The organism is Gordonia sp. YC-XJ4 (assembly GCF_059511865.1).
The window spans coordinates 5172879-5229391 of sequence record NZ_CM183447.1; the positions used below are offsets into that span (position 1 = coordinate 5172879).

Here is a 56513-nt window from a genome sequence, read left to right on the forward strand (position 1 = left end):
GCGAGAGCCTCGATCTCTCGTCACTACGGCTGGTGGTGACCGGTGCGGCGATCGTTCCGGTCGTCCTCGTCGAACGCATCCAGCGTGACCTCGGCGTCGACACCGTCATCACCGCCTACGGGCTGACCGAGGCCAGCGGGTTCGTCTCCACCTGCACCCCGGACGACGATGACGAAACCGTCGCAAGCACCTGCGGGCGCGCTTTCGACGGCATGGAGATCGCGGTGTCGGAGCAGGGTGAGGTACTCGCGCGCGGAAAGATGGTCATGCGCGGCTACCTCGACAACCCCCAGGCGAAGGCCGAGACGATCGACGCCGACGGCTGGCTGCACACCGGCGACATCGGCACCATCGACGAACGCGGTAATCTGCGGATCACCGACCGCCTCAAGGACATGTACATCTGCGGCGGCTTCAACGTCTACCCGGCCGAGGTCGAACAGACCCTCGCCCGCCTCGACGGCGTCACCGAATCCGCCGTGATCGGCGTCCCCGACGACCGACTGGGTGAGGTGGGCCGGGCCTATCTCACCGTCCGCGACGGCGCCGACCTCGACGAAGACCGTGTGATCGCCTACGCCCGCGAACATCTGGCGAACTTCAAGGTGCCGCGGTCGGTGGTCTTCCTCGACGCCTTCCCGCGCAACGCGGCCGGGAAGATCCTCAAGCGCGAGTTGGGGTGAAGGTTCTTCCCCTAGCTTTCGGTTCTTCCCCTGGAGATTTCCCGGGGAAGAAGGGGAAAGTAGGGGAAGAACGGCGAGGGCCCGGTCGGCACGATCCGAGCGACTGTGGTCGGATGGGACTGTGTCGACCAACCCCGACCCCACGACCGAGCTCCTCACCGCGGCAGGCGCCCTCGACCCCGACCTGCCCACCGATCGGATCGTCACCCACGGCGCCGTCGTCTTCCTCAACGGCACCCACGCATGGAAGATGAAACGCCCTGTGCGCCTGCGGTTCTTCGACTTCTCCACCCCAGAGCTACGCCACGACGTCCTGCAGCAGGAGCTGACACTCAATCGCCGGTTCGCGCCCGAGGTCTATCGCGCCGTGCATGCGATCCGACGTGCCGATGACGGCAGCCTCACCCTCGACGGACCCGGCGAGACCGTCGACTGGGTACTCGAGATGACACGCTTCGACGACGACGCACTCCTGGTCCACCGTGCCGAGCCCGGCAACCTCGACGACGCGTTTCTCCGAACGCTCGCCGAGAGCGTCGTCGACCTCCATGCGTCCTCGCCGATCCGCGACGATCCGCACGGTGCGGCCCGGTTGCAGGAGGTCGTCGACGGGAACCTGGCGAGTATGTCGGTCTTCCCTGATGTCATCGATCCCGCTGCGGCGCGGCGTCTGACGAGCCGCATCACCGCGATGATCACCGAGCGCTCCGAGACCCTCGACGCCCGGGCCCGCCGGGGGCGGGTGCGGCGCGTCCACGGCGACCTGCACCTGGGCAACATCGCGATCATCGACGGCCGTCCCGTGCCCTTCGACTGCCTGGAGTTCGACGAGGAGATGGCGACCACCGACGTGCTCTACGACCTCGCGTTTCTGCTGATGGACCTGTGGGCGCGGGACCTGCGACATGAGGCGAACGTCGTCGTGAACCAGTACCTGGACCGCTCCCCCGACGACGAGGACGGGTTCTGTCTGCTGCCGATCATGCTCGCCGTGCGGGCGACGGTCCGTGCGCACGTCAGCGCCGCCGCGGACGCCGTCGACGACGCCACGCGTTACCTGTCGCTCGCGCTGGGGTTCACCGAGCCGGTCGCGCCGCGGCTGATGGCGATCGGCGGTGGGTCGGGCACCGGGAAGACCACCGTCGCCCGCGCGATCGGTGGGGACCTCGAGCCCGCGCCGGGTGCACGGATCCTGCGCACCGACGTCCTGCGCAAGCGGCTCGCCGGTGTCGGCGAGACCGAGAAGCTCCCGCGCTCGGCCTACACACCGCAGGCCCGGTCGGCGGTCTACGACGAGCTGAACCGGCTGGCCACAACGGATCTCGCAGGCGGCATGAGTGTCGTCGCCGACGCCGTCTTCGGCAGAGCCACACAGCAACAGGCGATCGCCTCGGTGGCCACCGAGACCGGCGTCGACTTCACCGGATGGTGGCTGGAACTCGATGAGGCCGAACGCATCTCCCGCATCACGCATCGGGGGCCCGATGCCTCCGACGCCGACGAGTCGGTGGCGAGAGGGCAGACCGCGACACTCGAACCGCCTGACGAGTGGATCCACGTCGACGCGCACGCCGACCCGTCGTTCTTCCTGAGGAATTCCGTTCGTCCGCAGGAAATCTCCCGGGGACGAACGAAAGAGTAGGGGAAGAACGTTCTTCCCCTACCTTCGCTCAGCTGATCGGCTTGACCAGCGGGAACAGGATCGTTTCGCGGATGCCGAGGCCGGTCAGCGCCATCAGCAGCCGGTCGATGCCCATACCGGTGCCCGCGGTCGGCGGCATGCCGTACTCCATGGCGGTGAGGAACTCCTCGTCGAGGCGCATGGCCTCGTCGTCGCCGGCGGCGGCCAGACGAGCCTGGTCGACGAAGCGCGCACGCTGGATGACCGGGTCGATGAGCTCGGAGTATCCGGTGGCCAGCTCGAATCCACGGACGTAGAGGTCCCACTTCTCGACGACGCCGGGCACGCTGCGATGCGCGCGGACCAGTGGCGAGGTCTCGACCGGGAAGTCGCGGACGAACACCGGCTGCGAGAGCTTCTCGCCGACCATGTGCTCCCACAACTCCTCGACGAGCTTGCCGTGCCCGTAGCCCTTGCCCTTCGGGATCTCCAGACCGACCTTCGCCGCGATGTCCAGCAACTCGTCGACGGTGGTACCGGGATGATCGGCGCCACCGTCGGGCACGATCTCTTGCCCGAGCGCCTCCGACAGTGAGGGATACATCTGCAACGACGTCCACTCGCCGGAGAGGTCGTAGACCTCGCCGTCGGGCATCGTCGGGGTCAGTGTTCCCAGGGCACCTTGCGAAACCTCTTGGACAAGTTCACGAGTCATGACCGCGGCGTCGTCATAGGTGCCGTAGGCCTGATAGGTCTCGAGCATCGCGAACTCCGGCGAATGCGTGGAGTCGGCGCCCTCGTTGCGGAAGTTGCGGTTGATCTCGAAGACGCGCTCGATACCGCCGACGATGCAACGCTTGAGGAACAGTTCCGGCGCGATCCGCAGGTAGAGATCGATGTCGAAGGCGTTGGAATGGGTGACGAACGGCCGCGCCGCGGCGCCGCCGTGCAGGGTTTGCAGCATCGGCGTCTCGACCTCGAGAAATCCCCGCTTACCCAGCGCCGCACGCAGTTCGGCCATCACCGAGATCCTGGTGCGGGCGATCGAGCGCGCTTCCGGCCGCATGATGAGATCCACGTAGCGCTGCCGCACCCGGGTCTCCTCGTTCATCTCCTTGTGCGCGACGGGCAAGGGACGCAACGACTTCGAGGCCATCTCCCAGGCGTCGGCCATCACCGACAACTCTCCGGTGCGAGAGCTGATCACCTGGCCGTGGACGAAGACGATGTCGCCGAGGTCGACCTCGGCCTTCCAGCGCGCAAGCGACTCCTCGCCGACGCCGTTGAAGGAGATCATCGCCTGCAGTTGGGTGCCGTCGCCTTCCTGCAGCGTGGCGAAGCAGAGCTTGCCCTTGTTGCGCAGGAAGATGACGCGGCCGGCGACGCCGACCATCTCACCGGTCTCGGTGCCGGCCTCCAGGTCGGGGAATTGTGCACGGATCTCCGAAAGTGCATGCGTGCGCGGGATCGCCACCGGGTAGGCCTCACGGCCCTCGTCGAGAATCCGTTCCCGCTTCTCCCGCCGGATGCGGAGTTGTTCGGGGGTCTGCTCGTCGGCAATCGTCTCGTCGGGCGCGTCACTCACGTCCGTGAGCGTATTCGGTGGTGGTGGCGTCCACCAAGTTCGGCGAGCTGTCCGTTCGGTGCGCCCGCCATCAGCGCCCCCGCTGTCAGGTGCCCCGCTGTCAGTGCACCGCTGTCAGGTGCCCCGCTGTCAGTGCACCGAGAAGATGTCGAGCTCGGCCTGGCTGATCCGGCCGTTGATACCGGCGCGGCGCAGGCCGCGGTGACCGCCGACCACGAACACCGCCCCGCTCACCCCACGCGCCTGCAGATGCCAGCTCAGCCATTCGGCTTCGTGGCCGTCGTCGGAGACGAGAATCCAGCGGGCGTCGTGGGTGGCCGAGCGCAGTGCCGTCGGCGATCCGGGGGTGAGCAGATCGAGTGCCTCGGCGGCGTCGAGTGCGAGTGCCCCGATCAAGGCCCCATCGGCCTGACGCTTGCGGTGGCTGCGGATGTCGACGGGAACGGCTCCAGCCGCGACAGCCTCGGCATAGTGGCTGACCTGCAGCGACAGCAGGCCGTTGGGTGCGGGAGCAGAGACGGGTGCGAGAACCTGGACCGATGCGGTCATGGTGAGAAACCTCGAGTGATCGAAAAGTGAGCGGGGAGCGCGAAGGAGGGCGGCCGCAGATGCGGACTCAGCCCTGACAACACTCCTGACAGCTCTTGATCACGTCGGACAGTTTGCCACAGTGAACGCCAGCGGGTCCAGGGTCAGCGGGGTTTTGTGCACCGGGCGAGCAAAAGTCGATCTGCTTCCCTCGCGTGGGCGCTGTCGGCGCGGTGGCGAGCGCTGTCGGCGCTATTTGCGTCGCACGGCCGCCTTGGTGCGTTCGTGCACCAGACGCAGGCCCTCGAGGGTGAGATGGCTGTGGTGGGTGGTCAGCGTCGGGCACTCCTCGAACATCAGGGGCGCCAGGTAACCGGTGGCCACGACGGTGACGTCGTCGCCGTCGAAACCGGCGACCGTGGTGCGGATGCGGTTCACCAGGCCGTCGATCTGACCGGCGAACCCGAACAGGATGCCCGACTGCAGGGCCTCGACCGTGTTCTTCCCCAGGACGCTGCGCGGCGGCATCAACTCCACCTTGCGCACGGTGACGGTGTGTTCGCTGAGCGCCTCGACACCGAGGTCGACGCCGGGTGCGATGGCGCCGCCGAGGAACTCGCCCTTGACCGACACCGCGTCGACCACGGTGGCCGTCCCGCACGCCACTACGATGGTCGGCCCGCCGTAGGTGTGATAGGCCGCAAGGCAATTCGCGACACGGTCGGTCCCCACCTCTTTGGGATTGTCGACCAGTAGCGGAACCCCGGTGCGCACACCGGGTTCCAGGATGACGTTGTGCGGGTTGTCGAAGTACCGGCCGACCATCACCCGGACCTCGCGCAACAGCGACGGTACCGTCGACAGCGCCGCGACACTGGTGACCTGCTCGATGTCGGAGCCGAGGAGTCCCTGGATCAGCAACGCCAATTCGTCTGCGGTGCGCTCGGGTTCGGTGTGCAGGCGCCAATCGCGGACCAATCGCGCATGCGCGCCCGTACCGGCGAACACGCCGAGATGGGTGTTCGTGTTACCGATCTCGACGGTGAGCAGCATCAGCGGGGGCCGACCGTCAGAGGGTGGCCGACCTCACGCATGAGTGGCGGCGAGGTCGTCGGCGTGCCGGGGATCGCGCAATCCCGAACCCTCGGGCGCGCGGGCCGGGTCGGTCCCCTGCTCGAGAACCCGGTTGTGTTCGTCGACGAAGACCACGTGCGGTGCGTACTCGGCGATCTCCCGCTCATCGAGGATGCCGTAGGCGATGATGATCACCAGGTCGCCGGGGTGGACGAGATGTGCTGCGGCCCCGTTGATCCCGATGACCCCGGTACCTCGCTCACCGGCGATCGCGTAGGTCTCCAGGCGGGCACCGTTGGTGATGTCGACGATGGTGACCTGCTCACCCTCGAGGAGATCGGCGGCCTCGAGCAGGTCGGCGTCGATGGTCACCGATCCGACATAGTGCAGGTCGGCCTGGGTCACGGTGGCGCGGTGGATCTTCGAGGTCATCATGGTGCGCAGCATGTGCGGTTCCTCCGATGTCGTGGACAGGGTTGGCAGAGAAGTGGTTTGAGTCGCAACGGTTGTCGACGGGTCATTCGGACCTGGCCTCGCGTTCTTCGAGGCTCAATCCGATCGCGACGCCGACGTTGTCGATCAGCCGCGCCGCGCCGAGGCGGGCCGCGACCAGCAACCGCCCGTGGCCCTTGTCCGGCGGTTCTTCCAACGACCGGCCCCGCAGGGCGAGATAGTCGAGTTCGATCTCGGGCTCCGAGGACAAAACCTCCTGCGCCACAGCCAGAATGGCGTCGGCGCCCTTCGGAGCGGCGTGCGAGCCCGCGGTCAGCGCGGCCGACAGGGTGGTGGCGAGTTGGCGCTGCTCGGCGGAGAGGTAGCGGTTGCGAGAACTCATCGCGAGACCGTCGGCCTCGCGGACGGTGGGGACACCGACGATCTCGACGTCCATGTTCAGGTCGGCGACCATCTGACTGATGAGCACCAGTTGTTGGTAGTCCTTCTCCCCGAAGTACGCCGTGTGCGGCGCCGCGATGTGCAGAAGTTTGTTGACGACGGTGAGCATTCCGGCGAAATGCCCTGGGCGCGAGGCACCGTCGAGGATATCGCCGGCCGGTCCGGGATGGATCATGGTGCGCCGGCCATTGGGATACATCGCCGCCTCGGTGGGCGCGAAAACCAATTCCACGCCCAACGGCGCCAACAGCTCGAGGTCGGCGTCGAAGGTCCGCGGATAGGCGTCGAGGTCCTCGCCGGCACCGAACTGCAGCGGATTGACGAAGATCGACACGATCACGACGGTGTTGCCGCGTTCCTTGGCCGCGCGGACCAGTTCGAGGTGCCCGGCGTGCAGGGCACCCATCGTCGGCACCAGGGCGACCCGTCGTCCGGTGCTGCGCAGTGCCGCGCTCACCCGGTGCAGTGCTGCCGGATCACGGTGCACCGTCAGGGTTCCGGGGGTGAAGAGGTTCGCCTCGTCGGCGATCACGTGGGCACTCATCGCTGCTCCGTATTCATCTGGGCCTCAGGATTCATCTGGGCCTCAGGGCATCGAGGACCGCCTGCGGCGCATCCGACTGGTGGGCGGCGCGGCGGGCCAGCACACGGTAGGCCTCGGCGATCGAATCCCCATCGGTATCTGCACCGTCGGTGTCCGCACTGTCGGCATCGGCGTCGGGCAGTGCCCGCAAGGCGGCCAGGTGTGCGGCGACGGCAGCGCCATCCCCGCGTGCGACCGGGCCCGTCAACGCCGACGCACCGAGGTCGAGCACGTTGTGCAGCGACACGGTCACCAGCGGTCCGAGAATGCGTTCGGCCAGGCGCACCGGGTTTCCGTCGACGGTGGCGGTCGACTGCCCGGTCCCGGCGGGACCGGCGATCGCATGGTTGAGTGCGGTCACCGCATCGTTGATGAGCGCGACGAGATGGTTGGCACCGTGGGCGAGCGCCGCGTGATACAGGGTGCGGTCGGCCTCGGCCACCCGCACCGGCTCACCGCCCATCTCGATGACGAGGGCCGCGGCGATCGCGTCGCCGACCTCATCACCTGCGGTGATCCCGAAGCACGCCCGCGTCAGCCGCGAGGTGTCGTCGGCCGTGCCGACGAAGGTCATCGCCGGGTGGATCGCGAGTCCGGTCGCGCCCAACGCGGTCAGCGGGGCGAGGATGCCGACGCCGTGCGCCCCTGCGGTGTGGGCCACCAGGGTGCGCGGGCGCACCCTGCCGGTGGCGGCGATGTCGGCGATCACCGACGGCAGGACGGCATCGGGCACCGAGATGAGGAGGAGTTCGGATCGGGACACCACGTCGGCGAGGTCGAGGATCGCCGACTCCGGCAGCCGCTGCTCGACCCGGCGGCGCGATTGTGGTGAACGCGCGACGACGGCACCGACCACGTGTCCGGCACGTTCGAGCGCTTCCCCGAGCGCCGTGCCGACTCGTCCGGCGGACACGATGCCGACGGTCAGTCGGGCGGGGGTGGGGAGGTTGGTGATCCCGGGGATCGCGGCGCTGTGGTGGGCATACCCGTCTCCGCCCGGCCTGGGTAGGCCGGCAGACGCCACACGGGCGTCATCGTTCGACGAGGTCACCACTGTCCTCCGGGTCGTTCCAGTCCCGAGGGCTGCCGGGCGGCGTCCACAGCGGGTGTGGGGCGCCGCGACGGCCGGGTACCGGACGTTGCAGAGTCAGGGTAGGCGTTGGCGACAGCCCGGATCCATCCCGTGTGACGGGGCTCACCGCACCGGGTCGGTCAACAGGGCGGTGGTGTTGCGGGGACGCGATCAGTCGCGGCGACGGCGACGGCCGCCGCCCGCGGCGTCGGTGTCGCGGAGTTGCTTGAGCAGTTCCGACACCGGAAGCCCGTTGGAATGCGCGCTGTCGGCGTCGTCGACGGGATCCTCGACCGCCACCGGCTCCGGCTGCTCCTCGGGGCGTCGCCGACGCCCCCCGCCACCGAATGTGGTTGCTGCGCCTGCGGTTTCGTGCCGACCACGCGACCACGCGGGGATCGGACCGGACGCATCGGCAGTCCGGGCCCCGGCAGCTTCGGCGGCACTGCCCGGCGTGGACACCTCGGGGCCGGGTCGATCCCATTCGTCGGTCGGGGTGTCGTCGACGAACGCGGCGGGCTCATCGACGGCGTCGTGACCGGACTGCTGGGGAGCCGTCTGCTCGGGACCGGTCTGTTCACGTCCCGCCTGGTCGCGACCGGGTTGTTCCGGGGCTTCCGACGTCGCGGAATCCTGTGCATGATCGGCCGTCGACGTGGCGAAGCGTCCCGACAGCGGGTCGTCGGTGACGATCGGGATGACCTCGGTCATCTCGTTGGGGTCGGCCTTGCGCTCCACGTGGCGGCCGTCGTCGGCGGCCGGAACGGTCTCGGCGAAATCGCGTGCGGCGACCACACCATCGTCCGGGGCGTGAAAATCGGCGGCGCCGAAGCCTTCCGGACGGTACTGATCCGGCGCGTAGCCCTGCGAGCCGTAGGCGCCACCATGTCCACCGAAGGCGGAGTCACCGCGCCCGGAACTCCCGTAGGGCGCGGAATACTGGTGGGGATCGAGCCCGCCGCCGCCGAGGCCGGAGGCGAGCTCGCGCAGCTTCTCGTTGGGCAACGCGACCTGATCGTCGGGGAGGGCTTCACCGAGCAACCGTTCGAGGCTGGCGCGCAGCGAGATCACCTGTTCCTTGAGGGAGGCGAGTTCGGCACCGGATTCGGCGGCGACCTCCTTGCGGATGGTGGTCTCGACGTCGAGCTCATACTGACGACGCGCGGCGATCTCCCGTTCGAGCTGGAGTTCGTACACGAGCCTCAGGTCGCGGCTCTTGGCCTCGGCGGTCTCGGCCTGCTTACGGAATCGGGTCACCAGGATCGCGCCGATGACCGCGGCCCACAGCGCCGCGATGACGGCGAGACTGCCCGAGATCGACAGGTTGTCGGTGAAGATCATCAGGATGCTGGCCGCCAGGGCCAGCACGATCAGCAGCCCCAGCAGCCACTGGCCGACCGAGCGGCCGGCGCGCCGGGGGTCCGAGGAGCGGCCGGTGGAGGTCGTCATATCTGTGCAACTTACCCGTTGACCTGTCTTTGGGTGTACAAGCCCGGCGGAGAGTCACGAATCGTCGATGCGCTATGGCGCGGCGTGAGTGGCGCCGCCGGAATCATCGGCGTCGCCGCGGACTTCTCAGGCCGGGCCCGGTCGCGTGTGACCGTTGCCGTTGACGGAATTGTCGTCGGGGTCGTCGGGCGCGCGGCAACAGTATTCGAGCCAGAGGGCGGCAACGGTGAGCACCACACCCCCGATGAGGCCGACGACCGCGGCGGGCGTGTCGTGTTCGGCGGCGCTCACCCCGGTCTGATTGAGCAAGAAGACAAGCACCCCGCCCCACAACCCGGTGGCGATCGCCCCGAGAATCGCCGACGCCTTGGCCAGCGCGACCACCCGGGCTGCGGTCAGCGGGTGCAACTGCCCGCGGGCCCGGCCGACCTGTTTGCCCTCGACGCGTGCCCGCACGATGAACCCGGTGACCGCCTCGATGACGGCGAGGACGTAGAGGACGATGCCGGCCAACGCCGGGATCGGCGGGACGCTGGAATAGTTGTAGCGCACCAGAATCCACGCGGTGACGCCGACGATGACGGCCACGAGGACCAGGTCGAGGGGCTTGGTGGGTCCCATCCCCTGGTGCTCGTCGTCGTCCTTCTTGGGCGCGGAGGGCTCGCTCATCGCAGTGCGGACCTCGACAGCGGCCCGGTCCGGCGTACCCCGTCGCGCTCGTCGGTGGGCAGGGCTGCGGCCAGCTCGGCGACCCGCCGGGGCCCGGCCTCGGTGAGGAGTTCGGCGTCGGGGTCGATCTGCAGCCAGGGCAGCAGCACGAACGCCCGCTGATGGGCCCGCGGATGCGGCAGCGTGAGGTCGGGGTCGTCGGAGTGGACGGTGCCGTCGGCGGTGTCGACCGTGATGACGTCGACGTCGAGGGTGCGGGGTCCCCATCGCACCTCGCGGGTGCGGTGCGCCCGATTCTCCAGGTCGGCGCCGATCCGCAGCCACTCGTGCGGCTCCCGTTTGCCCTCCACGATCAGCGTGATGTTGCAGAAATCGTCCTGCTCGACCCCACCCCACGGCGCGGTCGCGTACACGTCGGACACGGCGACGACGCGGATATCGGGGCCTGCGGTGGCGAACCCGTCGGGCACCAGCGCCAAGGTGGCCACCGAGTCGCCGATGTTGGACCCCGCGGACAGCACCGCGCGGCTGTGGCCGACGGGGACGGTGCTCACTTGACCGACTTCCGCGACCGACGGGTGACCACCGCGATGTCGTCGAAGGCCAACGGGATCGGCGCCGACGGCTTGTGCACGACGATCTCGCAAGCCAGGATGCGCTCGTCGGCCATCACCGCGTCGGCGATCTCCGCGCCGACCGTCTCGATCAGATTCCGCGCCGGGCCCGCGACGATCGCATGGATCTGGTGGGCCAGCGCACCGTAGTCGACGGTGTCGGCGAGGTCGTCGCTGGCTGCCGCGGAACGCAGGTCGGCCCACAGTGTGGCGTCGACGATGAAGAGCTGACCGTCATGGCGTTCATGCTCGAAGACACCATGATTGCCACGGACCCGCAGCCCCTTCAGCTCGATCCGATCGGCCATCAGCGCTCCCCTGCCTGTACGTGGGCGTGTACCCGACCGCATCCACCTGCTCGCCAGGCCGCGGCCACGAGGACCGCGTCGCGGCTGGCGGCGACGTCATGGACCCGCACCCCCCAGGCCCCGCCGGCAGCGGCGAGGGTCGACACCGCTGCGGTGGCGACGTCCCGACCGGCCGGTGGCCGGTCGGCGCCGCCGGCGGCCAACAACGTGCCCAGGAAACGTTTACGAGACGCGCCGACGAGGATCGGAAAACCCAGTCCGACGAACGTCGGCAACGCGTGCAGCAGCGCCCAGTTGTGGTCGGCGGTCTTGGCGAAACCCAGGCCCGGGTCGAGGATGATCCGATCCGGGTCGACGCCCGCGCTGACGGCGGCATCGACCTGGCCGAGCAGTTCGCGACTGACCTCGGCGACGACGTCGTGATAGCCGCCGACGTCGTCGACCCGGTGAGTGAAGCGGCGCCCGGCGTCGGAGTCGTCCCCGGCCGGACGCCAGTGCATGAGGATCCACGGCAGCCCGGCATCAGCCATCACACGGGCCATATCGGCGTCGGCACGGCCTCCGGACACGTCGTTGACGATGCGCGCACCCGCCTCGATCGCAGCCGCGGCGACCGAGGCGCGCATGGTGTCGACGGAAACCGTTGCCCCGAGGTCGGTGAGCGCGGAGATCACCGGGGCGACCCGCGCCGTCTCGATCTCCGGATCAACGCGAACGGCGCCGGGACGGGTGGATTCACCGCCGACGTCGATGAGGTCGGCGCCGTCGTCGAGCAGTTGTTGCCCGTGCGCGAGCGCGGCGTCGAGATCCAGGTAGCGGCCGCCGTCGGAGAACGAGTCGGCGGTGACGTTGATGATGCCCATCACCTGGGTCGGCGCGGGACTCACCGGGTGATGAGGTCGAGCGCTTCGCCCCGCGAGACCGCACTGGTCTTGAACAGACCGCGCACCGCCGACGTGGTGGTCCGCGCGCCCGGCTTGCGGATGCCACGCATGGCCATGCACAGGTGCTCGGCCTCGATCACGACGATCACGCCGCGCGGATTGAGCCGTCGCACAAGGGCATCGGCGACCTGGCTGGTGAGACGTTCCTGAACCTGCGGACGTTTCGCGTACAGATCGACCAGTCGCGCCAGCTTGGACAGACCGGTCACCTGCCCGCTGACGCCCGGGATGTAACCGACGTGCGCGACCCCGTGAAAGGACACGAGGTGATGTTCGCACGTCGAATACAGCGGGATGTCCTTGACCAGCACCAACTCGTCGTGGTCCTCGTCGAAGGTCGTCGCGAGCACCTCCGACGGATCGGTGTAGAGCCCGGCGAACATCTCCCGATAGGCGTTGGCGACACGGGTCGGGGTGCGCCGCAACCCTTCTCGATCCGGGTCCTCGCCGATCGCGAGGAGCAGTTCACGCACCGCGGCCTCGGCCCGGGCCTGATCGAACTCCCGCACCGGTTCCGCAGCCGAATCCGGACCCCGCTGGTCGAGTGTCGTCACATCCGTCCCCTTCGATCGCCTCGAGTCGCCACCGGACTCAGGCGCCGGTACCGTTCACGTCTTTTCCGGTCTCGTCCGGCCGCCCGGAATGCCCGTTGGCACCCGGGCCACTCCCGTTGCCCCCGTAGCCGTTTGCGCCATTTGCGCCATTGGGCTCGGTGCCGCCGTTGACCCCGGGGCCCTGCTCGCGCGGCGGCCACCCGGGCGCCGACCAATCACGCGGGGCGCCGTAATCGGGCCACGTCCCGGCCTGATGGCCCGGCTGGGGCTGCCCCTGCGGCGGGTATTGGGGCGGATAGGACTCGGGCGGATACGACTGCGGTGGATATGACTGGGGCGGATACGGATTCTGCTGCGGCGGGAACTGCCCCGGATGCGGATACCCGGGTGCCGCCTGCGGAGGATACGCCGGTGCCCCCGGTTGTCCTCCAGGAGGGCCAACCGCGCCGACCGGCTCGGGAACCTTCACCGGCTCCGGCGGCGGCCAAGGCTCACCACGCTCGATCGCGAGCTCACCCGGCGTCTTTACCGGCGGCTTGTCACTCGGCGTGCGCTCGCCGAAATCGTTGAACGTGGTGATCCGCGGCCGCTTCTCGACCTGCGAGAAGATCTTCTCCAGATCCTTCCGGGTCAGCGTCTCCTTCTCCAACAACTCGCTGGCGAGCACATCGAGGGTGTCGCGGTACTCCGAGAGAATGGCCCACGCCTCGGTGTGCGCAGCCTCGATCAGCCGGCGCACCTCCTCGTCGATCTCGCCGGCAACCCCCGCGGAGTAGTCGGTCTGGTTGCCCATCGAACGGCCGAGGAACGGATCACCCTGCTCCTGCCCGTACCGGACCGCACCGAGCTTGGCGCTCATACCGTATTCGGTGACCATCGCCCGCGCGATCTTCGTCGCCTGATCGATGTCGGACGACGCGCCCGTCGTCGGCTCGTGGAACACCAACTCCTCGGCGGCACGACCACCCATCGCCATCACCAGGCGGGCGATCATCTCCGAGCGGGTCATGATGTCCTTGTCCTGCTCGGGTACGGCCAGCGCATGACCGCCGGTGCGTCCACGGGCCAGGATGGTCACCTTGTAGATCGGGTCGAGATCCGGCATCGCCCACGCGGCCAACGTGTGACCGCCCTCGTGGTAGGCGACGACCTTCTTCTCGTGCTCACTGATGATGCGGCTCTTACGACGCGGCCCGCCGATCACACGGTCGACGGCCTCCTCGAGCATCTCCGCGGTGATCGTGTGCTTGTTCTCACGAGCGGCCAGCAACGCCGCCTCGTTGACCACGTTGGCCAGATCGGCACCGGACATGCCCGGGGTCCGCTTGGCCAGACCGTCGAGATCGGCGTCGGAATCGATCGGCTTGCCCTTGGCGTGCACGCGCAGGATCGCCCGGCGCCCGGCCATGTCGGGATTGCCGACCGGGATCTGCCGGTCGAAACGACCCGGACGCAGCAACGCCGGATCGAGGATGTCGGGACGGTTGGTGGCCGCGATCAGGATGATGCCCTGCCGGTCCCCGAAGCCATCCATCTCGACGAGCAGCTGGTTGAGAGTCTGCTCGCGCTCGTCGTGACCACCGCCGAGACCCGCACCACGCTGACGCCCGACCGCATCGATCTCGTCGACGAAAATGATGCACGGACTGTTGTTCTTGGCCTGCTCGAACAGGTCACGCACACGGGAGGCACCGACACCGACGAACATCTCGACGAAATCCGAACCCGAGATCGTGAAGAACGGCACCCCGGCCTCACCGGCGACCGCGCGAGCCAACAACGTCTTACCGGTACCGGGCGGACCGTAGAGCAACACGCCCTTGGGGATCTTCGCGCCGAGCGCCTGATAGCGCGTCGGATTCTGCAAGAAGTCCTTGATCTCGTAGAGCTCCTCGACCGCCTCATCCGCGCCGGCGACATCGGAGAACGTGGTCTTCGGCATGTCCTTGGTGAGCTGCTTGGCGCGCGACTTGCCGAAGCCCATCACGCCGCCACGACCACCACCCTGCATGCGACTCATCACGAAGAAGAACAAACCGAACAGCAACAACATCGGCAGCAGGAAGATCATGATCTGCCAGAACACCGACTGCTCGTTGACATTCGTCTGATACGGCGCACCGGTCGCCTTGACGTCGTTGAAGATCTCCTCACTCGCCGCCGAGGGATACTTCGTCGAGATCTTGGTCGACTCGTCATCGCCGACCTTGACCGGCGTATTGGTCTCGATACGCAGCTGCTGCTCACGGTCGTCGATCTGAATCGACTTGGTGTTCTTCGTGTTGAGCTGCGTCAACGCGACCGAGGTGTCGACGGCCGTGTAGTCGCGATCATTGTCGCGCCAGACGCTCCAGCCCCAGAAGGCGAGCACGATGACCGCCACGATGGCGAGATTGCGGAAGACTGTCTTGCGGTTCATGCCAGTGAGGGGTTGGTCGGCGGTGGTGACACCCGACCGGTCCCGTTGGTCCTTCCCATCGATTCGTGACCACAACAAGCCGAGTTGACGCGGACAAATCGTGCAGACGCACGCCGAGCATCGACCGTGATCGTTGTGATAAGGCTACCGGTCAACGATCGCGCAGGTAAAACCGTTCCCTGTGTTTGTTGGCGCCGCCTCCGGCGTCGCGGGTGCGTGCGCCCTTTAGCACCGCTCTTCGTCGATCGCGCACATTGTCGCTACGCTCCTCGTGCGCTCCTCCTCATCGCGGCGCGGCACACGCACGTTGTGGGGCATTGTCGCTGCGCTCCTCGCCGGCTCCTCCTCATCGCGGCGCGGCACACGCACGTTGTGGGGCATTGTCGCTGCGCTCCTCGCCGGCTCCTCCTCATCGCGGCGCGGCGCACGCACGTTGTGGGGGGGCTTTGTCGCTGCGCTCCTCGCCACGCCGCCACCATCGGCAACCGTTACCCGTCGCCGCGAGGGGATCGCTCAGCCTTGGTACACGCTCGGGCGCAGCCGACCGATGAACGGCAGGTCGCGATAACGCTCGGCGTAGTCGAGGCCGTACCCGACCACGAACTCGTTGGGGATATCGAAACCGACCTCGGCGACGTCGACCGGCGAGCGAACCGCCTCGGGCTTGCGGAGCAGCGTGCACACCTCCAACGACTTCGGCGAGCGGGTCGCCAGGCTCTTCATCAGCCACGACAAGGTGAGCCCGGAGTCGATGATGTCCTCCACGATCAGGACGTCGCGCCCGGCGATGTCGCGGTCGAGGTCCTTGAGAATGCGGACGACACCCGACGACGACGTCGCCGAACCGTAGCTCGACACCGCCATGAACTCCATCTGCGACGGAATGGGCAACGCCCGCGCGAAGTCGGTCATGAACATGATCGCGCCCTTGAGCACACCGATGAGGACGAGATCGTCCTCGATACCGGCGTAGCGCGAGGCAACCGACTCGGCCAGCTCGGCGGTGCGCTGTTTGATCTGTTCCTCGGTGATCAGCACCGCTTCGATGTCGTCGCCGTAATGGTGTTCGATCTCGTTCGCCACGGCCTCTAGCTTGTCATGCCCGACGACCGGGATGGATCCGACGTCGGCGAGCGCCGTCGGGCGTCAAGGAAGAAAGGCAAGGGCGTGCATTTTGTCCGCCGTTTGACGACATAACATCACAACTCGATAACGCGACGCCACAGCGGTCACATCTCACGCGATTTTTTGGACTTCTGACGCATTCAAGTTGAACAATCTCCAAAGCAGTAAGAAAACCTGTGCACCGAAACCCCGGACATGCCCCGGCAATGTCCGGATTCCATCATTCCGCCCGGACGATGACGTCCACGTTTGCCCCACTCGGCATTCTTCGTCGCCCGGATCGGACCGACCCGCCGAATGGACACCCCATGCACACCTCATCGCCACCACCGACAGACCACAGGAGCCCGAGCGGCCGATCCCGGCACCGCAGCATCATCCTCTTGGTCGCGATTTCCCTTGCACTGGTGTTGATTTCGCGTGGGACCCCGGCCAATGCAGCGCCGCCGACCCCGGTGGGCTACACGCTGTCGAGCACCAGCACGTCGCTCACCCTGACGTTGCAACACGGCACATTCAAGCGTGGCCAGAACTCTCTGGCAATCGTCGACAATGCCGGTTCGGCGGTTTTCCAAATGCCGTTGAGCTACCGCCTCGAGGACCGGGAGTACCCGATTGCGGCGCAGATTTCCGGCAATTCGGTGACACTCATTCCGTCACACCGCGTGGCCGACTCACGATCAATCGATCCACAATTGGTGGAACCCGTTCGCGCCGCCGCAGGAAAGCAACTCGTCGACGCCCCGACGACCCGGCAGGAACGCGACAATCAGGCATTGGCGCAATTCATGCAAATCCTCGGCGCAGGCACCACGATCGGGACACTGGTGGGCACCATCATCGGCGCGATCGTCGGCGGCGTCATCGGTTGCGCGATCGGACTGGCCGCCGCGGTCATCGGCTGCCTGGTGGCCGTCGTCCCCGCAGCGGGTCTCGGCGGTGTCGCGGGCACGATCGTCGGCGGTGGCGGCACCCTCGTCGTCGCGGGAATCCAGTACCTGCAGACCATCAACTCCCCGTTCGTCCCACCCCGGACCAGCTCACCCCAGAAGTGAGCCGGTCCAACCCCGCACGCCCGGGTCCGGCGACGTCAGCGCGGTGAGTCCCGCACCGTGAGTACGTCGCCGACCCGGGCGACCTCACGTCGGGACCCGCCATCGCCGCCGACGGCGACACCGCCCTGACCGTGCCAATCGACGACCAACGCGTCCACGGCACCGATCACCCGGCTCGTCGGCTCGGTGGCCCCGACGTCGAGAAGCCACCGCCGGATCACCCTGGTCCGCACCGCGGCGGCGAGATCTCGCACCCGCTCGATCGCCAGGCCCGCGTCGGTGCGGGCGGCACGGTGATACTCCTCGGCGAGCGCGTCGAGGGCGTCGGTGTCGGCGCGTAACGCATCGGCCGTGCGGCACAGCGCCTCGACGACACCGCCGTGGACGACGTCGTCGAGCAGCGGCAGGACCTCCGAACGCAGACGCACCCGGGTGAACCGGGGATCACGGTTGTGCGCGTCGGCATGTGGAGCCAGCCCGAGTTCGGTGCAGGCACCGACGGTCTGCGCACGCCGGACACCCAGGAAGGGCCTTCCCCACGGCGCCGACCACGCCCGCATCCCGGCGATCGAACGCGCGCCCGAGCCGCGTGCCAGTCCGAGCAGAACTGTCTCGGCCTGATCGTCGGCGGTGTGGCCGAGCAGCACCGGCCATCCGTCCCGGGCCTCCTCGAGTGCCGCGTAGCGGGCCGTCCGGGCCGCTGCCTCCATCCCACCCGCGGTGCCGACACTCACCTCGATCAGCTGCGCGCGGGCACCGAGCCCGCGCGCCGCCACGGCCGCGGCGTCGGCGACATGCGCCGACCCATGCTGGAGCCGGTGATCGACGACGAGCGCACGAACCTCGAACCCGGCGCGCACGGCGGCCGCGGTCAGCGCCAGCGAATCCGGACCGCCGGAGAGTCCGACGCAGACCTGCCGGTGGCCGTCGAGGTGGTCGGCGGCGAATCGCTCGACCGCCCGGGTCAGAGCACCCGCGCTATCCATTTCGCCGGTTCGTCGATCTCGGCGGGCAGCGGCATCGTCTCCGGCGAGGTCCAGATCGTGTTGAAGCACTCCATGCCCACCGTCGAGACCACCTCGTCGACGAATGCCTTACCCCGAATGTATTGGGCCAGTTTGGCATCCATACCGATGAGGGCACGGATGATGCGTTGCACCGGATTCTTCGGTCCCGTGCGCCGCTTGTCGAACGCCGCGCGGATCGACGCCACGGTGGGTACCTGCGCCGGGCCGACGGCGTCCATCACGTGATCGGCGTGGCCTTCGAGCAGGGTGCCGAGCATCAGCATCCGATTGAAGGCGTCGTACTGTTCGGGCGTCTGCAGCAACTGCATCGCACCGATCACGCCCTTCTCCCGGGGCTTGCCGCCCTTGAGCGCGCCGGTGATGCGTTCGACGACGTCGGAGATCGACTCGCCGGCGTCGGAGGTCAGCACCTCGATGTTGTCGAGCATGTACTGCCGCAACCACGGGTTGGCCGAGAACTGCACCCGGTGGGTCACCTCGTGCAGACACACCCAGAGCCGGAAGTCCGACGGGACCACCTTCAGCGTCCGCTCGACGCCGACGATGTTGGGCAGCACCAGCATCAACACACCCGGGTCGTCGGCGGTCCCCGATACCGACTCCTCCGGCGGCGAGAACGGGTCGTACTGTCCGAGGATCGCGGTGGAGAGGAAGGCCAGCAGACCCGAGGCCTGCAGCCCGCCGATGCGCCCGCTCAGACCGGGTGAGTCGTCGGCGCCACCTGGCCCCGAGAGCATCGATCGCATGGATTGCCCTGCGGCGTCGATCCATTCGTCGCGTTCGAGCACGCGTGCCGCGGGCACCGCGAGGCCGTCGGCGAGACCGGTGACCTCGCGGACCGGCGCCTCGGCGCGCACCGCGGCGTCGGCGAGTTCGACCCGGGCGGCCATCCGCGTGTAGTCGGTCATCTTCGGGCCGGGCCGCGAGAGTTTCTTACCCACCGTGGACGCGAGGCCCCAGTCGATCTTGGCGCCGACCGACTCCAGATCGTGGTCTGCGTGATCTATCGACATCCGCACTCCCTCAGGTCGCCGGGGATGGCGTCGAGTGCCGGGCGGGCGTCGGCCGGGGAGGTTCCCCCCGACATCAACGCGAACGACAACACCCGCCCATCGACGGTTTGCACTATGCCGGTCAACGAACTGACGCCGGTCAGAGTTCCGGTCTTGGCCCGCACCCAGCCCGCTGCCGGGTTGTCCGGTTCGTCGAAGCGGTCGGCGAGGGTCCCGGTGCCACCGGCGATCGGCAGGCCCTCGAGGATCGGGCGTAGTTTGGCGTTGCGGGCACCACTGGGGCTGTTCGAATCGTCGGGACCGCTGATGGCGCCCATCAGGGTGTCGAGGAATGCGGCCGGGATCTTGTTCTGATACGAGAGCCCCGACGAATCGTGCAGGGTCACCCCGGAGGTGTCGAAACCGTTGTCCCGCAACGTTTTCACCACCGCTGCGGCGCCTCCGGACAAGGTGGCCGGACCACCCTGGGACACCGACAACTCGATGGATAGCGCCTCGGCCATCACGTTGTCGGAGAAGCGGTTCATGTCGTCGACGCGGGTGAGCAACGGGGCCGAGGACACCTTCGCGAGGGTCTGCGCACCCGCCGGCGCGGTCGTCTCGGTGACGTCGGTCGACACCCCGAGGGCCGTGGCGAGCGCCTTGCCTGCGGCGACCGCCGGGTCGGCGACGCGCGGCGAGTACTCGTCGAGCGGTCGCGCGGTGCGGCCGCCGTCGATCATGAGCGGCTGGATCGGGGTGATGTCGCCGCCGGCGATGTCGGCGCGATCCCACGTCGGGTCCATCGACGGTCCCGTGTACGCGCTGACGTCCACGGCCACCGACCGCACGTCGACCCCGGAGTTCTTGATCTGGTCGGCGAGCTGCGAGATCCGGGCCGGGTTGGTGTAGAAGGTGTCGACCCCGGGCGGCTGGGCGCTGAGCGTCGGGTCCCCCGCGCCCTTGAGGATGATCTGCCCGTCGGGCCCGGCGAGCACGGTGGTGGTGATGCGCTGATCGTGGGGCAGGGCGAGCAGCACCGCCGCCGCGGTGAGGATTTTCGCGTTCGACGCCGGGGTGCGCGGCTGGTCGGCGCCCTGCGACCACAGCACCGTCCCGGTCAGCGCGTCGCTGATCTGGCCGGTGAGGGTGCCCAGTGCGGGCGCTTTGAGCGACGCGGCGATGGCTCGCTGGACCCCGGCCGGGGTCGGTTCGGGCGCGGTCGCCGACACCGGGTCGATGGCGGGCGTGAAGGCGATCGGCGCGGGCCGGTCGGGGGTGCCCGGCGGAAGTGGGTCGGGTTTGGTCAGCTGCAGGTAGGTGAACACCCCGCCGACCGCGATGACGGCGACCAGAGCGATCGAGAGCAACGACCAGATGAGGCGCCGACGACGCGTCCGCGGCCGGTTCACCGCGGCGCTTCCGTGATGTGCACCCACACAACCTCCGGGTCTCGACGTTCCTTCATGTGGACCTAACAGTATCGTTGAGGCGATTCGCGCCGCCGACTCGCACGATGAGCCGATACCTGCATCCGGCGTTTCGGGCAGCGGCGGCCGCGCTCACCCCAACGACAGTGCCACGATCAAGGAGGACGCGTGGAATTCGATGTGACCATCGAGATCCCCAAGGGAAGCCGCAACAAGTACGAGGTGGACCACGAGACGGGCAAGATCTATCTCGACCGCTACCTCTACACCGCGTTCGGTTACCCCGCCGATTACGGCTACATCGACAACACGCTCGGCGAGGACGGCGACCCGCTCGACGCCCTCGTCCTGCTGCCGGAGTCGGTGTACCCCGGTGTGATCGTCCGGGCCCGGATCGTCGGCATGTACACCATGACCGACGAGGCCGGTGGTGACGACAAGCTGCTGTGCGTCCCGGCCAAGGACGTGCGCTGGGATCACATCCAGGACATCGGTGACGTCCCCGAGTACGAGCTCAAGGCGATCGCGCACTTCTTCGAGCACTACAAGGACCTCGAGCCCGGCAAGCACGTGAACCCGGGTGGTTGGGTTGGTACCGCCGAGGCGGAGAAGGTGGCGCAGGAGGCCATCGAGCGTCTCGAGAAGCAGCCACACGACGCCAACGAGCCCTCGCGCGGCTGACGCTGGCTTTCGAGCACGAGAACGGCGCCCGTCCCCCGATCGCGGGGGCGGGCGCCGTTTCTTCTCACGCCGGGGGCCGAGCCGGTGTCTACTGCGCGGGGCCGGTCGACTCCGGGTCGCCGAGCGGTTTACCCCTGCGCAGCGGCAATTCCTTCCACGTGACGGTGCCTATGATCGCGAGCAACGAGATGATCGAGACCGTCAGGAACACGCGGTCCATCGAGTTGGCGAAGCCCTGTTTGATCGGTTGGGCCAGCTCGGTGGGGAGCTTGCTGATCACCGAGGTATCCGACATCACGCTCTCCGATGCCGAGCCACCCCCGGCACCCGGATTCTGCGCCGCACTGATGAGACCCTTGGCGAATCCGCTGACCTGCGGGTCCGGACTCGACGCGGCGGTCATCACCGCGGTGCGGTACTGCGGAGCCGCCGCCGCGGTGACCATCTCGTCCTTGATGTTGGGGCCCATCAAGCTGAACAGCATCGAGAAGAACACGGCCACACCGAGCGTCGCACCGATCTGCCGGAAGAAGGTCGCGGTACCCGTCGACAGTCCCATGTCCTTGGGCGGCAGGATGTTCTGCATGGCCAGGGTGATCGGCTGCATGAGGTTACCGAGCCCGAAGCCGAGGAAGAACGCGTAGATCATGACCAGCCACACCGGCGTCGACAGTCCGACCGTGTGCAGCATGAACATCATCACCGTGATCAGGACCGAACCCAGGATGGTGAAGATCTTGTACCGTCCGGTCCGCGAGATCAGCTGACCCGACAGCACCGACCCGGTCATCAGCCCGAGCACCATCGGCAGCATCTGCAGGCCCGCGACCATCGGGCTCGACCCGCGCAGCACCTGGAAGTACTGCGGCAGCATCGAGATGCCGCCGAACATCACCGCGCCGACGACCATCGAGACGACGATGCCCTGCGCGAAGACGCGCAACGGGATCAACGCGTCATCGCCCATCAGGTGCTCGATGAACACGAACACCGCGAGCCCGACCGCGCCGACGATGTAGCACAGCCAGGACCAGCCCGACAGCCATCCCCATTCGCGGCCCTGTTCGGCGACGATCAGCAGCGGTGCGACGGTCACCGCCAGCGCGGTGGCACCCCAGTAGTCGGTGCGGCCACCGACGCCCTTGTTCTGGTCGTAGTTGAGGACCCGGTAGACCACGGCGAGGGCGAGGATGCCGATCGGCACATTGACCAGGAACACCCAGCGCCACCCGGAGACCCAGAGGATCGAGGACTGCCCGGCGAACAGTCCGCCGAGCACCGGTCCCAGCACACTGGAGGTACCGAACACGGCCAGGAAGTAGCCCTGGTACTTGGCACGTTCGCGGGGCGGGACGATATCGCCGATGGTCGTCAGCGCCAAGGTGAACAGGCCGCCGGCACCGAGACCCTGGAAGGCGCGGAACGCGGCGAGCTCGTACATCGAGGTCGCCATACTGCAGGCCAGCGAACCGATCACGAAGATCGAGATGGCCAGCAGGAAGAACGGCTTACGCCCGTAGAGGTCGGAGAGCTTGCCGTAGAGCGGTGTGACGATGGTCGAGGTGACCAGGTAGGCCGTCGTGACCCAGGCCTGCATGTCGTAGCCCTGCAGATCGTCGGCGATCGTGCGGATCGCGGTCGAGACGATCGTCTGGTCGAGCGCCGCGAGGAACATGCCGAGCATCAGGCCGGTCAGCACCGTCAGGATCTGCCGGTGCGAGAGTCCCGCTCCGGCGTGCTCCTCCGGGGGACTCACCGCAGAGGTGGTGACGTTGTCGTTGGTCATGAGTTCCTCGTGGTCGTAGGGGCTGGGGGGATACGTGGTGATTCGGACGCCGGTGCCGTCTCGGATGGCCGGCGTTCGCACGCGGGCGGGACCAGGGTCTCGGCGGCGTCGACGAAGCGGGTGAGAAGGGTTACCAGGGTCGCCATTTCGTCGGCAGACCACTCGCTCATCGCGGAGTTCACCGCCGGGCGGCGGCCCGCGCGCATCGACTCGACGCGGTCACGTCCGGCGTCGGTGACGACGAGCAGCGTCGCGCGCCCGTCGTGCGGGTCGGCTTCGCGTCGGATGAGCCCGAGGTCGACGAGTTGACTGACGTGCCTGCTGACCGTCGACGGATCGGCGCCGAGTTCCGCGGCCAGCTCTCGCGAGCGCATCGGGCGTTTGGCCAGATGGAACAGGCCCTTGAAGGCCGCCGTCTCGAACTCACCGTCGGGCGTACGGAAGGTCGTGTGGACCGCGCGGTCGCGGATACGGATGTAACGCGCGAGTGTGTCGAAGAGCTGATCGATGTCGCGATCTCCGAGCATGCCGATCCCCCGATCGATGACGATGTCCGATTTCCTTGCCGACTACAACTAGTTGTTGGCTACATGTAGTTGGCGGCCGCAAGTATGCGCTCGAGTTCGTCGTCGTGGCAAATCCCATTAGGATCGACGGTCGTGACCCCTGTACCCCCACCGACGTCATCGGGTAACCGTCCGCACTTCACGTCCATGCCTGACCTGGCCTTACGGGACCTGGGCGGCGCCGTCGTGTGGACCAACGACGACCTCTTCGCCGAGGCACAGAACCTGATCAAGACACCCCCGGCGCAGTATCAGCCCGCGACGTTCGGTCACAAGGGTCAGATCTACGACGGCTGGGAGACACGACGGAGGCGGGAGGCGGGAGTCGATCAGGCGATCGTCCGGCTCGGCGCGCCGGGTGTCATCTACGGCGTCGTCGTCGACACCGCGTGGTTCAAGGGCAACTATCCGCCGTTCATCTCCGTCGAGGCCGCCGCCAAGGAGGGCGTCGTCTCCGTCGACGAGCTGCTGACCGATACCGAGTGGGTCACCATCGTCGAGAAGAGCCCCGTCGACGGCGACACCCGCAACCCGTTCCGGGTCGATGCGAAGGACCGCTTCACCCACGTGCGTCTGACGATGCATCCCGACGGCGGTGTGGCCCGATTCCGGGTGCACGGGCGCGGCGTACCCAACCCGCACTTCTTCCGTTACGGCCATTTCGATCTGGCCGCGCTGGAGAACGGTGGCCTGATCACGGCCTGCTCCAACATGTTCTACAGCTCGCCCAACAATTTGCTCATGCCCGGCCGTGCACGGCACATGGGCGAGGGGTGGGAGACCTCGCGTCGGCGCGACGACGGCAACGACTGGGTGCAGGTGCGCCTGGCCGGGCAGGGCCGGGTGAGTCTCGTCGAACTCGACACCAGCTACTTCCTGGGCAACGCGCCCGGCGCGGCGATGGTCCGCGGCCGCGATGGCGAGGACGGCGAGTGGTTCGAGGTGTTGGGCCGCACCGACTTACAGCCCGACACCCGTCACCGGTTCGTCATCGATCTCGACCGCCCGATGACCGAGGCGCGCATCGATGTCTATCCCGACGGCGGCATGGCCCGACTCAAGCTGTACGGCCTGCTGACCGACGAGGCGCAGACCGAGCTCGTCGAGCAGTGGGAGCGCGGCGAGGCCTGAGCACTCCTGCGCAGAGATATCAAGCCGCGCGCCGCTCCGCGAACGACGGCAACACCAGCTCGCGCACGCGGTGCCGCGTCGCCGAACCGTCGAGTGAAACGAGGATGACGGCGTCGGCGACCTCGGCCGCGTAGATGTCGCGGATGAGGGTCACCAGACCGCTCGGCGTGCCGACGTAGCGCACGGTGCCGCCGTCGATGTCGTCCGGGATGTGTGCGACCGCCGCCCGCGCCGATGCGGCGCTGGGCGCGATCGCCACCTCCACCTCGAGTGCGACGGAGAAGTTCGCGGTGTCACGGGTGCCGGCCCGCAGCAGTGAGCGGGCCCGCTGGGCGTCACGCAGCGTGGGTCGACGGACGACGATCGCCGAGGAGTCGGCGGGAATGTCGTCGGCGAGCGCGACCCGCAGCGATGGCCGTCCGATGCTGATGCGATCGAGTTCGATGGTCATGCCGGGTTCCCTCCGGGTGAGGTCGAGATCAGTTGTGCCAGAGCGTCGATCAAGCGGTCGATGTCGGCGGCCCCGGTGCCGAGGCCGAAGCTCGCGCGCACGGCGCCGTCGGGGTGGCCGAGGCGATTGAGGATCGGGTGGGCGCAGAACTTTCCGTCACGCACGCCGATGCCGTGTTCGTTGCTGAGATACTCGGCGACGGCGCGCGGCGCAATACCGTCGACGCCGAACCCGGCAATCCCGACGCGATCGGTGATGTCGTCGAAGATGCGCAGTTCCTCGACGCCGTCGAGGCTCGCGAGCCCGTCGTCGAGACTGCAACGCAATTCGTGCTCGTGCAGGCCGATCGCCTCGAAGCCGATCTCGGTGATCGCCTCGCAGGCGGCAGCGATGGCGATGGCGCCCAAGACATTCGGCGACCCTGCTTCATGTCGCGCGGCACCGGTGTGCCAGGCGGTGGCCGCGCAGTTCTCGTCGGGGCCGTCGACGACGCTGACCTGCGCCGACGCCCCACCGCCGGCGAGGTAGGGGTCGGCGGCGTCGAGCCAATCCGACCGTCCGATGAGCACTCCCGCGCCGTACGGCGCGTAGACCTTGTGACCGGAGAACACCAGGTAGTCGATACCGTGGCTGACCATCGACACCGGCCGGTGGGCGACGAGCTGGGCTGCGTCGACGAGTATGTGCGCGCCGTGTCGGTGCGCGATGGCGGCGATGCGTCCGATCGGCAGGACCTCCCCGGTGACGTTGGAGGCCGCGGTCACCGCGAGCAACGCCGCGGGCGCCGCCGCGAGTTCGCATTCGAGTGCGACGAGGGTGTCCTCGATGCCCGGGCGCGCGGTCACGATGCGGGCCGTCCCGGAGTCGCGCGAGACCCACGGCAGCAGGTTGGCGTGGTGCTCGATGTCGAGAACCACGACGTCGCCAGGGGTGCAGTGGGCCGCCAGATTGATCGCGTCGGTGGTGTTGCGGGTGAACACGACGGTGTCGTCGGCACGCCCACGCACGAAGCGCCGCACCGTCTCCCGGCACTGCTCGTAGCGACGGGTGGTGACCTGGGACAGATGGCCGGCGCCGCGGTGGACGCTGGCGTACTGGTGCAGCGACGCGGCGACGGCGTCGGCAACCGCGGTCAGGGCGGGGGCGCTCGCCGCATAGTCGAGGTTGGCGTAGGCCACCTCGCTCCCGTCGACGAGCGGCACCTGTTGTCCTGCGCCGACGACCTCGGCGAGCGGCTCGATGGACGACGGATCTGCGCCCACGGTGGCGGCGATCGATGCGGGGGTGACGACAGCAGTCATCGAAAAATCTCCTTGGGAATCCACGCTTGCCGTGTCCGGGTGGTACACGGCCAGGTCGTCACCCGGAGCACCCCACCGCGGAGGAGGGTTGCCGACCAGCGAGCCGGGGCTTGTCACTGGCACTCATGACCTGCACCAAGGGTGGCCTATCACGCGGGAGGGTGTCAATTTTCACTCAGCGTGGGCAAAATCCCGACGCCGTCCGGCGCTAGGTTGGTCGAGTGAGCGGCGAACGTGTGGACGATGAGGGAACGGGGCCTGCTCCGTTCGTGTTGTCGCGCCCGCACGGGGTGGTTCGCGCCGAGGGCGTCGCGCGACGGTTCACCGCGGTCTCCGACGCCGTCGACGCGCTGCGATCCGGTGCGGTGGAGTCGGTGGTCGGTGCGCTCCCGTTCGACCCCGCAGATCCGGCCGCGCTGTTCGCACCCACGCGGCTATATCGGGAACAGGCGCTCGGTGGGCGCGCCCCCGTCCGTCATTCACTGACCCACTTCGTCGAGATCCCCGACGCCCCCACACATCGGGAGCGGGTGCGGCGAGCGGTGGCCGCCATCGACGCCGGCGACCTCGACAAGGTGGTGCTCGCGAGAACCGTTGGTGCGGTGCTCGATTCGACGGTAGAGATCGATGAACTCCTCGGCGCGCTGGCGCACGGCAACTCCGAGCACAATGCGTTCGCGGTCGACAGCGGCCACTCGTGGCTCCTCGGCGCGAGCCCGGAGTTGTTGCTGCACAAGAGTGGCCGCGAGGTGACCTGTCATCCGTATGCAGGTTCGGCTCCACGCTCGTCGGACCCGGACGCCGATCGCGAGGCCCGGGAGAAGCTCGCCGCGTCGGGAAAAGACCATCGCGAGCATGCGTTCGTCGTCGAGCATCTGCGTGAACGGTTGGCGCCGATCAGCGAGGAGCTTTCCGTCGCGACCCGACCTCAATTGCTCTCCACCGGCGAGATGTGGCATCTGGCCACACCGATCCGCGCCCGCCTCGCCGATCCGGATGTCGGCGCACTCGACCTGGCCCTCGCCCTGAGCCCCACCCCGGCGGTGTGCGGGACACCGACCGACGCTGCGGCACAGTTCATTCGGGATCACGAGGAACCCCGCGGACTCTACGCCGGCGCCGTCGGCTGGGCCGACGCGCGTGGCGACGGCGAGTGGATGGTCACCATTCGTTGCCTCGAACTCGACGCCGACCGACAAACCTTTCGCACGTGGGCCGGCGGCGGTATCGTCGCCGACTCCGATCCCGATGCCGAACTCGCCGAGACCACCGCGAAGCTGCTGACGGTATTGCGAGCGTTGGGAATCTCGGGAATGTGACGTCGTCATTCGCAAGACCGACACGGTGCGAGGGCGCGTGTTGCAACCTCCGAACGTCGGATATATTGGCGCGTTGATCGAGCGGGGAGGGCCAGTGCTGCAACCGGGAGCGAGTTTCGCCGGATACACGATCGAACGTCTCCTCGGCGCAGGCGGAATGGGTGAGGTCTACGTCGCACGACACCCACGCCTGCCACGATCCGACGCACTGAAAGTGCTGGCCTCCTCCTTGTCGGACAACGATCAATTCCGCCGCCGATTCGAACGCGAAGCCGACGTTGTCGCCACCCTGTCCCATCCCGGAATCGTGACCGTTCACGACCGCGGCGAAGCCAATGGGCACCTCTGGATCGCTCTGCAACTCATCGACGGCACCGACCTCTCCGAAGTCCTACGCACTCACGGCCCGATGCCCGCTCCCGAGGTTGCACGCATCGTCGCTGCCGTCGCCGACGCGCTCGATTACGCCGGTAGCCGAGGCCTGGTCCACCGCGACGTCAAACCCGCCAACATCCTCATCGAGACCAACGGGCGATTACAACTGACCGATTTCGGCATCGCCCACACCCGTACCGACACCAATACCCGACTCACCGCGACCGGCACCACCATCGGCACGCTTGATTACGCGTCCCCCGAACAACTCCGCGGCCTCTCCCTCGACAGCCGATCCGACCAGTACTCCCTGGCTTGCACCGCTTTTCACTTACTCGCCGGGCATCCACCGCACGAGGACACCAACGCGGTGGCAGTCATCACCCGCCACCTCGAACAACCACTACCCAGTCTGCGACACACCCGGCCGGAACTCTCCCACGACGTCGACGCGGTCCTCACCCGCGCCACCGACAAGGACCCCGCGCGCCGCTTCTCCTCGAGTTCGGAGTTCGCCAACGCATTGGCTGTGGCACTGCGACAAACTACTTCGACACCGCGACAAACGATTTCGGCACCGACGCCGACGCCGGCGCCGACCGTGCGTCCGCAACCGGATTCCGGCCATCCGGGCAGGCCGCCGGTCGTCTTCGGGTCCGTCCAACAGGCCCCTGCGCCCGGGTGGCCGGTGCCGGCTCCGCCTCGTCGGCGACGCCGGCGTCCCGGTCGGCTCACCATCGCCCTGGTGCTCGGCCTGGTCGCGGTTCTCGCGATCACCGGCGGAGTACTCGGATGGCATTTTTACGAGAAGTCGGTGGCAGGCGCACACGAGTTGGCCGATCTCACACATGTTCCCGCCTCACCGCTGAGCCCGTCCCTGGCCACCAAACCGGCGCGGGTGAAATGGACGTATTCCGGCGCGGGGATTCTCGGCGGCACCATCCAACTGGCGATCGGCGCGCACGACGCGGTCACCGAGGGATCCGAACCCGCGGTATTCGACGTCCTCGACGCCAACACCGGAAAAGTGTTGCGGAGCATCTCCGTGCCGGTCATGGGCCCCGACGGCTACGTCGCCCAACCCTGTGTCGTCGCCGCGACGATTGCTGCCTGCCCGATGACCAACACGACGGAAGTTCTGCTCGACCTACAACGAGGAACCGTCGTCGGCCAGGTGACCGCCGACCAGATGGTCGCCGCCGACACCGGCTTCTTCGCGCTGAAGCAATCCCCGGGCGACGACGCCAACCGGACGACGGTGATGAGCGTCGACTCCTCCGGAAGGGTTCGATGGCAGGAAGACTCGCGCGAGTATGCGCTTCCGGCGACCGGCAGCGGGAGTGCGCTGATCAATCCGGTACAACAGCCAGGTTCCTTCCAGGGCCCCGCAGTCGAGATCCGCCGCGCATCTGACGGCAAGGTCCTCTATCACCGCGTGCTCCAAGAATGGGAAGAGTCTCCGGCGTGGGCGCCTTTCCCTGGGGGTTTCGTGGTGGACGGAGCCAACGGTCCCGAATACTACGATCTGGACGGCAAGCGAACCGCCGTTGGCGCATCCGACTGGCATCCGATCGGAACACCGCTACGCGCCGGGATCAATGCACTACCCGCAGCCGGTCCGTCACTACCAGTTCTCAGCAAGGGTGACATCGACCGCATACCTCAGACGACAACCACCATCGGAGTGGCGAATCCCGCCACCGGAACCATTCTCTGGCAGAGCGAGACCGGCGGTGGCAGAGACTCGTCGTCGACGGCCGTCGGCGTGGGAACCGCAGCGCAGCTGACACTGACGACCAACAATTCCGGCACTTCCAGGGAAACAGAGTCCCACGCGCTTGCCCTCTACTCCGGATTCGTCCCCGACCACGTCTTAACCGACCTCCGGTCGCAGAGCCTGATCGCCGACGACGGCACCCGAACAGCCTTTGCGTCGAGCTCCGAAAACTCTTGTGAGACACCTATTTACCTTGCAAACGACTGCACCACGACCTTGACGGCTTACGGTTCGGACGGCAACCAGTTGTGGGACCTGAACAGCCAGGGCACTCCGGAGGGTTTCGCCGGGATGGTCTTCATCGGCACGAGTCGCATCATCTGACGGACGCAGATTACCGGTGGAAATGTCTGCTCAGCACGGCCTCTCGTACTCGACCTCATCGATGTGCACTCCCCAGACCTTCCCCGACCGCACCTGCCCCGTGGGAGCCCAGCCACGTTCGGCGTAGAAGTCCATGGCTCGCTCATTGCCCTTCAGCACGTGCAGCCGGGCGACCGGATAGCCCTGACGGGCGATCTCCGCCTCCGCGTGATCCATGAGGGCCGACCCGATCCCCGACCGCCAGTGATCCGGATCGACGTAGAGAGCCATCACCGTGGCATGCCCGTCGAGTTCGCCGATGGTCACGAAACCGGTGATACGGCCGGATGATTCGGCAACCCAGGTGTGGGGCCCGCGGTCGTCGTCAAAGGTGTAGTGCTCGGCGCGGTCTTCCGGGCGCATCGCCCGCAGTTCGGCGTCGGGCAGCAATCCGTGGTAGCCACGCTGCCACGAACGCACGTGCACCCGCGCCACCGGAAGCGCGTCGGCGGCGGTGGCTCGCCGGATCAGCATCGACGGTTGTTCTCGTCGTCGGCCAGCGCTCGACGAAGCTGGTCCGCAATATCCGGTCGGAACGTCGACATCTGCATCGCTGCGATCGCCTGCGCTCCGACGGTCGTCACGCCGAGCTCCGACACCAGCCGCCGGATTGCATCCTCCTCGGATTCGGCACGTTGCATGAGCGAGAGAACCTCTGCGGAACGATCGAGCGCTGTCACGCAGGCACGCAACACCTCTGATCGCTCCTGCCGCCCGACCTCAGGATCCGGTCGTGCCCGGCGCCCGCGTGGCGAAGGCGCTTCGACAACCGGCCCATCCCACTCGAAGAGTCCGTCCGGGAGCGAGGCATGCTCGGTGAGCTCGACGACTTCCGACGATCCCGAACCGGCCGACATCGTAAGCCGCACGATCACCCCGGTCGACTCGTCGATGGAGATCTCACCGTTCTTTCCGGAGCGGTCCCCCACCAACACCGCCCAGGCTCGACGGCCACCGACATCCACCGCTCGTGGCTCGTCGCGCACGACGACGTCACGACTCATGCTGTGCAGCAATGAGTTCTGACCGAGTAGCTGCAACGGGCTGACCCCGCGACCGAGTATCGGCATCCTGATATCGCCGTCCAGCAGCGTCATGTGGCCGTCGATGCGCACCAGCGATCTGTCACGACCGCTGAGATACACCGGCTCACCATCGATCTCGATACGCCACCGATCGGTCGGCGCATACCAGAACCGATAGGACTCATCGAGTTCGGTTCCGCGATCCGAGCCGAGGGATCTGAGGGCTCCCGAGACCATCACCGAGCCGGACGCCGCATTGCGCCCGATCAGTTCCACCCACGAGACCCCCATCCCCGAGCTACCCCAGCGCCTGATCCAGATCCGCGAGCAGGTCGTCGATCCCCTCGAGCCCCACCGAGAGCCGAACGACGGAGTCGCTCAAACCGATTGCGGCGCGCCCATCCGGCCCCATGGCCCGATGTGTGGTGGTCGCCGGATGCGTGATCAGCGACTTGGAGTCACCGAGGTTGTTCGAGATGTCGATCACGCGCAGAGCGTTGAGGACCTCGAAGGCACGCTTCTTGCCGTCGACGCCGTCACGGTCGTTGAGTTCGAAGGTCACCACCGTGCCACCGCCGGACATCTGTGCGGTCGCCAGCTCGTACTGCGGGTGCGAGGTGAGGAAGGGGTATTTGGTCCACCGCACACGCGGGTCGGCCTCCAGGAACTCCGCGATCCGCAGCGCCGAGGCCACCGAGGCATCGACGCGTAGCTTGAGCGTCTCGAGTCCCTTGACGAGGGTCCACGCGTTGAACGGAGAGAGCGCAGGTCCGGTGTGGCGCATCAGGGTCTGCACCGGCCCGTCGATGTACTCCTTGGTACCGAGCACCGCACCGCCCATCACCCGGCCCTGGCCGTCGATGTGCTTGGTGCCGGAGTAGACGATGACATCGGCCCCCAGGTCCAGTCCCTGCTGCAACAACGGGGTGGCGAACACGTTGTCCAGCACCACCTTTGCTCCTGCAGCGTGTGCGAGCTCGGAGACCTTCGCAACGTCGACGAGGCTCTGCATCGGATTCGACGGGGTCTCGAAGAACACCGCCTCGGCGGGCGTCGACAACGCCTGCTCCCACTGCTCGAGGTCTTCGCCGTCGACGAAGTCGGTGTGCACACCCCACCGGGGCAAGATCTCGTTGGCGACGACGAAGCACGAACCGAACAGACTGCGTGCGGCGACCAATCGGTCGCCGGCCTTCAGCAGCGCACCCAACGACACGAAGACTGCGGCCATTCCGCTCGCGGTGGCGAAACATGCCTCGGCACCCTCGATCAGCCGCAGCCGCTCCTGGAACATCTCGACGGTCGGATTGCCGTACCGGGAGTAGACGAAGCGCTCGTCCTCACCGGTGAACGCACGCTCGGCGGCTTCGGCCGAGTCGTAGACATAGCCGCTCGTCAGATACAGCGCCTCGGAGGTCTCGAAGAAACCCGACCGATCGAGCCCGCCCCGGACCGAGAGCGTCTCGGCCGAAACCCCCTCCGGCAGACCTCGGCTCACGACTGCCTCCACGGAAGGTCGAGGGCACGCCAACCCTTGGAACCACGGTGATCGAATTCGTCGAGCGGCCCCTCGAAGCCGTCGACGATGTTGTACGCCTTGGCGACACCGTCGGCCGTGGCCGCCTCGGCGGCACCGATCGAGCGATGCCCGGAGCGACAGATGAAGATCACCTCGTCGTCGTCGGCCACGCCGGCATCACGCAACTCGGCGATGAACCCCTCATTCGGAGTGCCGGTGGGAAAGGTGTTCCACTCGATGAAAAGTGGTTGCTTGCCTAGGATTTCGAGGTCAGGAACCCCGACGAAGGACCATTCGGCGCGGGTGCGACAGTCGACGAGTTTGGCCTTCGGGTTCTGCTCGAGCTTCTCCCACGCCTGCGTAGGAGTCAGATCTCCGGCATACGTCATGGCTTGCACACCTTCCAGTTCCCGTCTTCCCGAATCGCGGCAACCTTGGTCGTCTGCGTCTGATCGGACTTCTTGTCGAAATGCCAATGTACCGTCGCGGTCGCCCGGTCACCGGACACCTGCACGTCGCTGATCGTCGGAATCACGATCCGCCCGTTGGTGTCCAACGATTGTCGGTTCTGCGTCGCGAACTCCGGTTGCGATGGAAATCCTGCCGAATTCAGGTCGGCGCTGCAGGTGTGCTCACGAAAGGCTGTGTAGTCGACGTTGTTGCGCGCGGTGTACAGATCGTTGATCGCGTACTGCACCTTCGCCGAGTCACTCGCCCGGTCCTCCGCCGGACGGAACACGTACGAGAGCGCGATCCCGCCGGCCGCGAGTGCAACGACCACCAGGGCGACCCAGAACGGCCACGCGTTGCGCCATGACGGAGTGGCCGGCTCGTCCGGGACGACGTCCGGCTCGGCCCGCTTGGCTGCGCGTTTTGCCATGTCGGCGAGTGTATCGACGCAATCGGGACGCGAAGTGGGCGCCCTCGGCCGGCCGTGCCGCCGGTCACACGTGGTTAAGTGAGGCTATCCAAGGATGCAGAATCCGACGAAGGAGACGCCATGGTGCCCACCCGACCGGCCCGATTCGCCCGCCGACATCGAGGCCGACGCTCCGGCGTCGCGATCGCCGGGCTGGCGTTGAGTGCAGCGGTGGCACTCGCGGGCTGTAGCGCTCCCGCCGACGATTCCGCGTCGTCGAGTGCGCCAGCGCCCGAGGCCGGAGCGCTGCCGGTCACCATCGAGCACAATTACGGCTCGACCACCATCTCCACGCCGGTGACCCGCGTCGCCGCCATGGGGGTGGGCGACGGCGACACCCTGCTCGCGCTGGGCTTCCAGCCGGTCGCCATGGCCCCGTTCGGCACGCCGGCGAAGGTCCGGACCCCGTGGACGGAGAAGTTGCTCGGCTCCAACGAGCCGGTGTCGCTGCCCGAGGCCTCGCAGCAGTTCGGCAACGAGATCGCCAAGGCGCTGTCCACGAATCCCGACCTGATCACCGCCGTCGGCGCCGCGCCCACCAAGGAGCAGTACGACAAACTCGCCGCCGCGGTCCCGACCATCACCCGGCCCACGAACTACCCGGATTGGCAGGTGCCGTGGGACGTGCAGGCCGCCGAGATCGGGCGGGCCGTCGGCCTCCCGCACAAGGCCACCGAAACGATCACCGCGACCAAGAAACACGTCGCCGACCTGGCCGCCGCGCATCCTCAGCTCGAGGGCAAGACCGCGGTCGCGGTGAGCGCCTCGCCGGACGGCACCATCTCGATCTTCGGGCCCGGCGACGGCCGCGAGCAGATCCTGGAAAGCTACGGGCTGACCTTCCCGGAGGGCTTGAAGTCCGCGGTCACCAGTGGGTTCTACGGTTCGATCTCAGCAGAGAACATCGGCATGCTGAACCAGGCCGACGTCGTCGTCCTCGACTGGCAGGGCGCCAACGACCAGCTCCGCAAGAACGCCAACTGGACCGGCCAGCCGTTCGTCACCGGCGGCCGCACCACCTACATCAACCAGGAGGTCGGGACCGCGATGGGCGTGCCGACCGTGCTGTCCATCCCCTGGATCGCCGACCAATCGATCGCACAGATCGCCGACGCGGCGGGCCACGCGAGCTGACGTCGGCACTGACACGGCACGGACGGGTGTGAGGTCACCCTAACCGCAGATTTTGGGTACGGGCTGCCAGGGCCTACCGTAGAAGGGATAAGCGTCGACGCACCGCCTCGTACCGCGGGCGTCTGATCTCCGTCGAGAACCGAGGTACTGACACTCCATGACCGATCAAGCTCGCCCGCTGCGCGTGGCCATCGTCGGCGCGGGTCCCGCCGGGATCTACGCCGCCGACGCCCTGATGAAGTCCGACACCGCCAAGGACCGCGGCGTGTCCATCGACCTCTACGAGCGCATGCCCGCGCCCTTCGGCCTCATCCGGTACGGCGTCGCACCCGACCATCCCCGCATCAAGGGCATCATCACCGCCCTGCACAAGGTCCTCGACAAGCCGCAGGTCCGTCTGCTCGGCAACATCGACTACGGCACCGACATCACCCTCGACGAGCTCAAGTCGCACTACGACGCGGTGATCTTCTCCACCGGCGCCACCGACGACCGCGCTCTCGAAATTCCCGGTGTCGACCTCGAACGCTCCTACGGCGCAGCGCAATTCGTCGCCTGGTACGACGGTCACCCCGATTTCCCGCGCGAATGGCCGCTCGAAGAGGAGAAGGTCGCCGTCATCGGCGTCGGCAACGTCGCGCTCGACGTGGCACGCGTGCTCGCCAAGACCGGCGACGAACTACTGCCAACCGAGATCCCCGACAACGTCTACCAGGGCCTCAAGAACAACAAGGCCGTCGAGGTGCACGTCTTCGGTCGTCGCGGTCCCGCCCAGGCGAAGTTCACCCCGCTCGAGCTCAAGGAGCTCGACCACTCGCCGAACATCGAGGTCGTCGTGAACCCCGAGGACATCGACTACGACGAGGGCTCCGCTGTGGCGCGCCGCGGGTCGAAGATCACCGACCAGGTCGCCACGATCATCGAGAACTACGCGATCCGCGACCCCAAGCAGGGCGCCATCCACAAACTGTTCCTGCACTTCTTCGAGAGCCCCACCGAGATCCTCGGTGAGGACGGCAAGGTCGTCGGTCTGCGCACCGAACGCACCCAGCTTGACGGCACCGGCAACGTCAAACCGACCGGCAAGTTCACCGATTGGGACGTCACCGCGGTCTACCGGGCCGTCGGCTATCTCTCGGACAACCTGCCGCAGATCCCGTTCGACAGCCAGGCCGGCGTCATCCCGAACGAGGCCGGACGAATCTTCGACGAAGGCGCCCACCTGACCGGGCTCTACACCACCGGGTGGGTCAAGCGCGGACCCGTCGGGCTCATCGGCCACACCAAGGGCGACGCCAACGAGACCGTCGACTGCATCATCGAGGACATGACCAACGGCGCGCTGCTCGAGCCCGCCCATCCCGCCGAGGACGCCGTCATCGAGTTGCTCGAGTCCAAGGGCATCCCGTTCACCACCTGGGACGGCTGGTACCGACTCGACGAGCACGAGCGTTCCCTGGGCGCCGAACAGGGCCGCGAGCGCGTCAAGGTCGTCGAACGTGAGGACATGCTCGCCGCCTCGGAGCCGCACAAGATTCAAAAGGCCTGACTACGTCAGGGGTTCAAAAGGCCTGACACTCACTCCAGAGACACGGCTGACGAAAGTGGGGGAAGAATCTTCTTCCCCCACTTTTCCGTTCGTCCCCAAGCAATTTCCAGGGGACGAACGAAAAGCCTTGGGAAGAAGCCAGACACACACAGCGAGGGGCGAGACGGAGATCCGCCTCGCCCCTCGCTGACTGTGAGAGATCAGTTGGTGCCGCTGGGCGCGTCGGGCACTGTCTGTTGGTTGCCGGGCGCCTGCTGCACGTTGGCCCAGAAACCGAAGTTGTTGGTCGGGTTCTCGACCTCGGAGCCGATGGTGTAGCCGGAGATCGAGGACGGCCAGCAGCCAACCCAGGTGGTCTCGAGTTGTGTCGGCTGGAAGGCCTGACCGGGCAGGAGCTCACCCGAGACGGTGTTCCGCGCGGTCGACGGAACCGCACCCGCGGCGATGGCCTGCGCCTTGGTGCGCGCGGGCACCCGAATCGCGGCCCCACCGAGTTCGGTGATGGTGACGTTGTGCATGGTGGCGCCGCCGATGTTGCGGACACTGATCCAGCGATGCATACGCCAACCCGGCAGGTTGTCCCAGGTGGGTCCCCAGTTCTTCCAGTAGCAGTTCACCCCGCCGAACAGCGCCAGGTCACCCGGACCGGTTGCGGCCTGCGCTTCGCCTGCGGCAGCCATCGAGCCCCCGGCGATACCGGCGGCAACCGCAACCGCCGCGACGGCTCGCTTCATCGTCTTCTTCATGTCGACTCCTTCTTCGTCGAGCGGGCCCCGAAACCGTGGACGACCCCGAGGCTGCGAACTCCTACGACGCCCCCGCGCCGAAATGCGTACGTCTCCTTGTATCGCACTCTCACAGGTAACCGTTACGTAGGTCTCAGAATCGTTGCCGCACGGCAGCCGGATCGTCATCGAATCCGACAACCCGGGCTGAGGTAAGGTTGCCCTTCGTGCGACGCCTCACCGGACTACTGCTGATCCTCGCGGTGCTCGTGGTCGCCACCATCGGGTCGGTGTTGATCGGCACGAGAGAGATGCCGCTGGCCGCCACCTGGGATTCCTTCACTGCAGGCTGCTCGCAGATCTGCCAGGCCCTGATCCACCTGCACATGCCGCGGATCGACAAGTCCTCCGACACCGCGGGCATCGTCTGGGACCTGCGTGTGCCGCGTACCGTGCTCGGTCTCATCGTGGGTCTGGCCATCGGCGCGGCCGGCGCGATCACCCAGGGCCACACCCGCAACCCCATCGCCGACCCCGGGTTGCTCGGCGTCAATGCCGGCGCAGCCTGCGCGGTCGTCGGCGGTGTCTACCTGTTCGGTATCTCCTCACCGCTGGCCTACATGGCATTCGGGCTCGGCGGGGCGATCATCACCTCGGCCCTCGTCTTCGGGATCGCGGCACTGACCGGGACGGGTCCGATCACCCTCGTGCTGGCGGGCACCGGCCTGTCGGCGATGCTCGTGGCGATCACCTCGGCGATCGTGCTCAGCGACACCGCGTCGCTCGACGCGTGGCGTTTCTGGAGCGTCGGTTCGACGGCCGGCCGCAGCATCGACATCTTCTGGGCCGCATTGCCGTTCATCGGGGTCGGTCTGGTGCTGGCGCTGGCGTCGGGGTTCTTCCTCAACATCCTGAGCCTCGGCGACGACATGACCACGGCGCTCGGCAGCCGCGTGTTGGTGATCCGCGGCGTCGGCATCCTCGGGATCACCCTGCTGATCGGGGCGGCAACCGCCGCCTGCGGACCCATCGTCTTCCTCGGTCTGGTGGTGCCGCACATCGCGCGCGCGATCACCGGCGCCGACTATCGCTGGATCATCCCGTACTCGGCGCTCATCGGCGCCGCGCTGTTGTTGGTGTGCGACATCATCGGTCGCGTCGTCGCCCGGCCCGGCGAGATCCAGGTCGGCGTCGTGCTGGCCTTCGTTGGGGCGCCGTTCCTGATCGCCATGGTCCGCCGGACGAAGTTGACGAGCGTATGAGCACCGACACCGAAGCCGCGTCGGCCGCCGACCACCGGCCGGCCCACGCCTCGCGCCGCATCGTGCGTGTCGGACCGACCTCGTGGGTGTGGCGTCCGCGCATGGTGATCGCGGTGACCACCTCACTGCTGATCGCCTTCGTCCTGTTCCTGATGAGCGTCACCATCAGCGACTACCCGGTGACACCGATCGACGTGATGCGCATCCTGCTCGGTGGCGGTACCCGCATCGAGAACGTCGTCATCCTCGACGACGCCGTGCCGCGCGCGTTGGTGTCGGTGCTCGTCGGCTTCGCGCTCGGTATGTCGGGATCGCTGACGCAGTTGATCGCCCAGAACCCTTTGGCGACCCCCGACATGCTCGGCATCACCGCCGGGGCCAGCGTCGCGGCCGTCTCGGCGATCGCCTTCGGAACCGGGTGGGGCGCCGGACTCGCCGAGCTCGGCGTGCCCGCGTCGGCCCTCATCGGCGGACTGGGCACCGCCGTGGTGATGTACCTGCTCGCCTGGCCCGGACGCGGAGTCAGATCGGCCCGCTCGCTACGCTCCCGGCGCCGGGCCAACCACGCCATCAATCCACTGCGGCTGGTGCTCATCGGCGTCGGCATCACCTGGGTGCTGCAGGCCGCCACCTCTTATCTGCTCACCCGCGCCGAGATCCGCGATGTCGGCCGCGCCCAGACGTGGCTGGTGGGGTCGGTGGCCAACACCTCGTGGTCGAGTGTGTGGCCGGTCGCGATCGCGGTGGTGCTGGCCGTCCTCGCCGTCGGGGTGCTCGCCCGCCAGATCGACGCGATGAGCCTCGGCACCGACCTGGCGCGCTCGCTCGGCGTGCGGACGATGGCGGTCTCCGGTGCGATACTGCTGATCGCGGTGATCGTTGCGGCACTGGCGGTCTCGGCGGCGGGGCCGATCGCCTTCGTCGCACTGCTCGCCCCGCAGATCGCCATGCGCCTGACCGGCAGCGCCATCCCGACCCCGGTCGCTTCCGGGGCGATCGGCGCGATCCTCGTGGTCGGCGGTGACATCCTGTGCCGCACGGTACTGCCGTCGGGCCTGCCGGTGGGGATCGTCACCGCCGCGCTCGGCGGCCCCTTCCTGATCTATCTCATGGTCTCGATCTCCCGAAAGGCCACCGTATGAGCCGACTTTCCGCACGCGACCTCGTCGTCGGCTACGACGACCGCATCGTCATCGACGGCCTCGACGTCGACATCCCCGACGCGGCGATCACCACGATCATCGGACCCAACGGTTGCGGCAAATCGACGCTGCTGCGGTGTCTGGCGCGGCTGCTGCCGGCCCGCTCGGGCGTCGTACGCCTCGACGGCACCGACATCACCAGGATCAAGCCGAAGACCGTGGCGCGCACGCTGGGTATTCTGCCGCAGAATCCCGTTGCGCCCGAAGGACTTACCGTCGAGGATCTGGTCAGCCGGGGCCGTCACCCCTACCAGAAGTGGTATCAGCAGGCCTCCGCCGAGGACGAGGCCGCCGTCGCACTGGCCCTGGAACTGACCTCGACGACCGACCTCGCCGACCGCACCCTCGACGCGCTCTCCGGCGGTCAGCGCCAACGGGTCTGGATCGCGCTCGCGCTGGCGCAGGGCACCGACCTGCTGCTGCTCGACGAGCCGACCACCTACCTCGACCTCGCGCATTCCCTCGAGGTCCTCGACCTCGTGCACTCCCTCAAGACCGAGCACGGCAAGACCGTCGTCATGGTGCTACACGACCTGAATCTCGCTGTGCGCTACAGTGATTCACTGTTCGTGATGAATGACGGACAACTGGTCCGACATGGCTCACCCGACGAGGTGATCACCGCCGAACTCCTCGACGACGCCTTCGGCCTGCGCGCGCAGGTGGTCACCGACCCGGTCTTCGGTGGCCCGATGATCGTGCCGATCGGCGCGCACAGCGCCCGTGGGATGACCAGTGCACGCGGTATGACCGGTGCACGCGGGGTACTCAGCGAGCCGTAGGCCGGTCTGTCACAGGGCGGCTGCCCTGCTGTCGTCACAGGGCGATCGCCCCGGCCAGCCACGTCCCCGACGCGAGCAACGCGCCGAACAACTCGATACCGATCGTCACCACCGCCGCCTTGGTCGCCGCCACCGTGCCGCGCCACGCCGCGCCGGCCGTGCGGGTCCGCACGAGCTCGGAAACCAGTGCGCCGGCAATGAATCCGAGGAACAACCCGACGACGGGCACCACGAAGAACCCGACGATCCCCACCACCCCGCCGACCACGATGGTGCGGTTGGGGATCTCGTGCCGACGCAGAACACGGCCGGCGACAACGTATTTGACGATCTCACCGACACCGATCAGCACCACGGCGAGTGTGAACACCGCCCAGGCCCAGCCGCCGACGATGATCGCCCACACCAGGATCGACACCGCGACCAGCAGGGTGCCGGGCAGCACCGGGACGACGATCCCCAACAGCCCCACGGCAATACAGACACCGACGATCACCTCGCCGTACAGGGGCATGAATCGGCCGCTCTACTCGACCTTGGCCGGGGAATCCGACCCGGCCGCCTCCGGACGCGGCGCCCCTGGCCCCGCCGGGGGGCGCTGCCCCGGGCCCGGCGCTCCCGCGGGTCCGGGCCCACGCGGTCCCGGTGGCGGACCACCCTGAGGCCCGCCCGGACGCGGACCACCCGGTGGTGGTGCGACCGGAGGCGGTCCCATCGGCGGCCGGCCCGGGGGGCGTCCCGGCCCGCCGGGAGGCATCTGTTGTCCCGGCTGCGGGCGCGGCGGCATCCCCGGGGGCGGTCCACCCTGCGGCCCACCTGGCGGTGGCCCCACCGGCCCCCGTGGCGGAGGTCCGGCCGGGCGTGCCGGCGCCGGGGGCGGTACCGGTGTGGGAGCACCGCGACGCGCCTCACGCCCTGGCGCCGGGGTGACGATCGAAGCGGCCTGCACCGCACGTTCGCGGGCCGTCGTGACGTCGTCGGCGGTCGCGGTGACCACCCCGACGCGTCGTCGATGGAAGCTCTCGGGTTTGCCGAACAGCCGAATGTCGGTCTCCGGCACGGCAAGTGCTCGTGCGACGTTCTCGAAGCCGATCGCCTTCTCGTCGAGCTGACCGTAGATCACCGCCGACGCCCCCGGCGAGGCCAGCGTCACGTCGACCGGCAGCCCGAGGATGGCGCGTGCGTGCATCTCGAATTCGCTGAGTCGCTGGGTGGCCAGGGTGACCAGACCGGTGTCGTGCGGGCGCGGACTGACCTCGGAGAAATAGACGTCGTCGCCCTTGACGAACAGTTCGACGCCGAAAATGCCACGGCCACCGATCTTTCCGTCGCCGAGCGCGGTGGCGATCCGTGCGGCGATCGAGGTTGCGGCACCCAGCGCATCGGTGGTCATCTCGTGCGGTTGCCAGCTCTCGACGTAGTCGCCGTTGACCTGCTTGTGCCCGATCGGCGCGCAGAAGTGGGAGGTCAGTCGTCCGGTTGCCGGGTCGATGGCACGCACGGTGAGCAGTGTGATCTCGAAGTCGAAATCGACCCAACCCTCGACGATCACGCGTTCACCGGCGACGCGCCCACCCGTGGTCGCGCGCTGCCAGGCGGATTCGATGTCGGCGGCGCTCTTGAGAACGGTCTGCCCCTTACCCGACGACGACATGACCGGCTTCACCACACACGGGTAGCCGATCTGCTTGACCGCCACGGTCATCTCGTCGAGCGACCCGGCGAACAGGTACGGCGACGTCGGCAACCCGAGGTCCTCGTCGGCCAGTCGACGGATGCCCTCGCGGTTCATCGTTGCGATCACCGCCGACGCGGTCGGGATGACCTCGGCCAGCCCCTTCTTCTCGACTGTTCCGAGCGCCTCGGTCGCGATGGCCTCGATCTCGGGCACCACATAATGCGGGCGATACCTCTCCACCAGCGCGAGCACCGCGTCGCCGTCGGTCATGTCGATGACCTCGGCGTGATGGGCCACCTGGTGACCGGGAGCGTTTTCGTAGCGATCCACCGCGACCACCTCGACGCCGAGTCGCTGGAAGGCGATCACGAGTTCTTTGCCGAGTTCGCCGGCACCGAGCACCATCACCCGGGTCGCGGTCGGCGACAACGGTGTCCCGAGGATGTCGGGCGGGCCGACCGGTGCGGACGCGGGCCGACGAACCGCCTGCACCTGCGTGGGCGCCTGGGCGACCGCGTCCGCCTTCTGCAATCCGACGGCGGGCTCACCCGCCGGCTCGCCCCCCGGCACCGGCACCGCGACCACCGGCGCCTGCACGGACGACGACGGCGCAGATGACGACGGCAACTCCTGCGGAGACGGCGCGTCGGGACGCGAAGGCTCCTCAGAGGCGGCGCTGCTCTCGGTGTTCGAGGTCATTCTGTGGATTCTACGTGGCACCCGATCGGTGGGTCATCCACACCGCGCACGGTCGGCACCACTCGATACACGGCTGTGACCTGCGCGGACACCGGCCGACGATAGGTTCAGCCGACCACCTGATGGATGTAGCACCACCGCCAGAGTTCACCGGGTTCCGCCGAACGCATGACAGGATGCCCCGACGAGTGGAAGTGCGCGGTCGCGTGTCGGCGCGGCGAGGAGTCACAACACGCCACGTGCCCGCACTCCAGACACTTGCGCAGATGCGACCAGTGGTTCTCCCCGATGGCCATGCAGTCCTCGCACTCGTCGGTGTGTCCGGCAGCTGCGGCCGGATCGGTCGCGGGGTCGAGACCGATCTCGGCGAGTTCGGGACACCGCCCCGACGGGGTCGACGGCTGCGCCTTGGTCTCGGTGGTGCGGGAACGACGTCCTAACAGTGCCATGTGCCCATTATCGTCGCCCGGTAGGTTCAGGCGGGTGAGTGCATCACTCCTGCTGGTGGCCGCGGTATCGCTCGCGATCGCCGCCCTGTGCCGCCACTTCGGTTTGTCGGCCCCTCTGGTGTTGGTGGCGGTCGGCCTCGGGATCTGTTGGATCCCCGGGCTCCCCGACGTCGGACTCGACCCCGAGTTCGTGCTGTTCGTCATCCTGCCGCCGCTGCTGTACTCGGCCGCGCAGGACAGCTCGTATCAGGAGATCCGGGCCAACCGACGCGCCATCGGGCTGCTCGCGGTCGGGTTGCCACTGTTCTCGACGATCCTGGTGGGACTCGTTGCATGGGCTCGCATCCCCCATGTCCCGCTTGCTGCGGCGCTGGTTCTGGGTGCGGTCGTCGCTCCGCCGGACGCGGTGTCCGCGCAGGCGATCGGACGCCGCGTCGGATTGCCCCGTCGCATCATGACGCTGCTGGGCGGGGAGAGCCTGCTCAACGATGCAACCGCCCTCACCGCCCTTCGGGTCGCCCTGGCCGCGGCCATCGGCGCCACCACGACGGTGGTCAACGGCGTCTCCATGTTCCTGCTCGCCGCGGTGGGCGGTGTCGCGGTGGGGCTGGCGATCGGCTACCTGACCGCCCGCGTCCGCGACTGGCTGACCGACCCGACGATGGAAACGGCGATCGGGATCATGGTGCCCTTCGGCACCTACTTCATCGCCGAGGAACTGCATTCCTCCGGGGTGATCGCGGTGGTCACCGCCGGCCTGTTCCTCGGACAACGCTCGGTCCGACTCGGCTACGCCACCCGCATGCAGGACGACGCCGTGCGCCGATCCATCGATGCCATCCTCGAGGCGTTCGTCTTCCTGCTCATCGGTTTGCAACTGCCCGAACTGATCCGCGGGCTCTCCGGCCAGTCGTGGACACAGATCACCATCGACGCGGCCATCGTCCTCGCCGTCGTCATCGCGGTCCGCTTTCTCTGGGTGTTTCCGGCCACGTATCTGCCGCGGGTGTTCTCCCGGAAGGTTCGCGACGCCGAACCGGCACCCACGCCGAGCGCGGTGTTCGTCGTCGGATGGGCCGGGATGCGCGGCGTGGTCTCGCTCGCCGCGGCGTTCTCGATCCCGCTGTACACCGACTCCGGTGAACCGTTCCCGGCGCGCGCGGAAATCCTGTTCCTGACCTTCGTGGTGGTGGTCGGCACCCTGCTGATCCAGGGCACCACCTTGCCGTGGGTGATCCGGCGTCTCGGGGTGACCGGTGACGATCCGACCGAGGAGTTGCTCGCCTACGCCGGCGCGCAGGATCGCGCGACCCGTGAGGCCGAGAATCTGCTCGACCGCATCGAAGCCGAGATGGCACCCGATGACGTCCGTCGTCATCAGATCGGGTTTTTGCGCAAATGGGTCACCACACAACGCAATACGGCGTGGGAGGACCTCGGCCGGGGTCCCGAGGCGATCGGTGAGAGTCCGAACGCCGCAGGTAATCGCATCCGACTGAAGCTGGTGCGGGTGCAGCGCAAGGTGTTCATCGAGGAGCGCGACGCCGGCCGGATCGACGACGAGGTGTTGCGCAAGGCATTGCGCCGGCTCGACTTCGCCGAGGGCCTGACCGACCGCGACGACACCTGATCACTCGAGCGCCGGTATGACCGGTTGGTTCGCTTGGTCCGTGTGATCACGAGGATCCCAAGTGGGACAACTGGTTCAAATGGGGCGTCTGTGACTGAAGTTGCACCGAACCGTGATGGGACCACAACCGAATCACGGGCCGACCGGCAGTAGGTTGCCGATATGAGACGCCGGATGGCCGCGGGTGCGGCAGTACTCACCTGTGCCAGCGCAGCCTGGTTGGGCCTCGCAGCGCCGGCCCACGCGTGGACCACCGGCACCGCCCACGCCGGATCCGGGACGATGAGCGGCAACACGGTCACACTCTTCGGCGTCAACAACTCACCACTGGCCGGCGGACAGGGACAGTGCAGCGCCTTCGTGTATCCGATCTCGGCCCTCGGAGCACTCGAACAAGCCGCCCAGGTCGGCACGCAACGGGCAGCGGCGCGCGTACAAAACCAAGGGCCGCAGGTCGATTCGCTCAACAACCAGTACGACCAGGACATGTCGGGGGTGGGCACGCCGCTGGCCGTCGCCGACACGGTCACCGTCGGCGCGACCCCCACCACCCTGCTCACCTACCAGGGCACTGCCGCCCAGTACGCCGGATACGTCGTGTGCAGCTCCACCGCCGGACAGTCCAGCGATGAGGACTACACGGCCTTCCCGGTCTCCGCCTCGGCGCCCACCGCGCCCTCTCCCACCGCACCGTCGACCCCGGGCCACACCGACACCGACGGCGTACTGAACTCGGCGAGCAGCTGGATGAAGTGGTTGTGGACGTGCACCCAATCGAGCACCACGACCTGCGGCAACGCCCCTGCGCTGCCGGGCTTGACGCACTGACTGTTCGGGCACACTGACCGTTCGGGCACACTGACCGTTCGGGCGCGCTGCCGGCTCCAATGCGGCGGTCAGGATGCTTCGGACACCGGATCGCCCACCCCGGCCGCCTCGTAGACGACGGTCTCCTCGGTGCGCCCGCGGAGCGTGGCATGTTCGGCCTCACGCCACTTCTCGCGCTCGGCGGGCCGCGCGGCCTCCACGGCACGCCCGGATGCCAACGGGTGCCGCGGATTTCGTTTGGCGAGTTCGGACAGTCGCGCACTCTCGTTGACCGGGTCGCCGATCACGGTGTATTCGAAACGCTGGATCGCACCGACGTTGCCCGCCACAACCGGCCCATGGCTGACGCCGATGCCCGCCGACAGTTCCGGCACCTCCTCGCCGAGTCGTGTGGCGATCGTCCTGGCCGCCGCCAGGGCCGCACCGGCACAGTCCGACAACGCGATCGGCGCACCGAAGATCGCGAGCACCGCGTCGCCCTCGAACTTGTTGACCAGCCCCTTGTTCTCCTCGACGGCGGCGACGATCACCCCGAAGAAGCGATTCAGGATCTCCACCACCTCGACCGGTGAGCGCTCGGCGGCCAGTGTCGTCGAACCGATCACGTCGACGAAGACCGCGGCCACGACCTTCTCGGTGCCCCCGAGTTCGGGGTCGGAGGCCAGGGCGGCCTCGGCGACTTCGCGTCCGACGTGCCGACCGAACAAGTCGCGCATGTGTTCTCGTTCGCGCAGGCCGCCGACCATCAGGTTGAAACCGGCCTGCAGATCACCGAGTTCGGTGCCGTCGTAGACGACCACCTCGACGTCGTCGAGTTCTCCGGCTTCGACCCGGTGCAGCGCGGTACGCACGCTGCGGATGGGGCCGATGATGCTCAGTGACGACAACAGCGTCAGGATCAGTCCGGTGGCCAGGGCCGTCACCGCCAGTACCGCGACACCGACGAACATGTCGACCTTGGACGTCTCGGGCCGGAATGCTCCGAACAACACGACCAGCAGGATGCCGGTCACCGGGATCGCCGAGCCGACGAGCCACGACACGATCGCCCGGCTGCGCACCCCGCTGCGTTTGCGTCTGCGGTATCCGGCGCTGATGAGTTCGGCGGCCACGGGCCGCAACGAGAACTCGATCAGCAGATACGAGATCGCGACGACCACCACCCCGCTGAGACCGACGACGAAGATCGTCTTCGGGATCAGTTCGGGATGCGGAATCCCGAAGCAGAGGGTGAAGAAGATGACCGCACCGATCCAGAGGATCGCCTGGATGCTCACCAGGCGCCATGGTGCGCGACGGGCACGCCGCGCATCCCGTTCGGTCGGCGGCCGATCCCGGATCGCCCAACGCAGATCGCGCACGACAACGATCGTGCCCCAACCGATTCCGATGACGAACGCCCCGGCGACGTAGAGCGGCAACGCGAGAAAGTTGACCCACCAGAGATCGGGCTGGAACACCGACGGCTCCGGAATCCCCACCGACGACAGTGCGATGGCGATGATCGCGCCCACCAGGTTCGCGACGACGATCGACGCGGTCAACAGCGTCTGGATACGTAACCGCTGTTTGGACCCGCTCTCACTGGCCGACCCGAGCAGGATCGAGCCGTAGTCGCGCCTCCCCCGCTTCGGTGCCATGGAGCTACCCTGCCATACCCGAGTCCGTCACCGGGCTGTTGTCATACGCGGGGCAGCGCCGAGCGCGCCTTGAGCGCCAGCCAGAGTTCCATGCGGTCCTCGCCGTCGTCGAGCCTGCGCCCCGACAGCGTGGCGATGCGATCGATCCGATTGCGAACGGTGTTGCGGTGCACCGACAACCGGGCTGCCGCCGGGTCCCACGCGCCGTTGACGCGCAGCCACTCCTCGAGGGTCCGCATCAGTTCGACGCGCTCGCGCTCCTCGAGTTGATCGATCGGGGCGAGCACGGCGTCGGCGAATCCGCGGAGGAGCCGTGGCTCACCGAGCCCGATGAGCAGCTCGACGGTGCGGCCCTCGCGCGCATCGACCGGCCGACCAAGGCGTTCGCTGGCGCCCACCAGCGAGCGCGCCTGGGTCAGCGACACCGGCAACGACGCCACCGCGACCGGGGCGCCCAACCCGATCGGCGTGCCGGGAGCGATCGCGGTGAGCGTCGCGAGCAGCCCGTCGGATTCGGGGTGGGCGATCTCCACGAGCCGCCCGTGCGACCGGACGAGTCCGGCCGTCAAGGAGGACTGCAGGCGGAACAGCAACGCGTCCGCATCGTGGGGTGCGGGCGCGATCACCGCCGCGACGACGAGCGTCGTCCGCCAACCCAAGGAGTCCGCAAGCTGTTGTGCGCGTGCCGGTTTCAGGCCAGGACGAACCAGTTGGGCGAACACCGCACCTCGGCGCTGACGTTCGGGTTGGCCGGCGACGTGGCGACGTTGCACCTCCAACGCGAGCAGCGAGACGAGCACCGTCGACGAATGCCGCGCCACCGGATTGAGCTGGGCGTCCAACACGATGAACGCCAGCGCGACACCGGAGCCGACGGTGTGGATCTCTCGCCCGGCACGCAACACCCACGACTGTCCGGGCGGTTCGCGCGAGGCGGCCACCGCCAATTCCACGGCCTCCGTACGCGCCTGCTCCGAGGCCCCGGGAGAGGCCGCGATCAGCCGGCCCACACCGTCGCAGACCACACAATGCGCGCTCGACGCCTCGGCCCAGGTCTCCAGCAGCGCCGGCAACGGCGCGCTCGACGTGGCCACCGCGGTCAGTCGGCGATTGAGCTCCATCGCCTCCTCGAGATCGTGTCGCTGCTGGGCGGCCCGCTTCTCGAACACCCACTTGGTGATGGCGATGAAAGGCACCTCGACGGGGACCACGAGGAGCGGAACACCGATCTCGGCGGCCGCCGCACGCAGCGGCTCGGGGCAGGCGGCGTAGCGCGGGCCCAGACCCAGCACCAGGCCCGCGACACCACCGGCGCGGCAGTTGCGCACATACTCGCGACACCCTTGCTCGGTCATCTCCACCAGCAACCCGATGGTCATGAGCAGTTCCCCACCGCGCAGCCATTCGTGTGGGTCGGTCAGCTCGGAGACGTGCACCATCGTGACCTCGGCGTCGAGCGCCTCCCCTCCGGCCGCCACCTGCAGGTGGAGTTCGTCCGCTGCGGCGACCTCGCCGACGGTGATCATCGGATTCCCCTGGGCCCACTGTTGTACATATTGCCCAATCGTAATGACCGGATTGGACATTTTCGCACTGTCGGTGCAGGTCAGTGCGCCGCACTCTTGATGCACCGGCGACGACGCCACCCACCGAGTGTTCCGATCGACCCGAAAGCCCGTCATGACCCTCGATCTCCCCGCCGACGGCCCGACCGCCCGCGCCACCACCCGTCCTGCCATCGAGACCCGCTCCATCGACTACGTGCCCGACGACGAACGCCACGGCAAGGTCTCCGCACAGGGGCCGTTCTGGTTCGTCGGCAACTTCCAGCCGTTCACCCTCGCGCTGGGCTTCGTCGGCCCGGCGATGGGGTTGTCGTTGCTCTGGAGCATCGTCGCCGGCCTCGCCGGTATCGCCTTCGGCACATTGTTCATGGCGTTCCACGCCACGCAGGGCCCGGTCCTCGGGCTGCCCCAGATGATCCAGTCCCGAGCCCAATTCGGCTATCGCGGAGTGCTGTTGCCGCTGATCGGCACGCTGTTCACCTTCGTCGGCTTCAACGTCGTCGACATCGTGATCATCAAGTCCGGTCTGCAGTCCATCTTCGGCTGGAATCCGGTGGTGGTCGCCGTCGCGATGTCGGTGATCGCCGCCGCGCTGGCCATCTTCGGCCACGACCTACTGCACCGGGCGTTCAAGGTCCTCTTCTGGATCTCGTTGCCGCTGTGGCTGATTCTCACGATCGGCATCCTGGCCGGCTCGGTGCACGGGTCCCTCGGACCGGCCGGTCCGGGCGGCTTCACCCTCGTGGCGTTCCTGGTGCAGTTCTCGGTCGCGGCGTCCTACAACATCACCTACGCCCCGTACGTGTCGGACTACTCGCGGTACCTGCCCCGGGACACGCGCCCGTCCTCGATCATCGCCTCGGTGTTCCTCGGCGCTGCCGCCTCGCCGGCGTGGCTGATCCCGGTGGGTGCGTTCCTGGCGACCTACCTCGGTGCGTCGGACGCGTTGAGCGGCATCAATGACGGTGGCAATCAGGTCATCTCGGGCCTGGGTAGCGTCCTGGCGGTGGTCGCGACCCTGGTGCTGGTGGCGACGATGGGCCTCAATGCCTACAGCGGCATGCTGACCGTGGTCACCGCGATCGACTCGGTCCGCCAGATCTCCCCGACGCGCCGGCTCCGCGTGATCACGATTCTGGTCCTGACCGTCGTGTGGCTGGCGCTGTCACTGGCGTTGACCGATGCCACCGAATCACTGAACACCGCCCTGCTGATCATGCTCTACCTGCTGGTGCCGTGGACGGCGGTGAACCTCACCGACTACTTCTTCGTCCGCCGCGGCCACTACGTCATCGCCGACCTGTTCACGCCCGCAGGCGTATACGGCCGGTGGCCCTGGCGCGGTATCGGCGCTTTCCTGATCGGCATCGCCGCCGAGATCCCCTTCATGGACCTACCGTTCTTCGTCGGGCCCGCCGCGTCGGCGATGGGCGAGGTGGACATCGCCTTCGTCGTCGGTCTGGTGGTCTCGGGCGGAGCCTACGTGCTGTTCACCCGCACCCAGGATCTCTCCGCCGAAACCCGGCTCCTCACCGGCCACCCCGAACTGTCCGACCCGGCAGGTACCGGCGAGATCCGCACCGAGATCGCCGCAGAAGAGCACAGCATGGAGGAGAACTCATGAGTGACAACGTGATTGCCGGTCTCGACACCCAGTTCCCGGTCATCGACGGGGTGGTGGGGCAGGTCGATGCAGCACGCTTCCCCCGCTACGGCGCACCGGCCACCTTTGCCCGCCTGCCGCGTCGGGACCAGGTCGCCGATGCCGACGTGCACATCCTCGGCATCCCGTTCGACACCGGGGTCAGCTATCGGCCGGGCGCACGATTCGGCCCCGGGCACATTCGCGCATCGTCGAAGTTGCTGCGGCCCTTCAATCCCGCCCTCGGCGTGGCACCGTTCGCACAGCAGCAGGTCGTCGATTGCGGTGACCTGTCGGTTAATCCGTTCGCCATCACCGAGGCCATCGACACCATCAGCGCCGCGGCGAGAACCCTCGGCGCCGACGGCGCCACCCCGCTGATCCTCGGCGGCGACCACACCGTCGCACTGCCCATGCTGCGCGCGCTGCACGACCTACACGCGAAACCCGTTGCGGTACTACACTTCGATGCCCACCTCGACACCTGGAACTCCTACTTCGGTGCGCCCTATACCCACGGCACACCGTTCCGCCGGGCCAGCGAGGAAGGACTGATCGACATGGAACGCTCGATGCACGTCGGCATCCGCGGACCGCTCTACAGTGCCGCCGACCTCGACGACGACTCGGCGCTCGGGTTCGCCGTGGTACGCGCCGATGACTACGAATTCGACGGTGTGGCAAGCATTGTCGAACGGGTGCGCACGCGCCTGGCCGGTGGTCCGGTGTACGTCTCCATCGACATCGACGTCCTCGATCCAGCGCACGCACCGGGCACCGGAACCCCCGAGGCCGGCGGCCTGACCTCCCGCGAGCTGTTGAACACCCTGCGTGGCCTACGCGGCCTCGACATCGTCGGCACCGACATCGTCGAGGTCTCGCCCGCCTACGACCACGCCGAGATCACCGGTATCGCCGCCGCACATGTCGCCTACGAGATGCTGTCGATCCTCGGGCCCCGCCGCTGAAGCGGCCGGCCCACCGTCCCTGCCCTTTCCCACCTGAACGGATCCCCCATGACAACCGACACGCTCACCGCACGCGCACTCGATGCCCTCGACGCCCTGGTGGCCGCGTTCGCCGCGAATGACGAGGACGCCTACTTCGGCGCATTCGCCCCCGACGCGCAACTGGTCTTCCCCGATCAGGACCACACCGCGATCGGCGTCGCCGACTACCGGGCGCTGTGGCGTTCCTGGCGTGCCGAGGGCTGGGGTGTAGCCACGTGCGCGAGCAGCGATCGGCGCGTACTCGTCGTCGGCGCCGTCGCGATCGTGACCCATCGGGTGTCGACCACGCTGGCCGACGGCACCACGCTGTCCGAACGCGAGACGGTGGCCTTCGACCTCGACGCCGACCCCGGCCCGCAGGTCGTTCACGAACACCTGTCGGCGTGAGGCGCGCCGGGTGATGTAACGCCGCGCCAGGTCGTGAGCGATCCTCACGGTATCGGCGTCATCCCTCTCGACGCCGGCTGATGGCAGGAGTGTTCATGTCCGGTTCCGACGACACCCGCACCGCGGGCGGCGACCACGACTCGTCGATCGCGGCGAACTGGATGATTCACCCACCGCAGGCGCCGACCCCGGCGCCCCGTCGTCGGCGACGCCGGTTGATCGTGGTGGCCCTCATCGCGACGTTGACGATCAGCCTGTACGTACTGAGCTCGCTGATGTCGGGCGGCAATCGGGCTTCGGCGCTGGTCGGGCACCCGGAGGTCCTACGGCCCGGCTGCACGTGGGATTCGTCGGGCAACTACGTGCAGAACTGCAAGGTGTGGTCGGCGTCGATGAACAAATACATCGTCGTTCAGATCCGCGCCTCCAACAACAGCACGCAGGGCATCTACCTGCTCGACGGGATGCGCGCGGTGGATTCGCGGTCGGCGTGGACCACCGACGTACAAGCAGCAAAGGTCTACGACTCCAGCACCAACACCACGCTGGTGATGCCCGCCGGTGGCGCGTCGTCGTTCTACACCGACTGGAACGGTCCCGCGGGCGCGAACACCACGATCAAACAGGAAACCTTCCTGACCTCGGAGCTGCCCGACTATCTGTCGCAGAACTTCGGGGTGAGCAAGACCGGCAACGCCATCGTGGGCCTGTCGATGTCGGCGGGACCTGCGGTCACCCTGGCCGAGAAGCACCCCGAACAGTTCAAGGTCGTGCAGGCCATGTCGGGCTACTACCAGCTCGACAATCCGATCGGCGCGCTCGGCGTCCTCGCCTCCCAGACCATCGTGTCGAACTACACCAACGGCATCCTCAACATGTGGGGTGCGCCGGGTAGTGCGCAGTGGGCGGCCAACGATCCGTCGCGCAACGTCGACAAGCTCAAGCAGAACGGACAGGTGCTGATCATCTCCTCGGGCAACGGCTTCCTCACGCCGGCCGAGGCCGCCAAGCTCGCACCGCAGGATCAGATCAGTGCGATGGCGCTGGAGATGCTCTCGGCGGTCTCGACGGTGCTCATGCAGTTGCAGCTCGGCCAGTCCGGGGCATCGGTGATCTCGCTGCCCAACTATGGCGGCCACGACTGGGACAACTGGGGCCGGAGCCTGACCGACGGCAAGGACGACCTGCTGAACGCCTTGCGCCAGAACCCGCCGGTGACCGACAAGGCACAGGTCGTCAGTGCCACCGGAGCCACCAACACCGACGGTGTCACCGCGGCCGCGGCGAACATCCGCAAGGCGGCGAACACCACGGTGGCATTACCGGCCGTGGTGGCGAGCAGTTCGTCGGACGCAGCGGCGTCGAGTGCGTCGAGTGCAGCGGCGGCGAGTGCGGCGTCGTCGAGTGCCGAATCGTCCGCACCGGAGAGCGCGAGTTCGTCGGCGAGCACCACGACGTCGGAGGCCCCGTCGAGTGACAACCCCACCTCCGATGACGCGACCACGAGCGACTCCACCCCGACCGCCCCGTCGGCCGACTCGCAGTCGACGCTGACGACGACCACCCCGGCCTACTGACCAACGAAAGCTGCGGCGCCGGACGTTCATCGCGTCCGGCGCCGCAGCGTGTCTGATAGGTCAGGGTGTCTGAGGTGAGCGTTCGTCAGCTCACGCGGATCATCTTCTTGTTGACGAACTCGTCGATGCCGAAACGGCCGAGTTCGCGGCCGAAACCCGAGCGCTTCACACCGCCGAACGGCAACTCGGCACCCTCGGCACCCACGGCATTGACGAACACCATGCCGGCCTCGATCTTGTCGGCCACGCGCAGCGCCTGTTCGGAGTCGGTGGTGAACACATATGAGCCCAGGCCGAACGGGATGTCGTTGGCGAGTGCGACGGCCTCGTCCTCACCGGAGACCTTGTAGACCGTGGCGACCGGACCGAACAGTTCTTCCTTGGCCACCGGCGACTCCGGATCGATACCGGTGAGCACCGCCGGGGGGAAATGCGCGCCGGAGCGTTCACCCGCGGAATCCAGTGTCGCACCGGCCTTCACGGCCTTCTCGACCTGCTCCTCGAGGCGTTCGGCGGCGGCCAGCGACGACAGCGGCGCGAGGCCTTGCGCGGTCGCCTTGACCTTCTCGGTGAACTTGCCGAGGAACTCGTCGTAGATGCTCTCATCGACGATGAACCGTTTGGCGGCGTTGCAGGCCTGCCCGGTGTTCTCGAACCGGCCGTCGACGGCCGCGGAGACGGTCGCGTCGAGATCGTCGGTGGACAGCAGGATGAACGGATCGGACCCACCGAGTTCGAGGACCACCTTCTTCAGGTTGCGACCGGCGATCTCGGCGACGGCGGCACCGGCGCGCTCCGACCCGGTCAGCGACACACCCTGCACGCGCGGGTCGGCGATGGCGTCGGCGATCTGCTCGTTGGTGGCGTAGATGTTCACATACGCGCCGGCCGGATACCCGGCGTCAAGGAAGATCTGCTGCAGCGCCGCGGCCGACTCGGGGCACTGCGGGGCATGCTTGAGCACAATTGTGTTGCCCAGCACCAGGTTCGGGCCGGCGAAGCGGGCGACCTGATAGTAGGGGTAGTTCCACGGCATGATGCCGAGCAGCACGCCGACGGCACTGCGACGGATGAATGCCGACCCCTCGCCCTCGAGCAACGTGATCGGCTCGTCGGCGAGGAACTTCTCGGCGTTGTCGGCGTAGTACTCGTAGATCGCGGCACTGAACTCGACCTCGCCGACCGACTGATCGAGCGGCTTGCCCATCTCGCGCTGGATGATCGCGGCCAGCTCGTCCTTGCGTTCGGTGTGCAACTGCGCGACCTTGCGGATGAGGTCGCCACGCTCGGCGACCGTCGAGTTCTTCGACCATGTGGCGAAGGCGTCGGCGGCGGCGTCGATCGCGGCGCCCACCTGCTCGTCGGTGGCGGTCGGATATTCCTTGACGACCTCACCGGTCGCGGGATCGGTGACGGCGTACAGGGCCATCGGAACACTCTCCTCGTTCGCAGGGCAGCCCGGATGGCGCCCACTGCTCATGAGGGTAGCCTCCGATGCAACACCGCGCTCGGGAAACCGCAGAATCGGAGACTGATTACAGAGCTATTCGCAGCAGATCCCGACTTACGCGACGGAATCCGTCGGAAAGCCACCAGCCGCCGATGCTCCCGGAGTCAGACGATGGCCCTGCGCACAATCGTCTGGTCGCGGCCCGGGCCGACGCCGATGCAGGAGATGAAGGCCCCGGAGAGTTCCTCGAGCCGCAGGATGTAGTCCTGGGCGTTGCGCGGCAGCTCGTCGAAGGTCTTGCAGTTGCTGATGTCCTCCCACCAGCCCGGCATCTCCTCGTAGATCGGCTTGGCGTGGTGAAAGCCGGTCTGGGTCATCGGCATGTCCTCCACGCGCTCGCCGTCGACCTCGTAGGCGACGCAGATGGGCACCGTTTCCAGGCTGGAGAGGACGTCGAGTTTGGTCAGGAAGTAGTCGGTGATGCCGTTGACGCGTGTCGCATAGCGAGCGATCACCGCGTCGAACCATCCGCAGCGGCGGGCGCGTCCGGTGGTGACGCCGACCTCGCCGCCGGTCTTGGCGAGGTAGGCGCCCCACTCGTCGAAGAGTTCGGTCGGGAACGGCCCCGAGCCGACGCGCGTGGTGTAGGCCTTGAGGATGCCGAGCACGGTGGTGATGCGGTTGGGCCCGATCCCGGCGCCGACCGCTGCACCGCCCGCGGTCGGATTCGAGGACGTCACATAGGGATACGTGCCGTGGTCGACGTCGAGCAGGGTGCCCTGCGAGCCCTCGAGCAACACGGTCTCGCCGCGTTCGAGGGCCTGGTTGAGCAGCAGCCGGGTGTCGGCGATGCGGTGTTTGAAACCCTCGGCCTGGGCGAGGACCTCTTCGACGACCTGCTCGGGCTCGAGTGCGCGCCGATTGTAGATCTTCACCAGGATCTGGTTCTTGAGTTCGAGTGCGGCCTCGACCTTTTGGGCCAGGATCTTCTCGTCGAGGACGTCGGCCACGCGTACTCCGACACGGGCGATCTTGTCCTGATAGCAGGGGCCGATCCCACGGCCGGTGGTGCCGATCTTCTTGTTGCCCAGGAAGCGCTCGGTGACCTTGTCGATGGCCACGTGGTACGGCATCAGCAGGTGGGCGTCGGCGGAGAGCAGGAGCCCGGTGGTGTCGACGTCGCGGTCCTCGAGTCCGCCGAGTTCGGTCAGCAGCACGCCGGGGTCGACGACGACACCGTTGCCGATGACGTTGTTGACGCCGGGGGTGAGGATGCCCGACGGGATGAGGTGGAGCGCGAAGGTCTCGCCGTTCGGCAACACCACCGTGTGTCCGGCGTTGTTGCCGCCTTGGTAGCGAACCACCCACTGCAACTTGCCCCCGAGGAGATCGGTGGCCTTTCCCTTGCCCTCGTCGCCCCACTGGGCGCCGATCAGCACGATCGCGGCCATGTTCTCTTTCCGC

Annotated in this window: 52 protein-coding genes and 1 riboswitch (1 of these 53 only partly in view); of the genes, 18 read left to right on the plus strand and 34 right to left on the minus strand. The window is 67.6% G+C overall.

Going from position 1 to position 56513, the window contains the following annotated elements; genetic code table 11:
* Nucleotides 1-683, plus strand: the 3' end of a protein-coding gene (locus AC5ZH6_RS22995; RefSeq protein ID WP_006371940.1) for a FadD3 family acyl-CoA ligase. 865 nt of this gene lie to the left of the window's left edge; 683 of the gene's 1548 nt are visible here — the last part of the coding sequence; its start codon lies off the left edge, out of view; its stop codon occupies nt 681-683.
* Between the two features lie 121 nt (nt 684-804).
* Entirely contained in the window at nt 805-2325 is a 1521-nt protein-coding gene (locus AC5ZH6_RS23000; protein WP_006371939.1) for a bifunctional aminoglycoside phosphotransferase/ATP-binding protein, read from the plus strand.
* A gap of 28 nt (nt 2326-2353) precedes the next feature.
* Here AC5ZH6_RS23000 and lysS read toward each other — a convergent pair whose 3' ends face one another.
* The 14 genes from lysS to hpt all read right to left on the minus strand — a co-directional run bounded on the left by lysS (nt 2354) and on the right by hpt (nt 16080).
* Nucleotides 2354-3889, minus strand: a complete 1536-nt coding sequence (gene lysS / locus AC5ZH6_RS23005; RefSeq protein WP_006371938.1) for a lysine--tRNA ligase — start codon at nt 3887-3889, stop codon at nt 2354-2356.
* Nucleotides 3890-4018: 129 nt separating this feature from the next.
* The gene (locus tag AC5ZH6_RS23010; protein ID WP_006371937.1) at nt 4019-4438 is read right to left on the minus strand and encodes a hypothetical protein; all 420 of its coding nucleotides are present in this window, start codon (nt 4436-4438) and stop codon (nt 4019-4021) included.
* 231 nt (nt 4439-4669) lie between these two features.
* Entirely contained in the window at nt 4670-5470 is an 801-nt protein-coding gene (locus AC5ZH6_RS23015) for a type III pantothenate kinase (protein ID WP_006371936.1), read from the minus strand.
* A gap of 33 nt (nt 5471-5503) precedes the next feature.
* Nucleotides 5504-5938 carry an aspartate 1-decarboxylase gene (gene panD, locus AC5ZH6_RS23020; protein WP_006371935.1) on the minus strand — a complete coding sequence of 145 codons (435 nt, stop codon included), beginning with the start codon at nt 5936-5938 and terminating at the stop codon, nt 5504-5506.
* A gap of 70 nt (nt 5939-6008) precedes the next feature.
* The gene (gene panC, locus AC5ZH6_RS23025) at nt 6009-6929 is read right to left on the minus strand and encodes a pantoate--beta-alanine ligase (protein ID WP_094601110.1); all 921 of its coding nucleotides are present in this window, start codon (nt 6927-6929) and stop codon (nt 6009-6011) included.
* A gap of 31 nt (nt 6930-6960) precedes the next feature.
* Nucleotides 6961-8019, minus strand: a complete 1059-nt coding sequence (locus AC5ZH6_RS23030; protein WP_094602078.1) for a Rossmann-like and DUF2520 domain-containing protein — start codon at nt 8017-8019, stop codon at nt 6961-6963.
* Nucleotides 8020-8211: 192 nt separating this feature from the next.
* Nucleotides 8212-9489, minus strand: coding sequence for a DUF6779 domain-containing protein (locus AC5ZH6_RS23035; protein ID WP_014361549.1), 1278 nt, complete (start codon nt 9487-9489; stop codon nt 8212-8214).
* Between the two features lie 126 nt (nt 9490-9615).
* Entirely contained in the window at nt 9616-10158 is a 543-nt protein-coding gene (locus AC5ZH6_RS23040) for a DUF3180 domain-containing protein (RefSeq protein WP_094601111.1), read from the minus strand.
* Nucleotides 10155-10712: a 2-amino-4-hydroxy-6-hydroxymethyldihydropteridine diphosphokinase gene (folK, locus tag AC5ZH6_RS23045; RefSeq protein WP_006371930.1), complete on the minus strand. Its 558-nt coding sequence runs from the start codon at nt 10710-10712 to the stop codon at nt 10155-10157. Before folK ends, AC5ZH6_RS23040 begins: the two co-directional genes overlap by 4 nt.
* The gene (gene folB, locus AC5ZH6_RS23050; RefSeq protein ID WP_006371929.1) at nt 10709-11080 is read right to left on the minus strand and encodes a dihydroneopterin aldolase; all 372 of its coding nucleotides are present in this window, start codon (nt 11078-11080) and stop codon (nt 10709-10711) included. The genes folK and folB overlap by 4 nt, the downstream gene beginning before the upstream one ends.
* Nucleotides 11080-11967, minus strand: a complete 888-nt coding sequence (gene folP / locus AC5ZH6_RS23055) for a dihydropteroate synthase (protein ID WP_014361552.1) — start codon at nt 11965-11967, stop codon at nt 11080-11082. Before folP ends, folB begins: the two co-directional genes overlap by 1 nt.
* Nucleotides 11964-12578 (minus strand): GTP cyclohydrolase I FolE, encoded by a 615-nt coding sequence (folE, locus tag AC5ZH6_RS23060; protein WP_006371927.1) that lies wholly within the window; start codon nt 12576-12578, stop codon nt 11964-11966. Before folE ends, folP begins: the two co-directional genes overlap by 4 nt.
* A gap of 37 nt (nt 12579-12615) precedes the next feature.
* Entirely contained in the window at nt 12616-14997 is a 2382-nt protein-coding gene (ftsH, locus tag AC5ZH6_RS23065) for an ATP-dependent zinc metalloprotease FtsH (protein ID WP_006371926.1), read from the minus strand.
* Between the two features lie 513 nt (nt 14998-15510).
* Nucleotides 15511-16080, minus strand: a complete 570-nt coding sequence (gene hpt / locus AC5ZH6_RS23070; protein WP_006371925.1) for a hypoxanthine phosphoribosyltransferase — start codon at nt 16078-16080, stop codon at nt 15511-15513.
* A gap of 350 nt (nt 16081-16430) precedes the next feature.
* Here hpt and AC5ZH6_RS23075 point away from each other — a divergent pair, with 350 nt between their 5' ends.
* On the plus strand, nt 16431-17177 hold the full coding sequence (locus AC5ZH6_RS23075) for a DUF8020 domain-containing protein (protein ID WP_035728617.1): 747 nt from the start codon (nt 16431-16433) through the stop codon (nt 17175-17177).
* Nucleotides 17178-17212: 35 nt separating this feature from the next.
* On the opposite strand, the gene tilS is transcribed toward AC5ZH6_RS23075, so the two are convergent.
* From tilS to dacB, 3 genes are read right to left on the minus strand one after another with little or no spacing between them, the layout of a single operon-like run.
* Nucleotides 17213-18163 (minus strand): tRNA lysidine(34) synthetase TilS, encoded by a 951-nt coding sequence (tilS, locus tag AC5ZH6_RS23080; RefSeq protein ID WP_006371923.1) that lies wholly within the window; start codon nt 18161-18163, stop codon nt 17213-17215.
* Nucleotides 18142-19218: a zinc-dependent metalloprotease gene (locus tag AC5ZH6_RS23085; RefSeq protein WP_006371922.1), complete on the minus strand. Its 1077-nt coding sequence runs from the start codon at nt 19216-19218 to the stop codon at nt 18142-18144. Before AC5ZH6_RS23085 ends, tilS begins: the two co-directional genes overlap by 22 nt.
* Nucleotides 19209-20636: a D-alanyl-D-alanine carboxypeptidase/D-alanyl-D-alanine endopeptidase gene (gene dacB / locus AC5ZH6_RS23090; RefSeq protein WP_006371921.1), complete on the minus strand. Its 1428-nt coding sequence runs from the start codon at nt 20634-20636 to the stop codon at nt 19209-19211. The genes AC5ZH6_RS23085 and dacB overlap by 10 nt, the downstream gene beginning before the upstream one ends.
* Before the next feature lie 159 nt (nt 20637-20795).
* Between dacB and AC5ZH6_RS23095 the strand changes: the two genes are divergently transcribed.
* Nucleotides 20796-21308: an inorganic diphosphatase gene (locus AC5ZH6_RS23095; RefSeq protein WP_006371920.1), complete on the plus strand. Its 513-nt coding sequence runs from the start codon at nt 20796-20798 to the stop codon at nt 21306-21308.
* 88 nt (nt 21309-21396) lie between these two features.
* Here the strand turns inward: AC5ZH6_RS23095 and AC5ZH6_RS23100 are convergent, their stop codons facing one another.
* Both AC5ZH6_RS23100 and AC5ZH6_RS23105 read right to left on the minus strand, forming a co-directional pair.
* Nucleotides 21397-23094 carry an MDR family MFS transporter gene (locus AC5ZH6_RS23100; RefSeq protein WP_496167866.1) on the minus strand — a complete coding sequence of 566 codons (1698 nt, stop codon included), beginning with the start codon at nt 23092-23094 and terminating at the stop codon, nt 21397-21399.
* Nucleotides 23091-23621 (minus strand): MarR family winged helix-turn-helix transcriptional regulator, encoded by a 531-nt coding sequence (locus AC5ZH6_RS23105; protein WP_496167867.1) that lies wholly within the window; start codon nt 23619-23621, stop codon nt 23091-23093. The genes AC5ZH6_RS23100 and AC5ZH6_RS23105 overlap by 4 nt, the downstream gene beginning before the upstream one ends.
* 186 nt (nt 23622-23807) lie before the next feature.
* Between AC5ZH6_RS23105 and alc the strand changes: the two genes are divergently transcribed.
* Nucleotides 23808-24791: an allantoicase gene (gene alc, locus AC5ZH6_RS23110; RefSeq protein WP_006371917.1), complete on the plus strand. Its 984-nt coding sequence runs from the start codon at nt 23808-23810 to the stop codon at nt 24789-24791.
* A gap of 19 nt (nt 24792-24810) precedes the next feature.
* On the opposite strand, the gene AC5ZH6_RS23115 is transcribed toward alc, so the two are convergent.
* Nucleotides 24811-25242: a hypothetical protein gene (locus AC5ZH6_RS23115; RefSeq protein WP_006371916.1), complete on the minus strand. Its 432-nt coding sequence runs from the start codon at nt 25240-25242 to the stop codon at nt 24811-24813.
* Nucleotides 25239-26543: an aminotransferase class V-fold PLP-dependent enzyme gene (locus tag AC5ZH6_RS23120; protein ID WP_006371915.1), complete on the minus strand. Its 1305-nt coding sequence runs from the start codon at nt 26541-26543 to the stop codon at nt 25239-25241. Before AC5ZH6_RS23120 ends, AC5ZH6_RS23115 begins: the two co-directional genes overlap by 4 nt.
* A gap of 17 nt (nt 26544-26560) precedes the next feature.
* Nucleotides 26561-26674, minus strand: a riboswitch (SAM riboswitch).
* A gap of 90 nt (nt 26675-26764) precedes the next feature.
* On the opposite strand from AC5ZH6_RS23120, the gene AC5ZH6_RS23125 reads away from it, so the two are divergent.
* Together AC5ZH6_RS23125 and AC5ZH6_RS23130 are read left to right on the plus strand one after the other, a co-directional pair.
* On the plus strand, nt 26765-27862 hold the full coding sequence (locus AC5ZH6_RS23125; protein ID WP_006371914.1) for an isochorismate synthase: 1098 nt from the start codon (nt 26765-26767) through the stop codon (nt 27860-27862).
* 94 nt (nt 27863-27956) lie between these two features.
* Nucleotides 27957-30338, plus strand: coding sequence for a serine/threonine-protein kinase (locus AC5ZH6_RS23130; RefSeq protein ID WP_006371913.1), 2382 nt, complete (start codon nt 27957-27959; stop codon nt 30336-30338).
* A gap of 30 nt (nt 30339-30368) precedes the next feature.
* On the opposite strand, the gene AC5ZH6_RS23135 is transcribed toward AC5ZH6_RS23130, so the two are convergent.
* From AC5ZH6_RS23135 to AC5ZH6_RS23155, 5 genes are read right to left on the minus strand one after another with little or no spacing between them, the layout of a single operon-like run.
* Nucleotides 30369-30851: a GNAT family N-acetyltransferase gene (locus AC5ZH6_RS23135; RefSeq protein ID WP_006371912.1), complete on the minus strand. Its 483-nt coding sequence runs from the start codon at nt 30849-30851 to the stop codon at nt 30369-30371.
* Nucleotides 30845-31678 (minus strand): hypothetical protein, encoded by an 834-nt coding sequence (locus AC5ZH6_RS23140; protein ID WP_240524002.1) that lies wholly within the window; start codon nt 31676-31678, stop codon nt 30845-30847. The genes AC5ZH6_RS23135 and AC5ZH6_RS23140 overlap by 7 nt, the downstream gene beginning before the upstream one ends.
* Before the next feature lie 22 nt (nt 31679-31700).
* The gene (locus tag AC5ZH6_RS23145; RefSeq protein ID WP_006371910.1) at nt 31701-32900 is read right to left on the minus strand and encodes an O-succinylhomoserine sulfhydrylase; all 1200 of its coding nucleotides are present in this window, start codon (nt 32898-32900) and stop codon (nt 31701-31703) included.
* Nucleotides 32897-33310: a rhodanese-like domain-containing protein gene (locus AC5ZH6_RS23150; RefSeq protein ID WP_006371909.1), complete on the minus strand. Its 414-nt coding sequence runs from the start codon at nt 33308-33310 to the stop codon at nt 32897-32899. The genes AC5ZH6_RS23145 and AC5ZH6_RS23150 overlap by 4 nt, the downstream gene beginning before the upstream one ends.
* Complete coding sequence (locus AC5ZH6_RS23155; protein WP_006371908.1) at nt 33307-33801, minus strand: Rv0361 family membrane protein; 495 nt, start codon at nt 33799-33801, stop codon at nt 33307-33309. The genes AC5ZH6_RS23150 and AC5ZH6_RS23155 overlap by 4 nt, the downstream gene beginning before the upstream one ends.
* 120 nt (nt 33802-33921) lie before the next feature.
* On the opposite strand from AC5ZH6_RS23155, the gene AC5ZH6_RS23160 reads away from it, so the two are divergent.
* Both AC5ZH6_RS23160 and AC5ZH6_RS23165 read left to right on the plus strand, forming a co-directional pair.
* Nucleotides 33922-34974 carry an ABC transporter substrate-binding protein gene (locus AC5ZH6_RS23160; RefSeq protein ID WP_006371907.1) on the plus strand — a complete coding sequence of 351 codons (1053 nt, stop codon included), beginning with the start codon at nt 33922-33924 and terminating at the stop codon, nt 34972-34974.
* Nucleotides 34975-35131: 157 nt separating this feature from the next.
* The gene (locus AC5ZH6_RS23165) at nt 35132-36523 is read left to right on the plus strand and encodes an FAD-dependent oxidoreductase (RefSeq protein WP_006371906.1); all 1392 of its coding nucleotides are present in this window, start codon (nt 35132-35134) and stop codon (nt 36521-36523) included.
* A 200-nt stretch (nt 36524-36723) separates the two neighbouring features.
* On the opposite strand, the gene AC5ZH6_RS23170 is transcribed toward AC5ZH6_RS23165, so the two are convergent.
* Complete coding sequence (locus AC5ZH6_RS23170; protein WP_006371905.1) at nt 36724-37269, minus strand: hypothetical protein; 546 nt, start codon at nt 37267-37269, stop codon at nt 36724-36726.
* A 206-nt stretch (nt 37270-37475) separates the two neighbouring features.
* On the opposite strand from AC5ZH6_RS23170, the gene AC5ZH6_RS23175 reads away from it, so the two are divergent.
* Genes AC5ZH6_RS23175 through AC5ZH6_RS23185 form a run of 3 tightly spaced genes read left to right on the plus strand, consistent with a single transcriptional unit; the run spans nt 37476 to nt 40494 of the window.
* Entirely contained in the window at nt 37476-38510 is a 1035-nt protein-coding gene (locus AC5ZH6_RS23175; RefSeq protein ID WP_035728614.1) for a FecCD family ABC transporter permease, read from the plus strand.
* Nucleotides 38507-39652: a FecCD family ABC transporter permease gene (locus AC5ZH6_RS23180; protein ID WP_006371903.1), complete on the plus strand. Its 1146-nt coding sequence runs from the start codon at nt 38507-38509 to the stop codon at nt 39650-39652. The genes AC5ZH6_RS23175 and AC5ZH6_RS23180 overlap by 4 nt, the downstream gene beginning before the upstream one ends.
* Nucleotides 39649-40494 (plus strand): ABC transporter ATP-binding protein, encoded by an 846-nt coding sequence (locus AC5ZH6_RS23185; RefSeq protein ID WP_006371902.1) that lies wholly within the window; start codon nt 39649-39651, stop codon nt 40492-40494. The genes AC5ZH6_RS23180 and AC5ZH6_RS23185 overlap by 4 nt, the downstream gene beginning before the upstream one ends.
* A 34-nt stretch (nt 40495-40528) precedes the next feature.
* Here the strand turns inward: AC5ZH6_RS23185 and AC5ZH6_RS23190 are convergent, their stop codons facing one another.
* The 3 genes from AC5ZH6_RS23190 to AC5ZH6_RS23200 form a co-directional block, all read right to left on the minus strand.
* Nucleotides 40529-41008 (minus strand): DUF456 domain-containing protein, encoded by a 480-nt coding sequence (locus AC5ZH6_RS23190; RefSeq protein WP_006371901.1) that lies wholly within the window; start codon nt 41006-41008, stop codon nt 40529-40531.
* Nucleotides 41009-41020: 12 nt separating this feature from the next.
* A complete protein-coding gene (gene purT, locus AC5ZH6_RS23195; RefSeq protein ID WP_244421195.1) occupies nt 41021-42871 on the minus strand; it encodes a formate-dependent phosphoribosylglycinamide formyltransferase in 1851 nt (616 codons plus the stop codon).
* A gap of 107 nt (nt 42872-42978) precedes the next feature.
* Nucleotides 42979-43320 (minus strand): UBP-type zinc finger domain-containing protein, encoded by a 342-nt coding sequence (locus AC5ZH6_RS23200; protein ID WP_006371899.1) that lies wholly within the window; start codon nt 43318-43320, stop codon nt 42979-42981.
* 34 nt (nt 43321-43354) lie between these two features.
* On the opposite strand from AC5ZH6_RS23200, the gene AC5ZH6_RS23205 reads away from it, so the two are divergent.
* Both AC5ZH6_RS23205 and AC5ZH6_RS23210 read left to right on the plus strand, forming a co-directional pair.
* On the plus strand, nt 43355-44950 hold the full coding sequence (locus AC5ZH6_RS23205; RefSeq protein ID WP_006371898.1) for a Na+/H+ antiporter: 1596 nt from the start codon (nt 43355-43357) through the stop codon (nt 44948-44950).
* 162 nt (nt 44951-45112) lie between these two features.
* Nucleotides 45113-45778: a hypothetical protein gene (locus AC5ZH6_RS23210; protein ID WP_244421194.1), complete on the plus strand. Its 666-nt coding sequence runs from the start codon at nt 45113-45115 to the stop codon at nt 45776-45778.
* 68 nt (nt 45779-45846) lie between these two features.
* Here the strand turns inward: AC5ZH6_RS23210 and AC5ZH6_RS23215 are convergent, their stop codons facing one another.
* Both AC5ZH6_RS23215 and AC5ZH6_RS23220 read right to left on the minus strand, forming a co-directional pair.
* Complete coding sequence (locus tag AC5ZH6_RS23215; protein ID WP_006371896.1) at nt 45847-47418, minus strand: adenylate/guanylate cyclase domain-containing protein; 1572 nt, start codon at nt 47416-47418, stop codon at nt 45847-45849.
* A gap of 41 nt (nt 47419-47459) precedes the next feature.
* Complete coding sequence (locus tag AC5ZH6_RS23220) at nt 47460-48944, minus strand: PucR family transcriptional regulator (protein ID WP_035728662.1); 1485 nt, start codon at nt 48942-48944, stop codon at nt 47460-47462.
* 154 nt (nt 48945-49098) lie between these two features.
* Between AC5ZH6_RS23220 and AC5ZH6_RS23225 the strand changes: the two genes are divergently transcribed.
* The 4 genes from AC5ZH6_RS23225 to AC5ZH6_RS23240 all read left to right on the plus strand — a co-directional run bounded on the left by AC5ZH6_RS23225 (nt 49099) and on the right by AC5ZH6_RS23240 (nt 53599).
* On the plus strand, nt 49099-50607 hold the full coding sequence (locus AC5ZH6_RS23225) for a purine-cytosine permease family protein (protein ID WP_006371894.1): 1509 nt from the start codon (nt 49099-49101) through the stop codon (nt 50605-50607).
* A complete protein-coding gene (gene speB, locus AC5ZH6_RS23230) occupies nt 50604-51593 on the plus strand; it encodes an agmatinase (protein WP_006371893.1) in 990 nt (329 codons plus the stop codon). Before AC5ZH6_RS23225 ends, speB begins: the two co-directional genes overlap by 4 nt.
* A gap of 48 nt (nt 51594-51641) precedes the next feature.
* A complete protein-coding gene (locus AC5ZH6_RS23235; RefSeq protein ID WP_006371892.1) occupies nt 51642-52022 on the plus strand; it encodes a YybH family protein in 381 nt (126 codons plus the stop codon).
* Nucleotides 52023-52117: 95 nt separating this feature from the next.
* Nucleotides 52118-53599 (plus strand): alpha/beta hydrolase, encoded by a 1482-nt coding sequence (locus AC5ZH6_RS23240; RefSeq protein WP_006371891.1) that lies wholly within the window; start codon nt 52118-52120, stop codon nt 53597-53599.
* An 85-nt stretch (nt 53600-53684) separates the two neighbouring features.
* On the opposite strand, the gene AC5ZH6_RS23245 is transcribed toward AC5ZH6_RS23240, so the two are convergent.
* Both AC5ZH6_RS23245 and AC5ZH6_RS23250 read right to left on the minus strand, forming a co-directional pair.
* On the minus strand, nt 53685-55028 hold the full coding sequence (locus AC5ZH6_RS23245; RefSeq protein WP_006371890.1) for an NAD-dependent succinate-semialdehyde dehydrogenase: 1344 nt from the start codon (nt 55026-55028) through the stop codon (nt 53685-53687).
* Nucleotides 55029-55213: 185 nt separating this feature from the next.
* Nucleotides 55214-56500 (minus strand): adenylosuccinate synthase, encoded by a 1287-nt coding sequence (locus tag AC5ZH6_RS23250; RefSeq protein ID WP_006371889.1) that lies wholly within the window; start codon nt 56498-56500, stop codon nt 55214-55216.
* Nucleotides 56501-56513 lie beyond the last annotated feature (13 nt).

What these genes read in the sequence shown, in the direction of transcription:
- AC5ZH6_RS23120 (WP_006371915.1), bottom strand. Translation starts at nt 26,543, where the DNA reads ATGACTGCTGTCGTCACCCCCGCATCGATCGCCGCCACCGTGGGCGCA.
- AC5ZH6_RS23215 (WP_006371896.1), bottom strand. Translation starts at nt 47,418, where the DNA reads ATGGCACCGAAGCGGGGGAGGCGCGACTACGGCTCGATCCTGCTCGGG.
- AC5ZH6_RS23250 (WP_006371889.1), bottom strand. Translation starts at nt 56,500, where the DNA reads ATGGCCGCGATCGTGCTGATCGGCGCCCAGTGGGGCGACGAGGGCAAG.
- AC5ZH6_RS23245 (WP_006371890.1), bottom strand. Translation starts at nt 55,028, where the DNA reads ATGGCCCTGTACGCCGTCACCGATCCCGCGACCGGTGAGGTCGTCAAG.
- AC5ZH6_RS23190 (WP_006371901.1), bottom strand. Translation starts at nt 41,008, where the DNA reads ATGCCCCTGTACGGCGAGGTGATCGTCGGTGTCTGTATTGCCGTGGGG.
- panC (WP_094601110.1), bottom strand. Translation starts at nt 6,929, where the DNA reads ATGAGTGCCCACGTGATCGCCGACGAGGCGAACCTCTTCACCCCCGGA.
- AC5ZH6_RS23235 (WP_006371892.1), top strand. Translation starts at nt 51,642, where the DNA reads ATGACAACCGACACGCTCACCGCACGCGCACTCGATGCCCTCGACGCC.
- ftsH (WP_006371926.1), bottom strand. Translation starts at nt 14,997, where the DNA reads ATGAACCGCAAGACAGTCTTCCGCAATCTCGCCATCGTGGCGGTCATC.
- AC5ZH6_RS23160 (WP_006371907.1), top strand. Translation starts at nt 33,922, where the DNA reads ATGGTGCCCACCCGACCGGCCCGATTCGCCCGCCGACATCGAGGCCGA.
- AC5ZH6_RS23150 (WP_006371909.1), bottom strand. Translation starts at nt 33,310, where the DNA reads ATGACGTATGCCGGAGATCTGACTCCTACGCAGGCGTGGGAGAAGCTC.
- AC5ZH6_RS23040 (WP_094601111.1), bottom strand. Translation starts at nt 10,158, where the DNA reads ATGAGCGAGCCCTCCGCGCCCAAGAAGGACGACGACGAGCACCAGGGG.
- AC5ZH6_RS23035 (WP_014361549.1), bottom strand. Translation starts at nt 9,489, where the DNA reads ATGACGACCTCCACCGGCCGCTCCTCGGACCCCCGGCGCGCCGGCCGC.
- AC5ZH6_RS23010 (WP_006371937.1), bottom strand. Translation starts at nt 4,438, where the DNA reads ATGACCGCATCGGTCCAGGTTCTCGCACCCGTCTCTGCTCCCGCACCC.
- AC5ZH6_RS23170 (WP_006371905.1), bottom strand. Translation starts at nt 37,269, where the DNA reads ATGAAGAAGACGATGAAGCGAGCCGTCGCGGCGGTTGCGGTTGCCGCC.
- AC5ZH6_RS23225 (WP_006371894.1), top strand. Translation starts at nt 49,099, where the DNA reads ATGACCCTCGATCTCCCCGCCGACGGCCCGACCGCCCGCGCCACCACC.
- AC5ZH6_RS23220 (WP_035728662.1), bottom strand. Translation starts at nt 48,944, where the DNA reads ATGATCACCGTCGGCGAGGTCGCCGCAGCGGACGAACTCCACCTGCAG.
- panD (WP_006371935.1), bottom strand. Translation starts at nt 5,938, where the DNA reads ATGCTGCGCACCATGATGACCTCGAAGATCCACCGCGCCACCGTGACC.
- purT (WP_244421195.1), bottom strand. Translation starts at nt 42,871, where the DNA reads ATGACCTCGAACACCGAGAGCAGCGCCGCCTCTGAGGAGCCTTCGCGT.
- AC5ZH6_RS23085 (WP_006371922.1), bottom strand. Translation starts at nt 19,218, where the DNA reads ATGTCGATAGATCACGCAGACCACGATCTGGAGTCGGTCGGCGCCAAG.
- AC5ZH6_RS23165 (WP_006371906.1), top strand. Translation starts at nt 35,132, where the DNA reads ATGACCGATCAAGCTCGCCCGCTGCGCGTGGCCATCGTCGGCGCGGGT.
- AC5ZH6_RS23100 (WP_496167866.1), bottom strand. Translation starts at nt 23,094, where the DNA reads ATGACCAACGACAACGTCACCACCTCTGCGGTGAGTCCCCCGGAGGAG.
- AC5ZH6_RS23015 (WP_006371936.1), bottom strand. Translation starts at nt 5,470, where the DNA reads ATGCTGCTCACCGTCGAGATCGGTAACACGAACACCCATCTCGGCGTG.
- AC5ZH6_RS23075 (WP_035728617.1), top strand. Translation starts at nt 16,431, where the DNA reads ATGCACACCTCATCGCCACCACCGACAGACCACAGGAGCCCGAGCGGC.
- AC5ZH6_RS23180 (WP_006371903.1), top strand. Translation starts at nt 38,507, where the DNA reads ATGAGCACCGACACCGAAGCCGCGTCGGCCGCCGACCACCGGCCGGCC.
- AC5ZH6_RS23200 (WP_006371899.1), bottom strand. Translation starts at nt 43,320, where the DNA reads ATGGCACTGTTAGGACGTCGTTCCCGCACCACCGAGACCAAGGCGCAG.
- speB (WP_006371893.1), top strand. Translation starts at nt 50,604, where the DNA reads ATGAGTGACAACGTGATTGCCGGTCTCGACACCCAGTTCCCGGTCATC.
- alc (WP_006371917.1), top strand. Translation starts at nt 23,808, where the DNA reads ATGCCTGACCTGGCCTTACGGGACCTGGGCGGCGCCGTCGTGTGGACC.
- AC5ZH6_RS23105 (WP_496167867.1), bottom strand. Translation starts at nt 23,621, where the DNA reads ATGCTCGGAGATCGCGACATCGATCAGCTCTTCGACACACTCGCGCGT.
- folB (WP_006371929.1), bottom strand. Translation starts at nt 11,080, where the DNA reads ATGGCCGATCGGATCGAGCTGAAGGGGCTGCGGGTCCGTGGCAATCAT.
- AC5ZH6_RS23240 (WP_006371891.1), top strand. Translation starts at nt 52,118, where the DNA reads ATGTCCGGTTCCGACGACACCCGCACCGCGGGCGGCGACCACGACTCG.
- tilS (WP_006371923.1), bottom strand. Translation starts at nt 18,163, where the DNA reads ATGGATAGCGCGGGTGCTCTGACCCGGGCGGTCGAGCGATTCGCCGCC.
- AC5ZH6_RS23115 (WP_006371916.1), bottom strand. Translation starts at nt 25,242, where the DNA reads ATGACCATCGAACTCGATCGCATCAGCATCGGACGGCCATCGCTGCGG.
- AC5ZH6_RS23185 (WP_006371902.1), top strand. Translation starts at nt 39,649, where the DNA reads ATGAGCCGACTTTCCGCACGCGACCTCGTCGTCGGCTACGACGACCGC.
- AC5ZH6_RS23210 (WP_244421194.1), top strand. Translation starts at nt 45,113, where the DNA reads ATGAGACGCCGGATGGCCGCGGGTGCGGCAGTACTCACCTGTGCCAGC.
- AC5ZH6_RS23155 (WP_006371908.1), bottom strand. Translation starts at nt 33,801, where the DNA reads ATGGCAAAACGCGCAGCCAAGCGGGCCGAGCCGGACGTCGTCCCGGAC.
- AC5ZH6_RS23135 (WP_006371912.1), bottom strand. Translation starts at nt 30,851, where the DNA reads ATGCTGATCCGGCGAGCCACCGCCGCCGACGCGCTTCCGGTGGCGCGG.